The sequence below is a fragment of the Cellulomonas sp. PS-H5 genome, assembly GCF_019265565.1.
Classification (GTDB): domain Bacteria; phylum Actinomycetota; class Actinomycetes; order Actinomycetales; family Cellulomonadaceae; genus Cellulomonas.
Genome location: NZ_JAHVCI010000026.1, coordinates 1 through 54,758, shown reverse-complemented (window position 1 = coordinate 54,758; position 54,758 = coordinate 1). Strand labels below are relative to the sequence as shown.

The window sequence follows — 54,758 nt, the reverse complement described above, 5'->3', positions numbered from 1 at the left end:
GGGCGGTCCTATCTCGACGGCACGGTCCTATCTCGGCGAGAGGGCGAGAGGGCGAGAGGGCGAGAGGGCGAGAGGACGGGAGGGCGAGGGCTCCTCAGGGCTCCCAGCCCGAGGCCGTCGCGACCGTCGCCGCCAGCTCCTCGACCGTGCGGCCGTCCGTGGCCACCCGGGTGACCCACGGGCCCGCCGCGCGGTCCAGCAGCTCGGCCGCGGCCGCCGAGCGGTCGAGGTGCTCCCGGAGCGCCGACCCGATCTCCCGCGCCCCGAGCCGGGTCCGCACGGTCCGGGCCGATGCCGTCAGCAGCACCCCGGACACGCGCGCCCGCCCGCCGAGCGCCCGGGTGACCAGCTCGCGTTCGAGGACGCTCACCGTGTTCACGTACACCAGCCGCCGGTAGCCGGCCGCGGCGTACGTGCCCCACAGCGCGCGGAGGTTCGCCTCGGTGAGCGCGGTGCCGTGCGGGTCCGACGCGGGCTTCGGGTACGCGGCCGACAGGTTGTCCCCGTCGACCAGGCAGTGCGCGAGCCCGGACCGCTGCCAGCGCGCCGACAGCTCGAACGCGACCGACGACTTGCCCGAGCCGGAGCGTCCGGCCACCAGCAGCACCTCGGGCTCCACGCCGTCCTCCCTCCGGCTCGCCGCGCCGCGTCAGCCGGCCGCGACGCCCGCGACCGGCTTGGTCCGCGAACGGCCCGCCGTGTCCTTGAGCACCACGTACTTGAGGTCGACGTGCGGCTCCAGCGCGCTGAACTTGTCGTTGGGCGCGCCGATCATCAGCTGGAACCCGAGCCCGCGCCACGCGCCGATCGCGCGGCCTGTGAACCGCGCGTCCGCCTTGATGAGCGCCTCGTCGAGGAACACCGGCGCGTACCGCGGGCGCGGGGCCCCGGCGTCGCCGAGCTGGTACCGCAGGGCCGCGCCGACGATGAACGCCACGAGCTCCTGCGACTCGCCGCCGGACTTCTCGCCGATGTGGTCGTACAGCGCGACGTGGTTGCCGTCGAGGTCGACCTTCTCCGCGCTCAGCCGCACGTGCCGGCGGACGTCGACCAGGTCGGCGAAGTCCGGGGACGTCCGGCGGATCCGGTCGATGACCTTCGCCATCCGGTGGTACCGGCGCTCGCGCTCGGCGTCGGACGCCTCGGTGGCCAGCAGCTCCTGGAGGTCCTTCAGCTCCTTGCGGAACCGCGCCACGACCGTCGACTGCGTGTCGCGGGCGTCGATCCGCAGCCGGTGCTCGTCGTCGGCGAACGGCAGGTCCGCGAGGATGTCGTTGACCGGCTGGATGCGCTCCTTGATCTCCCGGACCGACCGGCTCAGGCCGTGGTGCAGGTCCGTGAGGTCGTTGCCGGACAGCCGCAGCAGGCTCTTGCGCCACTCGGCCTCGAGCTCGTGCAGCCCGGACGTCTCCAACGCCCCGAGGATGCGCGCGAAGTCGGCGTACGACGCGTCGGGGTCGGTGCCGAGGTTCGGGTCGGGCCAGCGCTCCACGAAGGTCTCGAACGTCCGGCGCAGCGCCTCCCGCGCCGCCCCGATCGTCTGCTGCGCCGCGAGCAGGTCGGTGCGCAGGATCTCGTTCGCCCGCGCGACCGTGCTGTCGAACGCGGCGAGCGCGGCGGCGGGCGCCGGGCGCGACCCGCCCGACGCACCCGCGCCGGTCGGTGTCCCGCCGAGCAGCGCGTCCAGGTACGCCCGCTGGTCGTCGCCGACCGTCACGCCGGCGTCCTGCGCCTCGTCCAGCGCGAGCTGCGCGGCGTCCACCTCGTCGGTGATCGTCGACCAGCGGCCGCCGAGGTCCTCCGCGGAGCCCTTGGTCCGGCCGACCTCCTCGGTCAGGTCGCGGATCGTCCGCTCGAGCTCGACCACGCGCTGCTGCAGCCGGGTCACCTCGGGGTTGCCCGACGTGACGTCCTCGATGACCGTCGCCCAGCGGGCGCGCTCGGCCTCGACCGCGGCGACGTCCACCTGGTCCCAGCTCACCGCGTCCAGCTGCTCGTACGCGCGCGTCTCGACGTCGTGGGCGTCCAACCGGTCCTCGGCGGCGCGCACCTGGCGCTCCGCGTCGTCCAGCCGGGCCTGGGCCGCGGCGATCTGCTCGTCCAGGTGCGCGAGCCGTCGGGTGTTGGTGAACCCCAGGACGTTGGCGCGGCCCTGGCCGCCGTGCGCCCCACGACGCCCCTCGGAGACCTGGCCGGACCGGGTCAGCGCCTTGGGGTGCTGAGACAGCTCGCCGGGGGTGTCGACGCAGACGAACGCGAACCGGCTCGCGAGCTCGCTGCGCAGCCAGCCCGTGAACGGACCGTTCCGGAAGTCGAGCCGGCCCGGGAGCGTCCGGGGGTCCAGCGCCACGTCGGAGCGCAGGTCCGTGGGCACACCTTCGAACCGGATGCGGCGCGCCGTCGGCACCGCGTCGATCGCGCGGCGGAAGGCCGTCACGTGCGCGGCGTCGATCAGCAGCAGCGTCGCGAACCCGCCGAGCGCCAGGTTGAACGCGTCCCGCCACGGCTCGTGCTCCGTGCGGACCTCAATCAGCTCGGCGACGAACGGCAGCTCCTCCGGCGTCAGCCCGGCGGCCTCGGCCAGCGCCGCGCGCGCCCGGTGCAGGTCGCCCGGGATGTTGTCCTGCCGGCGCGCCACGGCCTCCCGGTCGGAGCGCAGCACGGCCAGGTCGACCCCGGCGGCCTTCTTCTCGGACATCGCCGTGCCGAACTCCGCGCGCGCCTCGGACTTCGCGTCGCCGTCGGCCTGGGCCTGCCGGCCGCGCGCGGCCAGCGCGTCGAACTCCTTCTCGCTCGACACCGTGGTGCCGAACGCGGTGCGCAGCACGTCGTCGAGCCGGCCGCGGGCGCGGGTCACGCGCTCCAGGCGGTCCTCGGTCGCGACGAGCTCGCGCTGCGCGGTCGCCAGGCGGTCGCCGCCCGAGGACCACAGGGTCTCCCGGACGCCCTCGAGCTCGGACCGCGCGGCGGCGATCCGGCCGGTGGTCTCGGCGGCGCGCTTCTCGGCGTGCTGGTGCTCGCGGCCCAGCGCCTCCTCGACCGCACGCAGCAGTCCCAGCCGGCGCTCGTGCCGCCACAGCGTCGCGGTCGACCGGTCGTCGTCGAGCGTGCCGACCCGGTCGATCACGCGGAGCCGCTCGGCGGCCTCGTCCAGCGCCTCGCGGTGCGCGCGGATGGGCTCCAGCGCCTTCACCTGCTGGCGGGCGGTGATCATCTGCTCGCGGGTGCCGGACAGCTTGTCGAACTGCTCGACCACCGCGTCGGCCGTCGCGAACGTGCTCGGCTCCTCCAGCACCATCGCCTTGTAGAGCGCGTCGACAGTGGTGATCTGCTGGCCCGCCTGGATCCGGCCGAGCAGGGCGACCGCCTTCGCGCCGTCGCCGGTCGCGCCGATGCCGAGCGTCGAGTGCAGCCGCGCGGTGAACTCGCGGTCCGTGTCGAACGGCGTCAGGCCGGCGGCGGTGAGCACGGGACGCGGGAACCGGTCGGCAGCGGCGGCCTCCAGGTCCCGCAGGTCGAACGGGCCGTCCGCGGTCGCGCGCAGGGCGATGACGTCCTCGAGCGTGCGGGCCGCCGACGGCACGTACCAGGCGCGCACGCCGGTGAGCTCGCGGCCGGCCTGGTCCACCCAGGTCATCGCGATCGCCGACCAGGTGTCCCGGCCGTCGCCGCGCAGCACCCGCTGCTTCGTCCCGTCCGCGGACCGGGTCTCGTCCAGCTTGCCGCGGGAGTAGGACAGGATGTTCCGCTGGTCCTTGCCGCGCGGGCGGCCGACGACCCCGCCGTTCGACGCGCCGTTGAACGGCGTGGTGTGCGGCATCAGGAGCGCGATGTACGCGTCCATCAGCGTCGACTTGCCGGAGCCCGAGCCGCCGGACAGCAGCGTCGCCGTCGGGGCGAACCGGACCCGGTGGTGGCCGTCGTACCCGCCCCAGTTGACGAGCTGCAGGTCGCGCGCGACCCACTGCTGGCCCGTCGACGCGGCGGGGATCAGGCCGAACAGGGTGTCGACCATCGTCATCGTGCGACCTCCTCGGAGGCGTCGTCGGCGGTAGTGGCGCCGGGCGGGTCGGCGGGGGCGTCGTCGTCGGGCGCGGCGGGCGCGGCGGGCTCCTCGGCGGCGGCCTCCTCGAGCGTCGGCCCGAGGTCGACCGGCTCCTCGGCGACCTGGTCGCCCTCCGTCGTGCCGTCGTCGCCCGCGGGGAGGTCGTCCGCCGCGGCGTCCGCGTCTCCGTCGGCCGGGGCCTCGTCGTCCGCGCGGAGCGCTTCCTCGGCCACCGCCCCGCCGGTGCGCACCTGCTCCCGCAGCCACGCGCTCAGCTCCGACAGCCGCTCGTTGCTCAGCACCACCTCGACCAGCGGCGTCACCCGATAGCGCCCCTCGGACTCCTCCTCGACGACGCCCTCCTTGGCGAGCCGCAGCACCGCGGCGCGGATCTCCCGCTGGCGGGCGGCGACGTTCGTGTCGTCGGGGTCGAAGTACGTCAGCGCGGTCTGCTCGATCTCCTCGACGTCCACGCGGGCCGAGGTCTCCCCCGCGCCGCGCTCGCGCTGGAACACCGTCCGCAGGTGCACGAGCACCAGCGTCTCCGCGCGGGTGTACGCCTCGTCGCGGAGCAGCACGGGCACGTCGAGCTCGTCGGAGCGCACCTGCCGCTTGTAGGCGATGCCGCGCTGGTGGTCGACGACGAGGTGCACGAACAGGTCGTGCAGGCGCGACTCGATCACCTGCTGGTTGTCGAGCAGGGTCCGCCACTGCTGGCGGTTCTTCTCCGCCAGCAGGAACCGGCGCTGCAGCAGCCGGACCAGGACGCGGCGGACGTCGGCGTCGAGCGTGCCGGAGTCGCCCGGGAACAGCTCGGCCGGGTCCTCCTCCATCGACACGGTGTCGATGAACGCCTCGACGTCGTCGGCGCCGGGGAAGGTCTCGGCCGTCGTGGTGTCAGTCATCGTCCTCGTCCTTCGTCATCGTCGTCACGCCGCCGAACGCGAACCGCCGCCGGGTGCCGTCCGGGCGGACCGCGTCGACGTAGGCGACCTCGTCGGTCTCGGTCATGCCGCGCTGGTGGGCGATCTCCAGCAGGCCGAGCAGGTCGACCGGCCGGCGCAGCGGCTCCGGGGCCGCGTTGAACGCGGCCCCCACGTCGACGGTTCCGGCGCCCTCCGCGAACGCCACCAGGTGCGACCCCAGGTCGGCGTAGTGCGGGCCGCCCCAGGCGAGGGCCTCCGCGGCCGACGCGTCGGAGTCGTCGTCGTCCCACGCGGTCAGCGGGCTCGGCGGCTCGGCCGGCCGCACGTCGCCCGCCGTCTGCCGCAGGTGCTCGACCTCGGCGACCGGGAGCCGGCGCAGCGGGTCGACCGCCTGGCCCCGGCGGGCGCCGGGCACCCACGCCTGCAGCCCGGTCATCACGTCGCGCAGCAGCTCGTCCACCTGCCGGTCGCGGAGCGGGTCGTGGTTCCGCACCTGCGCGGTGATGACGAACGACGCCTCGCGCTGCGCGGTGAACACCTGGTCGAGCCCCTGCTCGATCCGGCGGCCGATGTCCCGGAGCTCCGCGCGCTGCTGCGCGGGCAGCCGGCGGGTGAACCGGTGCCGCAGCACGGTCGACAGCTGGGTCGCAAGGTGGTCGAGCCGCTGCGGGTCGCCGATCAGGCGCAGGGCGCCGGCGAAGGCGCGACCCTCGGGCGTCGAGTCCATGACGTGCTCGCCGCGCTCCAGGTACTCGCGCAGGACCTCGCCGGTCGGCCGCTCGTCCTGGCGCAGCGCCTGCACGACGTCGCGCTGCATGACCTTGATCGACTCGGCGACCCGGGCGAAGTCGGCCGGGAGCTCCCGCACGAGGTGCAGGACGTTCTCGGCCTCCTCGAGCAGCGTCTCCTCGTCGGTCTGCTCGACCTCGCCGGTCTTCTGGATCCGGTCGAGCTCGCCGCGGAGCCGGGTGATCTCGGCGTCCAGCCGGGCCATCCGCACCAGCGCGTCGGGGTCGGCGTCCTCCGCCAGCCGGTCCACGGCGTCGAGCAGCGTCCGCACCCGCGACTGCGACACCCGGGCCCGGGTCCCGCCCGCGCGGCCCGCGACCTCCAGCGCGCCCACGGCGTGCGCCGACAGGCTGTAGACCTCGACGTCGTCGTCCAGCACCTGCCGCGCGAGCCAGCCGGCGTCGGCCCACTGGCGGCACAGGTCGCGCGCCGAGCCGGTGGGCAGGTCGTCGCCGTGGCCGGCCGCGCGCAGCTGGTCCAAGGCGTCGCCGACCTCGGTGTGCGCGTCCGCGACCGGGACCTGGGGCCGCTCGGCGGTGAACACGAGCGAGAGCAGGGAGACGACGAGGGGGGCGTGCCGCTTGTGGAGCAGGTCCAGCATCGGGTTCTGGAAGGCCCGGACGGCGCCCAGGTACGCCCCTTCGGCACGAGTGATCATCGCCGGACAGCGTAGGTGACCGGCGGGGGTGGTCAGGACGCGGGACCGCGGACCGCGCGGCGCGCGCCCGGGAGGACCGCGAGCGCCAGCACCGCGGCGCCGACCAGCACCGCCACGGCGGCGGCCTGGCCCCCGTCCCCGGCGACGCCCCGGCCGACCGACGCGGCGCCGAGCGTCTGGGTCACGGCGGTGGCCACGGACTCGGCGATCACGACGGCCGCGGCCGCCTGCGGCACCGAGATCCCGTCCGCTTCCCGCGGCTCCTCGACCACCCGGTTGAGCGTCTCCAGGTAGACCAGGCCGATGCCGACGCCCGACGCGGCCCAGCCCGCGAGCGCCATCCCCACGCGGGGCGCGGCCGGGTCGGCGAGCACCGCCGCGGCCACCACCAGCACGCCCACGGCCAGCAGCAGGCCGCCGAACGTGGACCGACGCACGTACCCGCCCGGGAGGGACGCGGGCCACCGGCTCACCCCGAGCCCGGCGACCGCCCAGCCGAGCGCGCTGGCGCCCAGCACCAGCACCACGTCGCGGGTCGTCCCGCCGAGCAGGTCGTGCACCACGACGGCGACGATCCCCGAGGCCCCGAAGTAGGCCGCGCACACCAGAGCGAAGGTGGCGACCGCGGCGGGCCGGCCGGGCCGGGCGCGCAGCGTCCCGGGCGGGAGCAGCCGGCGCGCCGCCACCAGGGCCACCGCTGCACCCCCGACGCCCGCCGCCACCGCCCACCCCGCGGGCAGGCCGCGCAGCCCGACGACGGACAGCAGCGCGACGCCCGCGGCCAGGACCACCGCCGAGCCCAGCCCCAGGGGCTGCCGCTCCCCCTCGGGACGCATCCGCCCGGAGAGCTGTCGCGCCACGACCAGTCGGGCGACGACGAGCAGCGGGAGGTACAGCACGAGCGCCCACCGCCAGCTCAGCGCCGCGGTGACCCACCCGGCGTACAGCGGGCCGACGAGGGAGATCGCCACCCACATGACGTTGTAGCCCGCCAGCACCCCGCGCCGCCACGCGGGCGGCAGCACCGTCACGATCGCGGCGAGCGACACCGTGGCGAGCGCACCGCTCGCCAGCCCCGACGCCGCGCGCCCGAGGACGAACACGCCGATCGACGGCGCCAGCGCCGACGCCACGCCGCCCACCACGGCGAGCGTCGTGAGGTGCAGCAGCACCCGGTCCACCCGGAACCGCTGCAGCAGCGCCGGGCCGAGCGGCATCGTGAGGAACATCGCGACCTGGGCGCTGCCGACGATCACGCCGTAGTACTCGTGCGCGTCGAGGTCCTGGGCCACCACCGGGACGACCGTCGACAGCAGGACCGACTGGACGCCCGCGACGAGCTCCAGGGTCAGCAAGGCGCCGGCGAGCACCCCGTAGCGCACCCGGCGCGCGGGCGGGGCGACGACCTCGGGCCGGCTCACGGGAGCGAACCTACCGAGCGGGCCGCGATCCCGGGACCGAAGTCGCCCACGCGGCCGCGCCGGTCCGCGCAGACTGGCTCGATGGGCAGCCAGCCGGACCTCGACGCGCACATCCGCCGCTACTACGGCGGGCGGTTCGACGAGTCGTCCCGGCTCACCACCCGGTCCGCCGCGGGCCTGGTCGAGCTCGCCCGCACCCGCCGGCTGCTCGCCGACCACCTGCCCGCGGGGGCCGAGGTGCTCGACGTCGGCGGCGGCACCGGCGTGCACGCGTCCTGGCTCGCGGGGCGCGGACACCCGGTGACGCTGGTCGACCCCGTGCCGGAGCACGTCGCCGCCGCGCGCGCGGCGGGCGGGTTCGCGGCCGAGCCCGGCGACGCCCGCACCCTGCGGTTCCCGGACCGGTCGTTCGACGCGGTGCTGCTGCTCGGCCCGCTGTACCACCTGCGGGACCGCGCGGATCGGCTCGCGGCGCTGGGCGAGGCCCGCCGCGTCCTGCGGCCCGATGGCGTTCTGCTGGCCGGCGCGATCTCCCGGGTCGTCGCCGCGACCGACCTGGTCACGGGCGCCGGCTTCACCGACCTGCCCGGGACCGGCCTCCTGCGCCTGCTCGAGACGGGCCAGAGCCCGCTCGACCCGGCCGACGGCTTCCCCGCCGGGCACTTCCACACCGCCGCCGAGCTGGCCGGGGAGGTCGAGGACGCCGGGCTGCGCGACGTCACGGTCGCCGGGGTCGAGGGGCCGGGGTCGTTCGCGCTGGAGCTGGTGCCGCCGGACGACCAGGTGGTCGCCGCGGCGGTCGTCCTCGCGGAGCGGGCGCAGGGGCACCCGGAGTCGGCGGACCTGTCGGGGCACCTGCTCGCGGTGGCGCGGCGCTGACTCGCGCGCACCGGTGAGGTCGTCACGAGCCGACGAGGTCGTCACGCACAGCCGCCGACCTCACCCCGATGGGGCGACCTCACGGGCGCCGGCGGCGCCCGGCGCGCTCAGGCCACAAGCGCCAGCCACTCCGCGAGCTCCCCGCCCACCGGGACGAGAGGCAGCCCCACCGCGCGGGCGCCGATGCCGAACCTCGCTGCCACCGGCGCCGCGAGGACGGCCGTCCGGGACACCAGCCCCCGGGTCGAGACCAGCAGGTCGGCCTGGCCCCGGCGCTCCGGGTACAGCTGCGTCCCCGCGACGTACCGCGGGTCGAAGGCGGGGTCGAACGCCGGGGCGCCCGTCGAGCCGAGCACGTAGGTCAGCTCCGCCAGCCGGCCGAGGGCACCCGGGCTGAACTTGGCGAACCGCTCCGCGTAGGCGTCGAGGAACCCGAAGTACGTGCCGCCCGAGCGCAGGGCGTAGCTCAGGTACACCGTCTCGCCGCCCGCGGTCAGCCGGAGGACCGTCACGTCCCCGTCGCGGCGGAACCCGGCGACCACGTCGCGGAACCACCGGTACGCGACGGGGTCCAGGCCGAGCGCCGCACCGCCGCGCGCGGCGTCGCCCTTCCAGCCCGCGGCCTGGAACGCGGCGAACTCCGCGTCGACCGCCGGGTCGTCGCTCACGTCGTGCAGCTCGAGCGGCCCGCCGGCGTCCCGCGCCAGCCCGCGCACCCGGCGGCGCAGGTCCTTCCGCCGGCCCGCCCCCATGTGGTCGGCGGCGAGCGGCGGGTCCACCAGCGGCGCATCGGCCGCGCACGGGACCCGCTCCGGGACCGCCGACCGCCGCGCGTACGCGCTCTCCGTCCGGCGCCGCTCGTGCACGAGCATCCCGCCGCGCGCCGCGACCTGGCGCAGCGCGTCGGCGAGCGGCCCGTCGAGCGGGAAGTGCTGCAGCTGGACCAACCCCGGCAGCCCGACCTCCCGCAGGCCGCCGAGCAGCGCGCCGAGCGCCTCGACCTCCCGGCCCGCCCGGACGAGCGGGTGGTGCCGGTCCGAGTGGGTCGTCATGAACGTGCCGCCGGTGGTCACCGCGCGCAGCGGCACGCCGGGGGCCACGGTCGTCGTGGTCAGCGCGAGCAGCGCGAGCCACTCGTCGCCCTCCTCGACGACCAGCAGCCGGACGTCCGCCACGTCGCGGCCGCGGTGCCGCGCGGGCACCAGGAAGCGGGGGTCGAGGTAGACGTTGGGCTCGACGGCGGCGTCGGCGAGCCGGCGCCAGGCGCGGGCGTCCGCGGCGGTCACCCGGGGCAGCGGGACGAGGCGGGCGTGCACGGTGTCCTCCGGTGCGTCGTTGCCGGTGGGGCATCGGTCGCGGCGAGGCTACTGTCCGCTTTGTACCGTTTTCCGGTAGTCACAGGGTGAAGCCGAAACCGACCACACGGTCGTGCGGGGCGGTCACAGCGGGGCCGGGAGAGGTTGCGCCCAGCGTCGACGCCCCGTCGCTGCAGGTCAGGTCGTCGACTTCGGCGGCGGTCCGCGAGCCGCACTCCTCGGCAGCAGGTGCCCGGCGCCCCCTCGGTTCCCTCGAACCAGCGTCCCCCGGACGGCCCAGGGGCCGTGGCGCACGCGTCCGGCGGGCCGCGAACCGTCAGGCGTCCAGCAGCCGCGCGCCCGGCACCCGGCACGCCGCCACCGCACGGCCGTCCACCACGAGGGACGTCTCGACCCAACCCGCCGGCGTCAGCCCGGTGAACCCGTCCGGCCCCGCCGCCAGCGAGGCGGCCCCGGCACCGGGCCCCGCCGATCCGGGCTGCTCCGTGATCAGCGTGGGTTCCTCACCAGGGTCGCCCGCACGGGACACCCGCGCCTCGACCCACACGTCGCCGACCCCGAGGCTCCCGGTCCACGACCACGCGACGTCGAACCCCGGGCCCGAGGGTGCGAGGTCGCGCACCACCCACGCGCGACGTTCGGCGCTCTCGACGCCGGTGCGCTGGAGGGTCGCCGCGGCGCCGACGTCGGGGACACCGGCCGGCACCCGCACGTCGCACGCGACCGGGTCCCCCACCGTCGTCACCGAGCCGCTGGTCGCGGTCGGCACCGCGAACACCGCGCCCACCACGCACACCGCGACCGCCGCGGCGGTCACCGCGGCGGACGCGCGGGACGGCCGCGGCGGCACCGGGTCCCACCCGGGCAGCCACCGAGGGCCTCGCGTCACCACCGCCACCGTGCCCAGTGCGGAGTCCGCGACGGTCCGCCGCAGCGGGTGCCAGAGCGGACGGAGGTACCCGATCAGCAGGATGCCGTCGACGACGTGCACGAACGGCCGCACGAGCGTCCGCAGGAGACCCGCCGGCGCACCGGTGTCCGCACGCACCACGGCCACCCGCGCCACCCGCTTGCCGGGCGTGGCGCCCGTGTACGCCTGGAGCAGCACGAGCGCGAGCAGCGCGGCGCCGACGGCCGCGGCCGCCCACGGGGCCGGGTCGCCCACCCGGGGCGCCCCGGCGGTGAACCCCGAGGGCGGGTGCAGCGACACCGCAGGGGACCCACCGCCGTACCCGGCCCAGGTCACCGCCGCCAGGACCAGGTCGTCGAGCAGCACGGCTGCCGCCCGGCGCCACCAGCCGGCCAGCGCGGGCGTCACCGGCGCCGGTCCGGGCATGGGCGGCACGGGCAGGACGACGGTCACGCGCTCGATCGTGGCACGCGGACCGTGCCCGGCGCGGGCGTTCCGGCGACCGGTCCGCCTCAGCCCTCCGTCCCACCCCAGTGCGGGTTGGTCATCACGCCGAGCACGTTCCCGAACGGGTCGACGACCGCCGCCGTCCGGAAGCCCTCCCCGCGCGCCGTCGGCGGCTCGTACACAGTCGCCCCGCGCTCGACCAGCGCGGCCACCGCGGCGTCCACGTCCTCGACCGCCCAGTAGGTGTACTGCCCGCCCGGGGCACGGTCGGGCGCCCCCGGCACGTAGCGGGCGTCCACGATCCCCAGCTCGTCGCCGTCCCGGCCGAGCCGCCACTCGACGTAGCCGTCCCGGACGAAGTACGGCTCGACGCCGAGCAGAGCGGTGTACCACTCGCGGGCGGCCGCGAGATCCGCCGCCTGGAAGTTCGACGTCGCCAGTCCCTGGAGCATGGTCGGTCCCCCGTCGGTCGCGGGCCGGTCCACCCGGCCTCAGGACCCAGCGTCCCCGGGGGAGCGGTCAGATCCTGGCCGCTTCTCCCACGAGAACCGGCCCGGCACGACGAAGGCCCCGATCCTGGCGGGGATCGAGGCCTTCGTCGTCGCTGTCTCAACGAGTGTCCGGAGGGGGACTTGAACCCCCACGCCCTATACGGGCACTAGCACCTCAAGCTAGCGCGTCTGCCATTCCGCCACCCGGACAGGGTGTACGCCTGACGGATACGAGGAGCGCTTTTCCGCGCTTCCCGCCCCCTCAGGTGCGGCAGAAAACATAGCACGGAGTGGCGGCCGAGCACGCATCCGCAGGTAGGGGCACACTGGCGAGGGCGTCCGGCGGAGCACCGCGGCGGACGCGTCGCACCAGCAGGGCAGGAGGTGGCGCACGCGATGGCGGACCAGAGCGGCGCGGACCGGTACGGCAGCGCGAAGGCCGGCGGACCGGCCGGATCCGCGTCACGACGCGTCGCCGGGCAGCGCCGACCGCCTACCGGGATCGCCCCGGACGACGGGGTCCCCCGCTGGCTGCGGACCTCCGCAGGGATCACCTGGCGGCTGCTCGTGCTGCTCGCCGGGATCGCGCTGGTGTTCTTCGCCACATCGCAGGTGCAGCTGCTGTTCGTCGCCGTGTTCATCGCGTTCGTGTTCACGGCGGTGCTGCGGCCGGTCGTCGATTTCTACACGCGGGTGATGCCGCGCGGGCTGGCGACGGCCCTGGGGCTGCTCACCGGGTTCCTGGTGCTCGCGGGCATGGTGTTCTACGTCGGCTACTCGGTCGCGAACCAGTGGCAGGCCCTGTCCCGGCAGTTCGGCGACGGCATCGACCAGATCGTCGACTTCCTGGAGAACGGGCCGCTGCCGTTCTCCATCAGCAACGACCAGATCGCCGAGTGGATCGACAACGGCCGGCAGTGGGTGCAGGAGCACGCGGGCGACCTCGCGGGTCAGGTGGCGGCGTCCGCGGGCTCTGTGGTCGAGGTGTTCACCGCGCTGGCCCTCGCGATCTTCTGCGCGATCTTCTTCCTCGCCCGGGGCAGGGAGATGTGGACCTGGTTCGTCAACCAGCTGCCGTCGTCGGTCCGCGACTCGTGGAAGACGGCGGGCGGCGCCGGCTGGTACACGTTCTCCGGCTACACGCGCGGCACCGTCATCATCGCGGTCACCGACGGCCTGCTCGCGTTCATCCTGCTGTCGATCATCGGCGTCCCGCTGGCCGCCCCCCTGGCGGTGCTGGTCCTCATCGGCGCGTTCATCCCGCTGATCGGCGCGCCCGCGGCCATGGTGATCGCGATGATCGTGGCCCTGGCCGCGAACGGCCCGATCCAGGCGGCGGTCGTCGGCATCGGCATCGCGCTGATCGGCCAGTTCGAGGGGCACGTGCTGCAGCCGCTCGTCATGGGCAAGCAGGTGTCGCTGCACCCCGTCGTGGTCGCGCTGGCCGTCACCGGCGGCACGCTCACCGCGGGCATCCTCGGCGCGGTCATCGCCGTGCCGCTGGTGTCGGTCGTGTGGGCGATCTGGTCGCGGTTCCACCAGCCCGACCCCCCGATGGAGCCGGAGGAGGCGGGCGAGGAGGTCGGCCCGGTCGACGAGGACGGCGAGGGCGCCGAGGCCTAGTCCCGCGCGGACCCGTCGGCCGCCCGCACCGGCGCGTCGCCGAGCAGCTCCACCGCCGCGGCCAGCGCCGCCGCACCGGCGTCGTCCACCGGCCGCAGCGGCGCGGGCAGCTGACCGAGGTCGGTGCCGAGCACCCGGGCGAGCGCGTGCACCGCCCGCGGACCGCCGAGCGAGACCACCAGCTCCGCGACCGGTGCCAGCCGCGCCATGTGCGCGCGTGCCTCGTCCGCCCGTCCCGCCGCGGCGGCGTCGGCGACCGCCGCGTACCAGGCGGGCAGCACGCTGGCGAGCCCCGAGTGCCAGGTCCGTGCGCCCGCGAGCAGGCCCTCGACCCCGAGCACGTCCCCGCTGCAGCCGACCTCCACGGTGTCGGGGACCGCCGACCGGAGCGCCGACACGCGCTCGCGCAGCTCGGCGGCGTCGCTCCCCCGGTCCTTCACCCCGCCCACGCCCGGCACCTGCGCGGCGCGGACCAGCGTCTCGACCGAGTACCGGAACGTCGTGCTCACCGGGTTGTGGTAGGGCCAGACCGGCACCCGCGCGGCGTCCGCCACGTCCGTGACCAGGCCGAGGACCTCGTCGTCGGTGAGCGGGAGGTAGGCCAGCGTGGGCAGCAGCACCGCGGACGCGCCGGCGCGCTCGGCGACGATCGTGTGCACGATCACCTCGTCCGTCGTGAACGCGCCGACGCCGGCCACGACCGGCACGCGGCCCGCGGCGGCGTCGACCGCCGCCTCCACGACCAGCCGCCGCTCCCCCGCCGTCAGGTACGGCCAGCCACCCGTGCTGCCGAGCACCGCGACACCCGAGGCGCCGGCGTCGACAGCGTCGTCGACGAGGCGCTGCAGCGGGTCGACCACCACCTCGCCCTCGTGGCCGCGGGGCGTGGGCAGGTACGGGACGAGCGGGCCGAGGAGGGTCACGCGGGCAGTCTGGCACGCGGGGCTGGCGCGCGGGGTGCTCGGAGACGGCCCGGAAACTGCTCTCGCGCCGGGCTCCCCGCTCTCGCTACGGTCATCAGGAACCGGTTTCCCGGACCCGACGAAGGAGTCGAGGATGGCGCGAGCAGGACGGAGTATCGGCACGGCCCTGGTGGCCCTGGCGTTGGCGGTGCCGGCGGGGGCGGCCTGGGCGGCGGCCCCGGGCGGCGGGTCCGGCGACCCGCCCGCGGGCGTGGACCCCGGGTGGCTGGCGCTCGCCCGGCAGACGCTCTCGGAGGGCGACGGGTGGGGCTCGGCCGGGTCCGGCACCACCGGCGGGTCGGCGGCGGCGCCCGGGGACGTGCACGTGGTGCGGACCTGGGACGAGCTCCGGGCGGCTCTCGGCGGCGCCTCCGCCCACCTGCGGGACGAGCCGACGATCGTGCTGGTCGAGGGCGAGATGCGGGCCTTCGGGTTCGACGACCCGGCGTCCGGCCTCCCGACCTGCGACGACTTCGCGGCGCAGGTGCAGGTCGAGGACGACGACCCGCGCCCGTTCTCGATGGCGGAGTACGTCGCGGCGTACGACCCGGAGGTGTGGGGGTGGACTGATCCCACAGGACCCCTCGAGGAGGCCCGGGCACGCGCGGCCGCCGTGCAGACGGCCCAGGTCCGGCAGCGCGTCGGGCCGCACGTGACGGTCCTCGGCCTCGGTGACGACGCCCGGTTGGTGGGCGCGCACCTGCTCCTGCAAGGCGTGCGGGACGTCATCATCCGGAACCTGCACGTCTCCGACGCCTACGACTGCTTCCCCGAGTGGGACCCGGGCGACACCAGCGTGGGGAACTGGAACTCGCTCTACGACAACATCAGCGTGCACACCAGCGAGAACGTCTGGGTCGACCACGTGACGCTCGACGACGGCGACCACCCGCCGGCCTCGCTGCCGACCGTGCACGGGCGCCCGTTCGAGGTCCACGACGGGCTGCTGGACATCACGCACGAGTCCGACCTCGTCACCGTGTCGTACTCGGTGTTCCGCGACCACGACAAGACGAACCTCGTCGGGTCGGGTGACGGCCGCCAGGCGCTCGACGGCGGGCGGCTGCGGGTCAGCTGGCACCACAACCTGTGGGACGACGCGGGCCAGCGGCTCCCCCGGGTGCGGTTCGGCGACGTGGACGTCTACAACAACTACGTCCGCGTCGGGGCGGGCGGCGCCGCCCTGTTCGACTACGCCTGGGGCGTGGGCGTCGAGTCGAGCATCTGGGCCGAGCGGAACGCGTTCGACCTCCCCGAGGACGTGCCCGTGGCGTCGATCGTCAAGCGATGGGGCGGGAGCCGGCTGCACGCCGAGCAGACGCTCGTGAACGGCGTCGAGGTGGACGTGCTCGGTGCGTACAACGCCGCGGCTGCGGAGGCCGACCGCCTCGTCGCCGGTGCGCGCTGGGACCCGGTCACGGCCGGGGTGCGGGGTGCCGTCGTGCACGAGGTGACCGACGTGCGGGACGTGGTGCTCGCGCAGGCCGGGGCCGGGGTGCTGGCGCCGGCCGCCGAGGGCCCGGACGTGCCGGACCCGGCACCGAGCACGCCGGTGGTACCTCCGGGCGGCGGCTCGGGCGGGGGTGGCGCCGCGAACGGCGGCCCCGGTACCGGGGTCGGCGGCCCCGGCTCGGACGGGATCGGCGCGGGCGGGACCGGGGCGGGCGGCGGTGCGGGTGGCGGTTCAGCGACGGCCGAGGGTGCACGCCGCGGCGGCCTCGCCGCGACCGGGGTCGGGGCCCTGGGCGTGCTCGCGGGCATCGGCGCGCTCGTCGGGGTCGGCGTCGGGCTCGTGCGGGCGCGGCGGTCGCTCCGGGGCTGACGACGAGCCGCCGGGCGCCGGCCCGGGCACCGCCTCGACGGCGTCCCCGGCCCGGGTGCGGGTCACTGGAAGTCCCGCGAGGTCGTCGCGATGCCCAGCGACAGCGGCGTCAGGTGCTCGGCGATGAGGTTGGTGGCCCCGTCCGCCCGCTCCAGCCGCCCGCGCACGACGAGCGCCCGGGACGTGCGGGCGACCTTCCGGAACCGCTGCCACAGCCCGGTGCTGCACACGATGTTGAGCAGCCCGGTCTCGTCCTCCAGCGACAGGAAGGTGACGCCCCCGGCGGTGCCGGGTCGCTGCCGGTGGGTGACGACCCCCGCGACGGCGACCCGGCGCCCGGCCTCGTGCCGGAACGCCTGCTCGACGCGCAGCACGCCCTGGGCGTCCAGGCCGTCGCGCACGTACTGGGTCGGGTACGAGTCGACGGTCACGCCGGTGGCCCAGACGTCGGCGACGGCGAGCTCGACCGGGCTCATCCCGGGCAGGGTCGGCGCCTGGACGCCCACCGAGACGCCGGGCAGCGTGTCCGGCCCCTCCTGCGCGAGCGCGCCCGCCGCCCACAGCGCCTCGCGCCGGGTGACACCGAGCGACTCCAGGGCGCCGCCGGTGGCCAGCGCCTCGAGCTGCGCGGTGCTGAGCTCGACGCGCCGGACGAGGTCCCGCAGGTCGGCGAACGGACCGTGCGCGTCCCGCTCGGCGACGACCCGCTCGGCGACCTTCTCCCCCACGTTCCGCACCGAGGCGAGGCCGACGCGCACCGCGAGGGAGCGCTCGGGCTCGGCGGCCGCCCCCACGCCGCCCGGCGCGGTCGTCGACGACGGCGCCTCCGACGGATCGCCTCGCGTCCCCGCCTCGTCCCCCGTCGCGTCGGACCCGGCGCGCCACGACGCCGCGGTCCCCGCGGGACCACCACGCTCCGGCGCCGGGTCGAACGGCGGCGGCACCTCGGCGAACCCGGGCGCCCCGCCCGCCCGCAGCGGCGGCACCGGCGCGGTCCCGGACGGCCTCGGTGTCAGGCGCGGCTCCCCGCCCGCGGGCTCGAGCCGGACCCGCTCGACGACGGCCTGCACCCCGGAGCGCTGCACGTCGGGGCGGAGCACGCCGATGCCGTGCCGGCGGGCATCCGCGACGAGCGACTGCGGCGAGTAGAACCCCATGGGCTGCGCGGCGAGCAGGCCGGCGTAGAAGGCGGCCGGGTGGTGCACCTTGAGCCAGGAGCTGGCGTAGACGAGGAACGCGAACGAGTAGGCGTGCGACTCCGGGAACCCGAAGTCCGCGAAGGCCTTGAGCTTCTCGTAGACCTCCTCGCGCACGGGCTCCGGGATGCCGTTGCGGGTCATGCCGTCCATGAGCCGGGCGCGCAGCGCCTCCATCTTCTCGATGCTGCGCTTGGAGCCCATCGCGCGCCGGAGCTGGTCGGCCTCGGCGGGTGTGAAGTCGGCGACGTCGATGGCCATCTGCATGAGCTGCTCCTGGAACAGCGGGACGCCGAGGGTGCGCTCCAGGGACTTCTCGAGCCGCGGGTGCGCGTAGGTGATCGGCTGCCGCCCCTGGTAGCGCTCGATGTACGGGTGCACCGACCCGCCCTGGATCGGTCCGGGGCGGATCAGGGCGACCTCGACGACGATCCCGTAGAAGCTGCGCGGCTGGAGGCGCGGCAGGGTGCCCATCTGGGCGCGCGACTCCACCTGGAACACCCCGACGGTGTCGGCGGCGCACAGCAGGTCGTAGACCAGCGGGTCCTCGTGGGGCAGCTGGTGCAGGTGGAGGCGCGGGCCGCCGTGCTGCTCGACCTGGTCGAACGCCAGCCGAAGGGCGGTGAGCATGCCGAGGCCGAGCAGGTCGAACTTCACCAGTCCCGCGTCGGCGCAGTCGTCCTTGTCCCACTGCAGGACGGTGCGGCCCTCCATGCGGGCCCACTCCACGGGGCACACCTCGATGACCGGGCGGTCGCACATCACCATCCCGCCGGAGTGGATGCCGAGGTGCCGAGGCAGGCGCAGGAACCGGTCGGCCAGGTCGATGACCTGCTCGGGGATCTCCTCGAGGTCGCTCGCGGGCGGCGGCCGGTGCGCGGGGACGACGTCGTGGCGGTCGGCGGTCGGCTGGCCGGCCGGGCCGTCGACGTCGTCGTGCCCCGCGGGACGCCGGGGCGCCGGGGCCGGTGCGGCGCCGGGCTCGTGGTTCCAGCCCCAGACGACGCCGTCGGGGTCGCGCTGGGCGGCGGCGTACTGCGCGGCGCGCCGGTCCTCGCGGCTCACCGGGGAACCCGGGGTCGCCGCGGCGGGCGGGCCGACAGGGGGTGTCCCGACGTGGGGCGAGGGCGGCGTCGGCCGGGTCGACGGCGGGCTCGGCCGGGTCGACGTCGGCCGGTCGGCGACGTACTGCGTCGGCGGGGTGGCCGACACGGCCGCCGCGCCCCGGTTCGCCCCCGACCACCAGGGGTGCCGCGGCGCCGGGCCGCGCAGCGTGCCCCAGCGCTCGATCGACTTGCTCCACGCGTCCTGCTGCCCGACGTCGTACCCGAGCGCGCGGGCGGCGTCCCGCACGGCGGACCGGGCGCGGTAGGAGATGACGTTGGCGACCTGCGCGGCGTGGGTGCGGCCGTGCTTCGCGTAGACGTACTGGATGACCTCCTCGCGGCGGCCGGACTCGATGTCGACGTCGATGTCCGGCGGCCCGTCGCGCTCGGGCGCGAGGAACCGCTCGAACAGCAGGCCGTGCGCGACGGCGTCGACGGCGGTGACCTTGAGCGCGTAGCAGACCGCGGAGTTGGCGGCCGAGCCGCGGCCCTGGGCGAGGATGCCGTTGCGGTGGCAGAAGTCGACCAGGTCGTAGACGACCAGGAAGTAGCCGGGGAAGCCGAGGTCCTCGATGACGCGCAGCTCGTGCTCCAGCTGGGCGTAGGCGCCGGGCACCCGCTCGGCCTCGGGCGGGCCGTAGCAGTCCAGCGCGCCGCGGCGGACGAGCTCGCGCAGCCAGGTCGCCTCGGTGTGGCCGGGCGGCACCGGGTACGGCGGCAGCTGCGGGGCGACGAGGTGCAGGTCGAACGCGCACTCGGCGCCGATCGCGGCGGCGGTGGCGACGGCCTGCGGGTGCCGCCGGTGGCGGCGCAGCATCTCGGCGGCGGACGCCAGGTGCGCGGTCGGCGCCCCGGGCAGCCACCCGTCCAGGTCCTCCATCGACGACCGGGCGCGGACGGCGGCCAGGGCCATCGCCAGGTCGGCGTCCCGCGGGGTCGCGTAGTGCACGTTCCCGGTGGCGACCAGCGGCAGCCGGGCGCCGGCGGCGAGCTCCGCGAGGGCGTCCGCGAGCTCGGAGTCGTACGGGCTGCCGCCCTGGGTGACCTCGACGGCCACGTTGTCCCGGCCGAACAGCGCGACCAGCCGGTCGAGCTCGGTGCGCGCCCGGTCGAGACCCGCGGTGGTGACGCCGGGCTCGCGGCCGCCGTCGGTCAGCGCGTGCCGGACGGGTCCCTTGCGGCAGCCGGTGAGGACGAGCCAGCGCCCGTCGGCCTGCTCGGCGAGCTGCTCCAGCCGGTATTCCGCGGCCCCCTTGGTCCCGGTGGCGAGGTGCGCCTCCGCGATGGTGCGGGACAGCGCCCGGTAGCCCTCGGGGCCGCGGGCGAGCACGGGCAGGTGCAGCGCGCGCGGGTCGGGCACGCCGGTCGGCAGGTCGAGGACGTCGGGGCCGCCGACGCCGGGGACGGGCAGGTGCAGCTCGGCGCCGAACACGGTGGGCAGGCCGACCTCCCGCGCCGCCTCGGAGAACCGCACGACGCCGTACAGGCCGTCGTGGTCGGTGAGCGCGAGCGCGCTGAGCCCGAGCCGGTGCGCCTCGGCGGCGAGCTCCTCGGGCTGGCTGGCGCCGTCGAGGAAGCTGAACGCCGAGTGCGCGTGCAGCTCCGCGTAGCGCGGGACGTCAGTCATAGACGGCCTCGCAGGTCCAGCCGTCGGGACGCCAGGCGAGCAGCAGGGCTCGACCGTCGCCGAGCGTGACCTGCAGATGCATGCGCAGCCCCGCCTCGGTCGGCGACCACCACCGCTCCGCGAGCGGCCAGGGGCCGGCCCAGCCCGCGACGTCGTGGTCGACCGCGGGCCGGCGGTCGGTGGCGTGCGTGCGCACGCGCACCGGGTCGCCGCTCATGGCGAACCGGCCGTCGAACCGCACCATCCGCCCCGTGCCGTCCAGCACGTCGACCGGCGCGGGCCGCACCGGCACGGTCGCGGGCGCCGGCGGGGGCAGGTGGCCGGGCCACGGCCGGTCGACCGGGCGGGGCGCGGCGGCCTGGGCACCCCAGGGCTGCAGGTGCACCTGGTCGCGGACGTCCCGGCCGCCCTGCAGGGCGGCGGTCAGCACGCCGTCGCCCCCGAGCAGCCCCTGCACGCGGTCGAGCGCCCGGTGCGCGCGCAGGTCGCCGCCGGACGCACCGCCCCACAGCCGTCCCTGCTCGGCGCCGGCGGGCGCGACGTCCTCGGCGGTGATGCCGAGCGCGACCAGGCCGATCGGCTCGGCGTGCTCGTCGGGCTCGCCGCCGTCCGGCCGGGAGCCGGCGCCGTGCTCGGCGGCCGCGGCGGTCAGCCAGCCCTCGAGCTGCCAGCGGATGCGGTCGGTGATCCGCGCGGCGGACAGCCCGCCGAGGCCGCCCATGTCGGTGCGCCAGGCGCGGGTCAGCTCGGTGCCCTCGTCGGTGCGGGCGGTGATCCGCAGCCGCGCGCAGGTCACGGAGTGCTCGGTGAGCAGGGCGTGCAGCTCCTCCGCGAGCCGGCGGCCGGCGAACGTCGCGACGTCGACGCGGTGCGCGGGCGGGTCGAGCTCGGTGCCGACCTCCAGGTCGGTCTCCGGCCGACGCCGGGCGGGCGGGCGCAGGTCCTCGCCGCGCACCAGGGTCCACGCCCAGGTGCCCCAGGTGCCGAACCGCGCGTGCACGTCGCCGGCGTCGAGGGCGGCCAGGTCGCCGAGGCGACGGAGCCCGAGCCGGCGCAGCAGGTCGACGAGCTCGACGACCGCGTGCCCGGCGTCGTCGGTCACCGCCGCGGGCGCGAGGTCGTCGACGGGGCGCGGCGCCAGGAACTCGCGCGAGGCGCCGGGCGGCACGACGGCGTCGGTGCGGGCGGCGAGGATCGCGGCGAGCAGGCCGTCGGCGGTGCCGACCTGGCACTCGTGCCCGGTCCGCTCGGCCACCACGGACACCAGGCGCTCGGCGAGCGTCTCCTCGGTGCCGTGGAACCGGGCCGCGCCGCCCGCGGGCAGCAGGAGCAGGCCGGGCCGGGCGACCTCGATCCCGGCGACGACGGCCTCGGTCGCGACCGCCACCGGCTCGAACAGGCGGGCGTCCCGGTCGTCGTCGGCGGGCAGCAGCACGACCTCGGGGCAGACGCCCTGGGCCTGCCGGCGGCGCATGCCGCGGCGCACCCCCTGGGCACGGGCGATCGCCGACACGGCGGTGAGCCGCGCGCCGTGCTGGACGGCGGCGGGCAGGTGCGGCGGGACCTCGGCGGCGCGCACGGCGGCGACGACCGGCCAGTCCGGCACCCAGACGACGGTGGTGCGGGTGCTGCTCATCCGACGAGCCTCAGGTCGGGCGCGAGCAGCACGCCGTCGTCCACGACCGGCTGCGGCGTCGGCGGCTGCGGTGCGGCCGGCGGCGCGGCGGCGCGGTCGGCGGGCAGCCCGTACGGGTCGGTGCCCACCTCGAGCGGCAGCACCACGCGCAGGTCCTGGGCCCGCCCCGCGCTGCCCCGGCCGGTGCGGGTGATCTGCACCTCGTGCGCGCGGAGCCGGCCGTCGCCCTCGCCGACCCCGGTCCACCGACCGCCCTCGACGGTCAGCACGGTGCCCGCACCCGGCCAGGGCGCGGTGGCGAGCAGCACGGACCCGCGGTCCCGGGCACGCGCCATGAGCCGGCGGCGGTCGGCGTCGGCCAGGTGCGTGCCGGGGCCGACCACGACGACGTCGATGCCGTCGAGCAGGGCCGCGACGACGGTCGGCGCGTCCACGCCCGGCTGCGGGACCACGGCGAGCCGCTCCAGCGCCACCCCGGTCTGGGCGGCGGCGAGCAGGCCGAGGCTCGGCTGCCCCACGACGGCCGCCCACGCCTCCCGGGCGGTGCAGGCGGCGGCGACCATCGCGAGCACCAGCGAGGTGGAGCCGAGCACCGCCGTCGTGCTCCCGCGGCGCAGGCCGTCGGGCAGCAGCGGGGCGAGCGCGGGTGGCACCGCGAGCGGCGGACGGTCGGTGAGCAGCACAGGGCCGCGCGCGACGGCCGACCGGGGTGCCGGCTGCCGGTCGGGCAGGTCCGGGACGGCGACCGGACCCGCGGGCGCGGGCACCGGGGCGGGGTCCTCGACCGGCAGCACCGCGAGCGCCGTGGCGCCCCGCACGGGGGCGTCGACGGCGCGGGCGCCGGGACGGGTGCCGTCCGCCCGCGCCACGTCCGACCGAGGCCCGCGCACGTCGCCGCGCACGTCGGCCCGGGGTGCGACACTGCTCCCCGCGCCGGACTCGCTCGCGGAGGCAGCGCCCGCCCCCCGCGGCGCGAGGCTGCGGGCGCCGGTGCGCAGCTCGGCGCTGACCAGGGCGGCGCGAGCCCGGGCGATCCGCTCCTCCTGGTTCACCGCCGCACCTCCCCGTCACCTGCCGGCCGACCGCCGGACACTCGTTCGAACACGTGTTCGATTGTGCCAGTAGACGCTGACACTCCGGCACGCGTCAATCCGGCGTCACCCGCCCTGGGGACCACGACCCGGCGCGTCTCCGGCGGGTCGCCGGGACCACCTGCGCGCGCCCGGGACCGGGGGCATGATGACGGGACAGGCACACCCGTCCGGGCGCCCCGGCGCGCCCACCAGGAGGAGGACCATGGTCGTCTCGCTGACCCGTCCCGTCGCCCCCGAGCCCTACGCCCTGCTGCCGTCCGTCCCGGACTTCGACCTCGCGAGCGCCGACGTCGCGCACGGCGAGCCGCTGCCCGCCACCTTCGCGGCCGACGGCGAGGACCTGTCCCCCGCGCTCGAGTGGTCGGGCTTTCCCGAGGGCACCCGCTCGTTCGTCGTGAGCTGCTTCGACCCGGACGCGCCGACCCCGGCCGGCTTCTGGCACTGGACGGTCGTGGACGTCCCCGTGAGCACCACGTCGCTCCCCCGCGGCGCCGGCTCCGCGGCGGGCGACCTGCTGCCCGAGGGCGCGTTCCAGGTCCGCAACGACGGGGGCTCCACCGGCTACACCGGCGCCGCGCCGCCGCCCGGGGACCGGCCGCACCGGTACGTCTTCGCGGTGCACGCGCTCGACGTCGACCACCTCGACGTGACCCCGGACGCGACGCCGACGGCCGTGGCGTTCACGGCGCTGTTCCACACGATCGGCCGCGCGCTGATCGCCCCGACGTACCAGCGCTGACGGGGACCAGGTGCGCCGGGTCCGCCGCCTGAGCGGTGGCGGACCCGGCGCGCCGCTGCTACCACGGTCGCGTGAGCTCCCCGTTCCGGACGCCGCTCTCGGCGTCGATGATCGTCGCCGGCGCGGCCGCCGGGCTGACCGGGGTCGCCTTGTGGACATGGAGCGCCGCGACCGAAGGTGGGCCGTTCGACGGGAACGGCTGGTGGCTGCTGCTGGCCCTTGCCGGCCTGGTGCTCGAGATCGCCGGCATGGGGGTCCACGACCGCGGGCACCGCCGGCGCGGCGAGCTCCCGCACGCCCTGTGGGGCCTGGACGACCGGAACCGGCCGGACCGACTCCCCCGCCGCGACCTGCGCCCCCGTCGCCGACGCTGAGCAGCCCGCACCGGCCCTCAGGCGGTGCTCGCCCCGAGGTCCAGCACCATCCCGGTCGCCCCGGGCGCCACGTCCCGGAACCCGAGCGACTCGTACAGCGCCCGTCCCGGCGGGTCGGCCACGAGCGTGATGTACGCCCCGCGCGGCGCCCGCGCCCGGACGTCGTCGAGCAGCCGGGTCAGCACCCGCCGTCCGAGCCCCTGCCGCTGGTGCCCGGGATCGGTGGCCATGTCCGCGACGAGGAAGTACCAGCCGCCGTCGCCGACGACCCGCCCCATCGCGACGACCCGGCCCTCCGCGGTGCGCGCGTGGCACCACGACCAGCTGCCCGCGAGCGCCCCCGCGCCCTGCTCCGGGGACTTCGGGGTCAGGCCCGACTCCCGGCGCAGCCGCAGGTACTCGTCGAGCGGCGGGGCGGTCGGCACGAGCACGTACGGGTCGGCGGCGAACGGGTCGGCGGGCGCGGCGGCGTCGGTCACGCCCGCCATCCTGCCCGCCCGCTGCAGGGGTGCGCACCGGCCGCACCGCCACCAGGCCCAGGTCGCACCCAGCGCCCAGGGCCGACGCCCGGTCCCGTGCGTGGGCCGTCGGTCCCACTCACCCGCGCAGGTCCCGCGCCACGATGCACCGGATCGCCAGGGTCGGCGCAGCACCGGGAGGACGTCGTGGGCAGCTCGGGGTACGTGGCCGGGGCTCTCGCCCTGCTCGCGGTGGCAGTCGTCGTGGCGCTGCTGCTCAGCCGCGGCGGCGTCGTGGTGAAGAGCGGAGCCATGTCGGGGTGCGTGTCCCTCGTCCGGGGGACGACCTGGCGCACCACCGCGCACCGGATCGACGGGCACTGCCGCGTCGACGCGTCCCTCGACGCCGGCCGGCTGGCGGCGCTCCGGGTCACCAGCACGAGCAGCAGCGGGCGGGTCGTGCTCCTCCTGAGCCAGGAGGGCACGACGCGGTCCGTGGACCTGAGCGGCGGGTTCGACGGTCCCGTCGACACGCACGGGTTCGAGCCCGGCACGCGCACCCGGCTGCGCGTGGACTTCCGCGACGCCCGGGACGTCCGGCTCGACGTCCGCTGGGGCTGAGAGCCCGACCGTCGCCGAGCGACGCACCGGGGCGCCCGACGGACCGCTCGGCGACCCGCTCGGTCCGTCGGTAGCCTGCGGCCATGACGCTCACGCTCGGATCCCTGACCTGGTCGCGCGCCGTGGACCGCCTGGACCTGCTCGCCGAGCCGACGGCCGCCGCGCTGTCCGGCTGGGCCGCGGTGGCGCCCGAGGTGGCCGACGCCGTGCAGGTGACCGAGATCGACCCGGAGCTCGCCGACACCGCCGCCATGACCGAGGCCTACGACCTGCCGCTCGCGGTCTCGGCGAACTGCGTGCTGGTGTCCGGCCGGCGCGCCGGCGACGAGCGGGTCGCCGCGGCCGTCGTCCGGGCGACCACCCGGGCCGACGTGAACAACGCGGTCAAGCGGCTGCTCGACGTGCGCAAGGCGTCGTTCCTGCCGATGGACCGGGCCGTCGAGGAGTCCGGCATGGAGTACGGCGGCATCACGCCGATCGGCCTGCCGACGGGCTACCGGGTCCTGCTGGACGCGGGTGTTGCGGCGGCCGACCCGGACGCGGGCGGCACCGTGATCATCGGGTCGGGGCTGCGCAGGTCGAAGATCGCCCTGCCGGGGGCGCTGCTGGCGACCATGCCGGGCGTCGAGGTGGTCGAGGGCCTGGCCCTGGCCTGACGCGCCGCGACGCCGCCCGCCGGGGCCTCAGGGGCTCGGGTCGCCGTTCCCGGTGCGGTGGCCGCGCGGGTCCTCCCAGGTCAGCGACCACGAGCCGCCGGACCGGTACCCGTCGTCGATGCTCGCGACGTGGCCCACCACGAGGAGCGAGAACGCGATGAGCGGCCCCAGCAGGAGCATCCCGACCGTGGAGACCGCCCCGAGCACGATGCCCGTGATCGCCATCCAGGGCGCGCGGCCCCCGCGGCGCCGGGAGCGCTCGTAGCCCACGATCCCGAGCACGAGCGGCACGGGGCCGAGCGAGAGCAGGCCGGTGATGAACGCCGCGAGCGAGACCCCGTCGCCGTCCGGGTCGCGCGGCGGGGGCGGCGCCACCGGGCCCGGTACGGGGGGCGCCGCCCCGGGAGCCTGCTGCGGACCGTGGCCGTCGTCGGACATGGGCGTCACCCTCCTCGGGAGCGGGCCGCGCGGGAGCGCGGCGGCCCTCCCGACGCTAGGGACCCGGCGACAGCACCCAGCCCGCCCGACCACCTACGCAGCGCGGGGCGTCCTCACGCTCGCCGCACCCCGCTGACCTGCACCGCAGACCAGCCCGGGCCGGCCGGGCGCTCGCCGCGCGCACCCCCGCCCCCGCGGCTAGCGTGACCAGCACGGGGACCGGCGCTCCACGCCCGCCGCCCCCGAGCCGGTCCCTCGAGCAGCCGGGGGGCGAACCGCCGCGCCCGTCGCGCGGCACGCCCAGACCAGGGACCCCACATGCGCGCACCGTCGCCCCGTGGCCCGCTCAGCGAGCGGGTCCTGCACGCCCTCACCACCGGCGAGGCGGACCCCGCGCTCCCGGACGAGGCCGCCCGCGCGGCCGCGGCGTCGCCGGACCTGCTGACCGACGAGGACGTGCAGATCACGCTCACGGCGCTGTACGAGCTGCACCACCAGGGCCTGGACGGCGTCGACGACCGGCTGGAGTGGGACCCGACCCTGCTGCGCGCCCGCGCCGCGCTCGAGGACGCGTTCGAGGCGCAGCTCCGCCGGGACGTCGTGGTGCCCGCGGACCTGGTGGCCGAGCTGGAGACGAACACGGAGCGTGAGGGCGTGGCGGCGGCCGTCGCCCGCGCGCTGTTCGACCTGACCGGCCGCGACGACGGCCCGAGCCTGTCCGCGTACGTCGCGCGCAAGGCGACCGACGACCAGCTGCGCGAGATGCTCGTCCAGCGGTCGGTCTACCAGCTCAAGGAGGCGGACCCGCACACGTGGGCCATCCCGCGGCTGCTCGGCGTGCCCAAGGCGGCGCTGGTGGAGATCCAGGCCGACGAGTACGGCGGCGGCCGGCCGGAGCGGATGCACGCGGCGCTGTTCGCCCGCACGATGCGCGGCCTCGGGCTGGACGACACCTACGGCCGGTACGTCGACGACGTCCCGGCGATCACCCTCGCCTCGGTGAACATGATGAGCCTGTTCGGCCTGCACCGGCGGCTGCGCGGCTGCGTCGTCGGGCACCTCGCGGCGTTCGAGATGACCTCCTCGCAGCCCAACCGGCTGTACGGCAACGGATTCCGCCGGCACGGGTACGACGCGGACGTCACCTGGTACTTCGACGAGCACGTCGAGGCGGACGCGGTGCACGAGCAGATCGCCGGCCGCGACCTGGCCGGGGGCCTCGTCGAGCAGCAGCCGACGCTCCGGGACGACGTGCTGTTCGGCGCGGCGGCGTGCCTGGCGGTCGACGGCCGGGTGGGGCGGCACCAGATCGAGCGCTGGACCGCCGGCGAGTCCTCGCTGCGCCGACCGCTGGCGGTGGGGAGCGCGGCGTGACCACGGACGGCCCGGCCCTGCCGGATGCGGAGTACGTCCTCCCGCTGCGCTGGACGGACGACCGCGATCTGCCCGACCTGGCCGCCTACCTGGACCGACTCGTCGGCTGGCTGCCCGTGACGGTCGTCGACGGGTCGGACGACGGGCGGTTCGCGGCGCACGCCCGGGCGTTCCCGGCCGCGGTCCGGCACGTCCGGCCGGACCCGCACCCCGGCAGGAACGGCAAGGTGGCCGGGGTCGTGACCGGCCTGCGGCTGGCGCGCGCCGACCGCGTCGTGCTGGCCGACGACGACGTCCGGTACGACCTGCCCACGCTCGCGGCGGTGCTCGACCGGCTCGCGGACGCCGACGTGGTCCGCCCGCAGAACGTGTTCTCCCCCCTGCCCTGGCACGCCCGCTGGGACACCGCCCGCAGCCTCGTCAACCGGGCGGCCGGCGGCGACTACCCCGGCACGATCGCGCTGCGCCGCTCCGCGCTCGGGCCCGAGGGCTACGACGGCGACGTGCTGTTCGAGAACCTCGAGCTGCTGCGCACCGCGCGGGCCCGCGGCGGCGTCGTCCGTCGCGCCGACGACCTGTACGTCCCGCGGCGGCCGCCCACGACGGCGCACTTCCTCGGCCAGCGGCCGCGCCAGGCCTACGACAGCCTCGCCCAGCCGGGCCGGTACGCGGCCGAGCTGGCGGTGCTCCCGGCGGTCGTCCTGGCGGCGCGCCGCCACCCTCGGGCCCTGCTCGCCCTGGCCGGCGCGGCGTGCGCGCTCGCCGAGGTGGGCCGGCGCCGCGCCGGCGGCGCCACCCGGTTCCCCGCGAGCGCCGACCTGCTCGCCCCGGCGTGGCTCCTGGAGCGCGGCGTCTGCGCCTGGCTCGCTCTCGTCCTGCGCGCCACGGGGGGTGCGCCCTACGGCGGCTCGCGGCTGCCACGCGCCGCGACGCCGCTGCACGAGCTCCGCACCCGCGCGGGGGCAGGCCCCGGCCGCCACGCGGCACCCGCAGCCACCGACGGCCCGACCCCCGGCCGTCCCGCCCCCGCACCACGACACGCCCTGGAGACCGCATGACCACCGACCCCGCCCCGGTCGTCCTCACCCCCTGCCCCGACGGACCGATCCTGGTGCGCGGCGACGTCGAGATCCGCGACGCCGCGGGCCGGGTCGTCCCCCGGCGGCGCGCGACCGTGGCGCTGTGCCGCTGCGGCGCCTCGGGGATCAAGCCGTTCTGCGACGGGTCGCACAAGGCGATCGGCTTCCGCACCGACGACGAGGTGCCGCGACCGCCCGAGCCGGTGCCGGCGCCCGGAGCCGACGCGACGCCGGCACGGGGCGCGTCGTGAGGATCTCCGTCCCCGCGCCGGGCGTCGCCCGCCTGGAGCACGCGTACGTCAGCTGCTACGTGATCGCCGACGACCGCGGAGCGACGCTCGTCGACGCGGGGCTCCCCCGGATGTGGCGGGCGCTGCCCCGGCTGCTGGCGGCCGTCGACCGGACGCCGGCGGACGTCCGCGCGGTGGTGCTCACCCACGCGCACTTCGACCACGTCGGCTTCGCCCGCCGGGCGATGCGCGAGCTGCACACCGACGTCTGGGTGCACCCGGCCGACGCGCGGCTCGCGGCGCACCCGTACCGGTACGCGCACGAGAACCCGCGCGCCGTCTACCCGATCCGGCACCCGCGGGCGGTGCCGATCCTGGGGGCGATGGTCGCGGCCGGAGCCGCCCGGGTGCGCGGCGTGACGGTCGTCCGGTCGCTCGTGCCCGGCACGCGGCTGAAGGTGCCCGGCCGTCCCGAGGTCGTCGCCTGCCCGGGGCACACCGACGGGCACGTCGCGCTGCACCTGCCCGACCGCGGCGTGCTGCTGTCCGGCGACGCCCTCGTGACCCTCGACCCGTACACCGGCCGCACGGGGCCGCGGATCGTCGCCGGCGCGGCGACGGCCGACAGCGCGCTCAACCTCGCCTCGCTGGACGCGCTCGCGGCCACCGGCGCGGACGTCGTGCTGCCGGGCCACGGCGAGCCCTGGACCGGCGGGGCCGCGGAGGCCGTGCGGCTCGCCCGCGCCGCCGGGCGGGCCTGACCGCGGAGCCGGTGCGGACGCGAGGCATCCCGCCTACGGTCGAGGGCGTGACCTCGTCCTCCGCCGACCGCCCCGACCGCCCCGACCGCGACCGACCCGACGGCGACGCCGCGCGCCCGGCGCGGCACGGCGCCCGCCGCGGCCGGCGCACCGGCGCGGTCCCCTCTCTCGGCCGGACCGCCGCACCCCGCGTCCGCGCGGCCGGGGTCCGCCCCGGCGCCCGCGAGGTCGACGCCGTCGTGGTCGGGGCCGGGCCGAACGGCCTCGCCGCCGCGGTCACCCTCGCCCGCGCGGGGCTGGAGGTCGTCGTCCTGGAGGCGCAGGACACCGTCGGCGGCGGCTCCCGGACGCTCGACCTCGGGCTCGCTCCCGGCGTGGTCCACGACATCTGCTCGGCCGTGCACCCCATGGCCTGGGCGTCGCCGTTCTTCCGGTCGCTCCGGCTCCACGAGCGCCTGGACCTGCTGACGCCGACCGCCTCGTTCGCGCAGCCCCTGGACGGCGGCCGGGCAGCGATCGCGTACCGCGACCTCGACCGCACCGCCGACGGCCTCGGCGCGGACGGCGCCGCCTGGCGGGCCACCTTCGGCCCGCTCGCCGACCAGTGGGAGGACGTCGTCGCGCTGGCGCTCGGCGACCACCGCAGCGTGCCCGCGGGCGCGACGCCCCGGTCCGCGGTGACGGCGGCCCGGTTCGCGCTCGCGGTGCTGCGCAACGGCCAGTCGGTGGTGCCGTCCGCGCTGCGCACCGAGGAGGGCGCGGCGCTGCTCACGGGCGTCGCCGGCCACGCCATCACGCCGCTGCCGTCGCTCGCCGCGGCGGGCACGGCCGTGCTGCTCACGACCCTGGCACACGCGGGGCACGGCTGGCCGGTGGTGCGCGGCGGCTCGCAGGCGATCGTGGACGCGCTGCTCGCGGACCTCGTGCGGCTCGGTGGCCGGGTCGTCACGGGCCACCCGGTCGCCCGGCGCGCCGACCTGCCGCCCGCCCGGACCTACCTGTTCGACACCGGGCCGCGGCTCGTGGCGCAGGTGTTCGGCGACGCCATGCCGCCGCACCTGGTCCGGGCGTACGCCGGGTTCCGGTACGGGAACGCCGCGGCCAAGGTCGACCTGGTCGTCGACGGGCCGATCCCGTGGGCGCACCCCGAGGTGCACCGCGCCGGCACCGTGCACCTCGGCGGGAACCGGGACCAGGTCGTCGCCGCCGAGCGCGCCGTCGGCCGCGGCCGGCACGCGGAGCAGCCGCTCACCCTGCTGTCCGACCCGGCGGCGCTCGACCACGGCCGGGTGTCCCGCGGCGTCCGGCCGGTGTGGGCGTACGCGCACGTGCCCGCCGGGTCCGACGTCGACCCGACCGAGACGGTGATCCGGCAGGTCGAGCGGTTCGCGCCGGGGTTCCGGGACACCGTCGTCGCCGCGCAGGGCATCCCCGCGGCGCGGCTCGCGGAGCACGACGCGAACCTGGTCGGCGGCGACATCTCCGGCGGGGCGATCTCGCTCGTCGGGATGTTCACCCGCCCGACGCCGCGGCTCGACCCCTTCGACAGCGGCGCCCCCGGCGTCTACCTGTGCTCGGCGTCGGCGCCGCCGGGGCCGGGCGTGCACGGCCTGTCCGGCTGGTACGCGGCGCGACGCGCCCTGCGCCAGGTGTTCGGGCGGTCCGACGCCCCCTGACGCGCCGCCGCGCCGCGGCGCCGTCAGCCGATGACGCCCGCCTCGGCCAGCCGGTCCGCGAGCGCCCGCCCGTCCGCCGCGTGCACGGTGACCACGGACGACCGCTCCAGCTCGTCCACCGCGCGCCGCGTGGCCGGTGTGGGGCCCGGCAGGCCGTTCTGCGCCACCTGCTCGCCGACCGACAGCTCGCGCACCGCGATCGCCGCGACCCGGCCGGGGTTCTCGGCGGCGAACGTCTCGTAGACCTGCGGGTCGTGCTGCCCGTCGTCGCCGACCAGGATCCACCGCACGCCGGGGAGCTCCTCGGCGAGCCGGCGCAGCGTCGCGGCCTTGTGCTCGCGGCCCGACCGCATGAGCGCGGCGCCGGTCGGCCCGAGGTCGGTGAGCAGCAGCGACCCCTGCGGCAGCCCGACGCGGTGCAGGAACCGGGACAGGGCGCTCGCCGTGTTCCAGGCGCCGGTCGACAGGTAGAACACCGGGGCGTCGGGGTGCGTGGCGGTGAGCCGCCCGTACAGCTCGGGCATCCCGGGCACCGGCTTGCGGCGCGCCTCCGAGCGCACGAGGAAGTTCCAGGCGGCGAGGTGCGGGCGCGGGACCATCGTGACGAGCACCGTGTCGTCGATGTCGCTGACGATGCCGTGCGTGGCCGCCGGGTCGACGACCTGCACCGGCGCCGGGACGTCCCGGTCCTCGCCGACGGACAGGTAGAGCGTCTGCCAGCCCGGCTCGAGCGGCACGTCCAGCCACGCGTCGAGGTAGCCCCCGCGGTCGGTCCGTGCCACGAGCAGGTCGGGACCGTCGCCGGGCTGCGCGCGCACGTGCACCTCCGCGTCCGGCAGCTCGGCCGACAGCAGATTGCGCCAGCCGCGCCGGGCGACGCTGCCGGGCGTGGGCGCGTCCGGGGCGGTGAGCAGCACCCGCGCGCGCACCCGGGACCGGTCGACGGTGCCGTACGACGGGTAGGCGACGACGCGCGGGGTGTACCCGCGGCGGGAGAGCAGGCGGACGACCACGGAGGTGACCCGGTCCTCGGTGCGGGCGGCGAGCGCGGCGAACGTCGGCATGCCGGTCAGTATCGCGGCGGCCGGGCGGGCCCGCGCGGCGACCGCCCGCCCCGCCGTCGGACCGCCCGCCGGCCGCCCGGCGCCGTCACGTCGTCTCACGCCCCCGGGCGTCGGTGGCCCGCCGTCGCGGTCCGGGACTACCGTCGCCGGGACCCGGCGACCCCCGAGGAGCACCCCCGCGTGACGCGCACGACCCCGACCGACCGCCCGACCGCCCCCGCGGGCTGGCGCGCCTGGGCGGCCGCCCGCGACGCCGAGCTCGCCGACCCGTTCGGCTGGCTCAGCCTCACCGCCCTGCACTGGCTGACCGCGACGCCCGCGACCTACGGCGACCTCCCGGGCCGGTGGTGGGCCGACGCCGACGGTATCCACGTCGACCCCGCCGGCGGCGCGCCGGACGGGCCGGGCGCAACCGGTGCCGCCGAGACCCTCACGCTCGACGGCGACCCGCTCACCGCCCCGGCCGTCGTGTGGACCTCCGCCGGCGGCGCCGCGGGCGACCTGCGCGCGGGCGCGCGCCGCCTCGAGCCGGTGGGCCGCGGGCCCCTGAACCACGGCGTCCGGGTCCGCGACCCGCACGCCCCGGCGCTGGCGGGGTTCGCCGGCATCCCGCGGTTCGACCACGACCCGGCGTGGGTGCTGACCGCGTCGTTCGAGCCGGCCGCCGCGGGGACGGTCGAGGAGACCGGCTCCGTCGCCGGCCGGGTGCGGCACCGCCGGGACGTCGCCGGGCACGTCCGGTTCACGCACGACGGCGCCGAGCACGTGCTGCAGGTGGCCGGGGGCGGGCAGCCGGCGATCTGGTTCCGGGACGGGAGCAACGGCCAGGAGACCGCGGCGTTCCGGGTGCTCGCCGTCGACCCGCGCCCGGACGGCACCGTGGTGCTCGACCTCAACCGCGCCGAGAACGCCCCGTGCGCGTTCAGCGACCACGGCACCTGCCCGCTGCCGCCCGCGGGCAACACGCTCCCGTTCCCCGTCCGGGCCGGCGAGCGACGCCCGGCGGGACGCTAGGCACGCCGACGACCCGGTCCGCCAGCAGCGGGCCGGGTCGTCGGTCGGCAGGTCAGGGCGTCAGGCGACCAGGTGCCGGTCGAGCCGGCGGCCACCGCGCACGACGGTGCCCGGCACGACGGTGCCCGGCTCCACCCGCGACTCGGCCTCCACGACCGCGCGGGGCTCCAGGCGGGCGTCGGCACCGATCTCGGCGCGCACGCCCACCGAGGCGCCAGCGCCGACGGTCGCGCCGCGGGCCAGGTGCACGTGCGACCCGACGGTCGCCGCCACCTCCACGCGGGCGCCGGGCTCCACCCAGCAGTGCTGCCCGATCCGGGCGCGCGCCTCCACGCGGGCGCCCGGGTCCACCCAGGCCGAGTCCGCGACGTACGCCGTGTCGTCCACGACGGCCCCCTTGGCGACGAGCCCGCCGCCGTTGCCGTGACGCTGGTAGCGCACGACCGTGCCGTCCTGCATCTCGAGGTCTTCGTATCGCTTCTTCATCCTGCCCTCCCCAACGCCCGACGCCCCCGGCTTGTTCCCGGCGGCACGAACCCGCGCGTGACCTCCGTCGACGCGCCGAGGCGAGCGCCTGCCGCCCGTCCGACCTGCGTTTACCCCCGCATGCATGTTTGCTTCGGTCTGACTTCCCCCGTTTTTGTTGACTTTCCTGTGTGCCCTCCGCCACAGTGGGCACTGCCGGGCACCGAGGCCCGACGCGGCGCCTCCCCGGGCCGCACGCCGTAGGACAGGACATCGCCGTCGTGTACCCGCCCGAGCGCCACACGCTGATCCTCACGACCGCCCGCGCCGCGGGCCGGGTCGAGGTGCAGCAGCTCGCCGCCGACATGGACGTGACGCCGGAGACCGTGCGTCGCGACCTCACGGCGCTCGAGCGCATGGGCCTGGTGCGCCGCGTGCACGGCGGTGCGGTCCCGGTCGAGCGGCTCGGCTACGAGCCCGCCCTCGCCCAGCGCGAGCACGAGCTCGGCGCCGAGAAGGACCGGATCGCGAAGGCGGCCCTCGACGAGCTGCCCGAGGGCGGGTCCGTCATCCTCGACGCCGGCTCCACGACGGCGCGGCTGGCGGAGATGCTGCCCGCGGACCGGGAGCTGACCGTCGTCACGCACGCGCTGCCGGTCGCCACCGCGCTGGCCGCGCTCCCCCTCGTCACGCTGCACCTGGTCGGCGGCACCGTCCGGCCCCGCACGCTCGCGGCCGTCGGCTCCTGGGCCGAGCGGGCCCTCGCCGACGTCCGGGTCGACGTGGCGTTCCTCGGCACCAACGGGCTGAGCGTCGAGGCCGGGCTGTCCACGCCCGACCTCGCCGAGGCCACCGTGAAGCGCGCGCTCGTGGCCGCCGCGGCCCGCACCGTCGTGCTCGCGGACCACACCAAGGTCGGCCGCACCGAGCTCGCCGTGGTGGCGCCGCTCGGCCGGGTCGACGCCGTCGTCACCGACAGCGGCGTCGCCCCGGAGCTGGCCGACGAGATCGAGTCCGCCGGCCCGCGCGTCGTGCGGGCCTGAGCCCCAAGGAGAGAGATGAAGGTCTTCCGCTTCTACGCCCCCGGCGACGTGCGCCTGGAGGAGGCGCCCGAGCCGACGCCCCAGGAGGGCGAGGTCAAGATCCGCGTGCGCGCGACGTCGATGTGCGGCACCGACGTGAAGATCTCGACCTCCGGCCACCTGCGCATCCGCCCGCCGCGCGTCATGGGGCACGAGATCGCCGGCGAGGTCGTGGAGGTCGGCGCCGGGGTCGAGGGCTGGGCTCCGGGCGACCGGGTCCAGGTCATCGCCGCGATCCCGTGCGGCGAGTGCGAGTTCTGCCGCGCCGGTGCCATGACCATCTGCCCGAACCAGGTGTCGATGGGGTACGACTTCGACGGCGGGTTCGCGCCGTACATGATCGTGGCGCGCGAGGTGCTGAAGGTCGACGGCCTCAACCGGATCCCCGAGAACGTCTCGTTCGCCGAGGCGAGCGTCGCGGAGCCGTTCGCCTGCGCGATCAACGCCCAGGAGATCATCGACGTGCACAAGGGCGACACCGTGGTCGTCGTCGGCTCCGGGCCGATCGGCTGCCTGCACGTCCGGCTCGCCCGGGCCCGCGGGGCCGAGAAGGTGATCCTGGTCGAGCTCAGCCGCGAGCGCCTCGACCTCGCCGCCGCCGTCGTGCACCCGGACGTCGCGATCTGCGCCGCCGAGGTCGACCCGGTCGAGGCCGTCAAGGAGGCCACGGACGGCCGCGGGCCGTCGGTGGTCATCACCGCGGCCGCGTCGGGCGTGGCGCAGGAGCAGGCGCTGCAGATGCTCGCCCCGCAGGGCCGGCTCAGCCTGTTCGGCGGCCTGCCCAAGGACAGGCCGACGATCACCTTCGACTCCAACCTCGTGCACTACCGCGAGCTGGCGGTCTTCGGGGCGAACGGGTCCAGCCCCGAGCACAACCGCCAGGCGCTGGCGCACATCGCCGACGGGAGCGTCCCCGTCGCCGACCTCATCACCCACCGGCTGCCGCTGGACCAGGTCGCCGAGGGCATCGACGTCGTCCGTACGGGCGCGGGCATCAAGGTCACCATCGAGCCGTGACGACCCGCCGCGAGGCAGGCGTCACCCACCACGAAGGAGCAGGTCAATGAGGATCCTCTCCGCGCCGGGCCGCAGCGCCCGGCCGACCCCCCGCGACGGGGAGGTGTGAACCCCGTGTCCACCGCAGCCGCCACCACCGCCCCGACCCCGTCGCGGGGCAAGCAGGCCCAGGTCCGCGTCCAGCGGTTCGGGGCGTTCCTGAGCGCCATGATCATGCCGAACCTCCCGGCGTTCCTCGCCTGGGGCCTGATCACGTCGCTGTTCATCGCCGTCGGCTGGCTGCCGAACGGCATCCTCGGCGGGTTCGGCAACGCCGACGACCCGGGCAGCTGGCAGGGCGCCGCCACGCAGCTGGCGCTCGCCGACGACGGCACGACCTTCCAGCAGTACGTCGGCATGGTCGGTCCGATGGTGACCTACCTGCTGCCGATCCTGATCGCGAACGCCGGCGGCCGGATCGTCTACAAGGAGCGCGGCGGCGTCGTCGCCTCCATCGTGGCGGTCGGCATGATCACCGGCTCCACCGTGCCGATGTTCCTCGGCGCGATGATCGTGGGCCCGCTGTCCGCGTGGGTGCTGAAGAAGGTCGACTCGATCTGGGCCGGGAAGATCAAGCCCGGCTTCGAGATGCTCGTCGACATGTTCACCGCGGGCATCCTCGGCGCCGCGATGGCCGTCGGGGCGTTCTTCGGGTTCGCGCCGATCATCACCGGCGTGTCCGACGCGCTCGGCAACGTCGTGTCCTGGATGGCCGACAACCACCTCCTGCCGCTCATGGCCGTGGTGGTCGAGCCCGCGAAGGTGCTGTTCCTCAACAACGCCATCGGCAACGGCGTCCTGGTGCCGCTCGGCGCCCAGGAGGTCGTGGAGCAGGGCAAGTCGCTGCTGTTCCTGGTGGAGTCCAACCCCGGGCCCGGCCTCGGCATCCTGATGGCCTACACGTTCTTCGGCATCGGGGCGGCGCGGTCGTCGGCCCCGGGCGCGGCGGTCGTGCAGTTCATCGGCGGCATCCACGAGGTGTACTTCCCGTTCGTGCTGATGAAGCCGACGCTGATCATCGCGGCGATCCTCGGCGGTGCGACCGGCATCGCGACCAACGTGGTGTTCGGCAGCGGCCTGCGCGGCCCGGCGGCACCGGGGTCGATCATCGCGGTGTACGCCGCGACACCACGCGACTCGTTCGTGGGCGTGACGCTCTCGGTGGTGCTGGCCTTCGTGGTCACGTTCCTCGTGGCGGCGGTCATCCTGCGGGCCTCCCGCAAGCGGGACCTCGCGGCGGGCGGCGGCGACCTCGCCGCGGCGATCGCCCAGACCGAGGCCAACAAGGGCAAGTCGTCCACGGCGCTCGACGCCATGGCGGCACGGCAGGGCGGCGTGGTGCCGGCCGAGGCGGGCGCCACGGCCGACGGCGCCCCGGTCGCGCCGGTGCGGTCGATCGTGTTCGCGTGCGACGCCGGCATGGGGTCGTCCGCGATGGGCGCGAGCATCCTGCGCGACAAGCTCAAGAAGGCCGGCCGCGGGGACATCACCGTGGTCAACAAGGCCGTCGCGAACCTGGAGGACGACGTCGACCTGGTCATCACCCAGCGCGAGCTGACCGACCGGGCCCGGAGGCACGCGCCCAGCGCGCGGCACGTCTCCGTCGACAACTTCCTGTCCAGCCCCGTGTACGACGACGTCGTGCGCGAGGCCCGGGCCGAGGCGGAGTCCGAGACGGCGGAGAGGAGCACGTCATGACGGAGCTGCTGAGCGCGGACCTGATCGTCCCCGCGGGGAGCGCCGGGACCAAGGAGGAGGCCATCCGCGAGGCCGGGGCGCTGCTGGTCGGCTCCGGCGCGGTGGACCCCGGGTACGTGGACGCGATGCTCGAGCGCGAGCAGACCATCTCCACGTACATGGGCAGCTACCTCGCCATCCCGCACGGCACCAACGAGGCGAAGGGCGCGATCCACCGGTCCGCGGTCTGCCTGGTGCGGTACGAGGAGCCGGTGGACTGGGACGGCAACCCCGTGCGGGTGGTCGTGGGCATCGCGGGCGTCGGCGACGAGCACCTGTCGCTGCTGTCCCGGATCGCCCTGGTGTTCAGCGACGGCGAGCGCGTGCAGCGCGTGCTCGACGCCACCACCCGGGAGCAGCTGACGGCCGTCCTCGCGGAGGTCGAGCCGGCCTGACCGCCGGCCGGTCCCCGAGCCCAGCGCGCCCGGGGCACCCTGCCCGCCCCGGGCGCGCTGTCACGCACCCGCCGCGCGACGCCGCGCCGAGCGAGCAACCGACACGTCGAGCGAGCAGTCCGCGGTTACTCGCTCGACGTGTCGGTTGCTCCGTGGGCGGGCGGGCAGCCGAGCCGACGCCGGGCGGCGGGCGCTGTCGGGGGCGTGTGGCACGATCGGGCGCGTGCCCGCCGTCCCGTCCCCCGCGCCGTCCGCGGGCGGGGCCGGCGAGCCCGCCGGGGACTGGCGCGCGGTGCTCGACGGGCTGCTCGCCTGGGGCGACTCCGCCCCCGCCCCGCGCTCCCGCCGCGCCGCGCTCCAGGTCGAGCTCCGCGAGCTCACCCCGCGCACCCGCGAGCGCTGGAACGGCCCCGTGTCCCGCACCGCCGTCGCCCGCCGCCCCGGCGAGCCCCCGGAGCCCGGCACCGCCGGCTACCGCCTCGGCGTCCGCCCGGTGACCCGCACCGACCGCGGCTGGACCCGCGGCAGCGTCACCTGGGCGAACATCCCGCACCTGCGCGCCCGCCTCGACCTGGACGCCGACCAGCACCGCTGGTTCTGCCAGGTGGGCGCCCTGCACCGCGCCGCCGAGCCCCCCGTCCCCGGGCAGGACGCCGCGTGGGTCTACCTCGACGAGTTCGTGAACCCGGTGCTCTGGGACCTGCTCGACCAGGCCCGGGACCTCGGCATCCCGCTGGTCGGCTCCGGCGCGGGCGCCGAGGTGCGCCGCGGGGGCGCGGTCCGGCTGGGCCTGGACGTCGCCCGCGGTCCCGGGGGCGTGCGGGTCGCGGCGCACCTCACCGTCGACGGCGAACCGTTCCCGGTCGAGCACGCGCACGCGATCGGCGACCACGGCGTGTACGTCGTCGACCCGGCCCACCCGCGCCGCGTGCTGCTGGCCCCGGCCGCCGAGCCGCTCGGCCCGCAGCAGCTCGCCCTGATCGGCCACGCCGCGGGTGGCCGCACCGTCGCGGACGCCCTGCGCGCGGGCGTCGTGGTGCCGGAGGACCAGGCCGGCCCGTTCCTGCGCGAGCAGCTGCCCGCCCTGCGCGCCGGCCTCGACGTCGCGAGCGCCGACGGCTCGGTCGTCGTCCCGCCGCCGGCCCCGCCGACGCTCGTGCTCACGGTCCGGCACCTGCCCGGGCGGGTCGTCGACCTGGCGTGGCGGTGGGACGGGCACGCGCGCTCGGGCCCGGCGCCGGACCCGCAGGACCTCGTGCCGGAGGACCTTGTGCCCGGGGGCTGGCCGGACGCCGGCGGCCACAGCCCCGACGGCCCCGACCCCGCCGACGGGCGGCCGCCGCTCCCCCCGCCCGCGACCCTCCGCGACGCCGACGCCGCCGACTACGTCACCGCGGCGCTCCCCCGCGTCGCCGCGCTCCCCGGCGTCCGCGTCGACACGATCGGCGCGGCCCCCGACTACCGGGTCCTGCACGACGCCCCGGTGCTCACCGTCACCGCGCAGCCCAGCGAGCGGACCGACTGGTTCGACCTCGGCGTCACGGTCACGATCGACGGCCGCACCGTGCCGTTCGGCCCGCTGTTCGCGGCGCTCGCGAAGGGCCGCCGGCGGTTGCGCCTGGTCGACCACACCTACCTGTCCCTCGACCACCCCGCGCTCGAGCCGCTGGCCGCGCTGGTCGCGGAGGCGCGCGAGCTCGCCGAGTGGGAGACCGGCCTGCGGGTCAGCCGGCACCAGACCAGCCTGTGGGCCGACCTCGCGGAGCTCGCGGACGAGGCCGAGCCGCCGGACGCCTGGCGCGGGCTGCTCGCCGAGGCCGCCGGCGACGCGCCCGCGCCCGTGCCCGCCCCCGCAGGGCTGCACGCGGAGCTGCGGCCGTACCAGGCCGAGGGCTTCGCGTGGCTGGCCTTCCTGTGGCGGCACCGGCTCGGCGGGATCCTGGCCGACGACATGGGCCTGGGCAAGACGCTGCAGACCCTGGCGCTGCTCCAGCACGTGGTCGAGCAGCGCAGCCCCCACGACGACGCGCGCCCGTTCCTCGTCGTCGCCCCGACCTCGGTCACCCCGAACTGGGTGGCGGAGGCCGCCCGGTTCACGCCCGGGCTGACGGTGCGGCGCGTCGAGGCGACCCAGGCGACGGGACCGGCGCCGCTCGCCGAGGTCGCGGCCGGCGCCGACGTCGTCGTCACCTCCTACGCCCTGCTCCGGCTGGACGCCGAGGCGTACCGCGCCGTCGGCTGGGCCGGGCTGGTGCTGGACGAGGCGCAGCAGGTCAAGAACCCCGCGTCCCGGGTGCACCGCGCGGCGAAGGACCTGGGCGCGCCGTTCGCCCTCGCCCTCACCGGCACGCCCGTCGAGAACTCGCTCACCGAGCTGCACGCCCTGCTCGACCTCGTCGCGCCCGGGCTGCTGCCGCCCGCCGCGACGTTCGCGCTGCAGTACGTCCGCCCGATCGAGGACGCGCACGCCGGCATCGCCACCGGGCCGGGCGCGGGCGACCTGCCCGAGTCCGCGGCGCGGCTGCGCGCCGGGCGGCTCGAGCGGCTGCGCCGGCGGATCCGTCCGTTCCTGCTGCGCCGCACCAAGGACCTGGTGGCCGCCGACCTCCCGGAGAAGCAGGAGCAGACCCTCACGGTCGCCCTGGACCCCGCGCACCGGGACGTCTACGACCGGTACCTGCAGCGCGAGCGGCAGAAGGTGCTCGGCCTCATCGACGACCTGGACCGGCAGCGGTTCATCGTCTACCGGTCGCTGACCCTGCTGCGGATGCTCGCGCTGGACGCCTCGCTGATCGACCCGGCGCTGGCGGGCACCCCGTCCGCCAAGCTCGACGCGCTGCTGGAGCAGCTGGACGACGTCGTCGCCGAGGGGCACCGCGCGCTGGTGTTCAGCCAGTTCACGTCCTACCTGTCGCGCGCGGCGGACCGCCTCGACGCCGCCGGCGTGCCGTACGTGTACCTGGACGGGTCCACGACCCGGCGCGGCGAGGTGGTCGACGAGTTCCGCACCGGCGACGCGCCGGTGTTCCTGCTCAGCCTCAAGGCGGGCGGTACCGGCCTCAACCTCACCGAGGCCGACTACGTCTTCCTGCTCGACCCGTGGTGGAACCCGGCCGCCGAGCAGCAGGCCGTCGACCGCGCGCACCGCATCGGGCAGGACCGGCCGGTGCTGGTCTACCGGCTCATCGCGGAGGACACGATCGAGGAGAAGGTCGTCGCGCTGCAGGCCCGCAAGGCCGCGCTCGTCGACGCGGTCCTGGACGACGGCGACCTGTTCTCGACGGCCCTCACCGCCGACGACCTGCGCGACCTCCTGGGCTGATCAGGCCGACGAGGGCGTCCGGCCGCCGCCGTCCGCGGCCACCAGCCCGAGGTAGTGCGCGAGCGCGTGGTCGACCTGTGCCATCGCATCGCGACCCAGGTAGTCGACCGGGTCGGCCGAGAGGTAGTCGACGTCGACCGTCCGGATCTGGTCGACGAGCACCCGGGTGGCGCGGCCGAGCACCTCGACCTCGGGTCGGGACAGGGCCGGCTGCGCGGCGGTCGACGTGGGCGCCACCGTGGCGACCGACCAGCTCAGGTCCGTCGGCGACAGGATCACGGCGTACCGGCGCCCGCCCTGCTCGTGCCCGCGCGGTGCGCCCAGGTCGACGCGGTGCACCGCCCCCCGGATCACCAGGCGTCCGGCTCGTCGGCGAGGACCTCGTCCCGCAGCCGGTCGGCGTCCCGGCGCATCTGCTCCAGCCAGCGCTCGTGGTCGAGGAGGCGCAGAGCGCGCCGGATGGTGTCCGTCGTGCTCTCACCCGCCGCGGCCGCGGCAGCGAGGATCCGCTCGTCCTCGGGACTCGGCCGGAATCCGATCGTGCGGGTCGCCATGCCCGACAGCCTACGCGGGTGTTGCACAGGTGTTCAACACGTTCCCCGCGCCGCGTCGCGGGCCCTGTGGTGGAGTGACCCCGTGCTCCACCGATCCGACGACCCCTGGCACGTCCGGCAGTCCCGCCTGGACCTGCACCACCCCGCGGCCGCCGCCTCCGTGCTGACGCTGTCGAACGGCTATCTCGGCGTGCGCGCCGTGCCCGAGCGCCCCGGCCACGGCCTGGGACCCGGCACCCTGCTCGCGACCGTCTACGAGGAGGTGCCGCACACCTACGCCGAGCGGGCGTACGCGTACCCCGCCGTCGACGAGGTGCTCGTGCCCGTCGTGGACGCCTGGGCGCTCGGCTGGTCCGTGGACGGCGACCCGCTCGACGCCGCCCCCGCCGACGCCACCCCGGCCCCCGCGTCCCACGACGACCGCGTCCTCGACCTGCGCCGCGGCGTCCTCGACCGCGAGCAGCGGCGCACGGCCCCGTCGACCGGCGCCGCGGTCGCGCTCAGCACGCGCCGGCTGGTGTCGCTGACCCGCCGCGGCGTCGTCGCGACCCGGTGGCGGGTGCGCGCCGAGGCCGACGTGACGCTGACCGCCCACCCCGTCCCGGGCTGCGGCCACGCGGGGGCGCCGCCCGCCCACGAGCCCGGCGTGCGCACGCTGACCTGCCGCCACGACCCGGAGGGCTCCGCGGTGCACCAGCGCGCGGAGCGGTCCGGCCGGGAGGTCGTGGTGCGCACCGCGCACGAGGTCTCCGCCGACGAGGGGGTCGACGCCCGCTGGTCGACCGACGACCCGCACGGCGCCGTGCTGACGGTCGACCTGCGGGCGGGGCAGGCGGTCGAGGTCGTCGTGATCGCCGCGTACGCGGGCGGGACGGACGCCGAGGCGCTGCACACGCAGGCCGACGCCGAGCTGCGCGCCGCGCGCGCGGCCGGCTGGTCCGGGCTGCGGCACGAGCAGGAGACCGAGCTCGCGGGCGTCTGGGCGCGCGGCGACGTGCTGGTCGAGGGCGACGACGAGCTGCAGCAGGCGGCCCGGTACGCGCTGCTCCAGGTCGTGCAGGCCTCGGCCCAGGCGGACGGCGCCGGGATCCGCGCGAAGGGCCTCGCCGGGACGGGCTACCACGGGCACACGTTCTGGGACTCGGAGTGCTTCGTCCTCCCGGTCCTCGACCACGTCCTGCCCCGCGCGGCGGCCGACCACCTGCGCTGGCGGCACGCCACCCTGCCGCAGGCCCGCGCCCGGGCCGTCGAGCTCGGGCTCCCGGGCGTGACCTTCCCGTGGCGGACGATCAGCGGGCGGGAGTGCTCCGGGTACTGGCCCGCCGGCACCGCCGCCTTCCACGTGAACGCGGGCGTCGGCATCGCCGCGGCCCGGCACGTCGCCGCGACCGGCGACGCCGTGTTCGACCGGGACGTCGCCGTCGACCTGCTCGTGCCCACCGCGCGGCTGTGGGCGGGCCGGGGCCACCACACGCCCGAGGGGTTCCGGATCGACGGGGTCACCGGCCCCGACGAGTACACCGCGGTCGTCGACAACAACACGTACACGAACCTCGTGGCGCGGGAGAACCTGCGGGCCGCCGCCGACGCGTGCGAGCGGCACCCCGACGTCGCGGCGCGACTCGGGGTCACCGCCACCGAGCGCGCCGAGTGGCGCCGGGCCGCCGACCGCATGATGGTGCCGTACTCGCAGGAGCTCGGGGTCACGGAGCAGCACGAGGGCTTCACGCGCCGGGCACCGTGGGACTTCGGCGCCCCGGCGAACACCCGGTACCCGCTGCAGGAGCACCACCCGTTCGTCGAGATCTACCGCCGTCAGGTCACCAAGCAGGCGGACCTGGTCCTCGCGCTGCACGTGGCCGCCGACGACATCCCCGTCGAGCAGAAGCGCCGCGACTTCGCCTACTACGAGGCGATCACCGTCCGGGACTCCTCGCTGTCCGCCCCGGCGCAGGCCGTCGTCGCCGCGGAGGTCGGCCACCCGGACCTCGCGTACGCCTACGCCCGGGAGTGCGCGCTCATCGACCTGTCCGACCTGCGCGCGTCGAGCGCGGAGGGCCTGCACGTCGCGGCGCTGGCGGGCGCGTGGACCGCGCTCGTCGTCGGGCTCGGCGGGCTGCGGCAGGTCGGCGACGCCGTGCACCTGACGCCGCGGCTCCCCCGCCGGCTCACCCGGATCGCGTTCACCGTGCTCCAGGCCGGCGCGCGGGTCGAGGTCGACGTGCGGCAGGACCTCGTCGCCTACCGGCTGCTCTCCGGCGAGGAGGCGCGCCTGACCCACCACGGCGACCCGGTGCACCTGACGACGGCGACCCCGGAGCAGGAGCGTCCGCAGCCGCCCGCCGAGCACCACCCGAGCCCGCCGCAGCCGCCGCACCGGCACCCGGTGTTCGACGAGACCTGACCGTCGAGGTCGCCGGTTCCGCCCACGGGCCCGGCGTGTCGCGCCGCGTGTCGGGACGCAACCGCCGACCTCGGCACCCGATGCGCCCGATGCGCCCGATGCGCCCGCTCAGCGCAGGTACGCCGCCGCGGCCGCCCGGACCGCCTCGCCCGTGCGCTCGAGCGCCGCGGTCCGCACGGTCCACTGCTGCCAGTGCAGCGTGACGTCGACGTGCCGGCCGGGGTCGAGGTCGACCAGCGTCCCGTCCGCCTCCCCCGCGCGGGCGTCCGCGTCGGGCAGCATCCCCCACCCGAGGCCGAGCCGGACCGCGAGCGTGAAGTCGGCCGACGCGGGCACGTGGTGCCGCGGCGGCAGCGCCGGGTCCGCGCCGCGCCCGCGCAGGTAGCGGTCCTGCAGGTCGTCCTTCCGGTCGAACACCACGAGCGGCGCGGCGGCGAGCGCGGCCGGCGTCGGGCCGTCCGGCAGCAGCGCGGCGGCCCGGTGCGCCGCGATCATCGGCCGGTACCGCAGCACCCCGAGCCGGTGCGACGTGCAGCCCTGCACCGGCCGCGCGGCCGTCGTGATCGCCGCGACCACCGCGCCCTCGCGGAGCAGGTCGGCGGAGTGGTCCTGGTCCTCGCGGTGCAGGTCGAAGACGATCTCGTCCGCGAGCGGGGCCAGCGCCGGCAGCACCCAGGTGCCGAGCGAGTCCGAGTTGACCGCGATGGGCAGCACCGGACGCCCCGACGTCGCCCCGGCCGTCACCGCCGCGTGGGCCTCGTCCGCCAGCGCGACCACCTGGCGCGCCAGCCGGAGGTACACCTCGCCGGCCGCGGTCACGCCGGCGGGCCGCGCGCGCCGCACGAGCACCTGGCCGACCGCGGTCTCCAGCGCCCGGATGCGCTGGCTCACCGCGGACTGCGTGAGGTGCAGCGCGACGGCGGCGTTCTCGAACGACCCCTCGTCGACGACGGCGAGCAGGGCGCGGAGCTGCGGGAGGTCGACCTCGGCCATGCGGGGACCCTACCGACCGCGGCCACCCCTCGTGACCGGTCCCAGCACCCCCTTCCCATCAGAGTTGCTGATGCGTCATCGCGAGCAGTCGTTGGACTGATGCGAGTCGCCGGCCCTAGCGTCGGCGCGTGCCCGCCTCCCTCGCCGCCGCCCTCACCGGGCTCGCCTTCGGCCTCTCGCTCATCGTCGCCATCGGGGCGCAGAACGCCTTCGTGCTGCGCACCGGCCTGCGCCGCGTCCACGTGCTGCCCGTCGTCGCCGTGTGCGCGCTGTCGGACGCCGCGCTGATCGCGGCCGGGGTCGGCGGGCTCGGGACGCTGGTCGACCGGCACCCGGTGGTCCTGACCGTGGCGCGGCTGGCCGGCGCGGCGTTCCTGCTCGGCTACGCGGTCGTCGCGGCGCGCCGGGCCCTGCGGCCGGGTGCCGCGCTGACCGCCGAGGACGCCGATGCCGCCGCGCCGGCCCGGGCGTGGCCCGTCGTGGCGACCTGCCTCGCGCTCACGTGGCTGAACCCGCACGTGTACCTGGACACGGTCGTGCTGCTCGGCTCGGTGGCCGGGACGCACGGCGAGGACCGGTGGTGGTTCGGCGGCGGGGCGGTGCTCGGCAGCCTGCTGTGGTTCGCGGGGCTCGGGTACGGGGCCCGGCTGCTGCGGCCGCTGTTCGCGCGGCCCGGGGCGTGGCGCGTGCTCGACGGGGTGATCGCGCTGGTGATGCTGGCGATCGCGGCGAGCCTGCTGCTGGGGCTGTGAGGCGCGCGGCCCGCGCTCAGGCCCCGACGGTCGCCGCGGCCCGGCGCCGGCGCACGAGCGCCGTCACGCCGTAGATGCCCACCACGACCGCGACCAGCCCCGCCGTCGACAGCAGCTGCCCCCGCGCCGACCCGTCCGCGAGCATGAGCACCACGAGGCCGGCCAGCGCGGCGAGCGTCGCCCAGGTCAGCCACGGGTAGCCCCACATCCGCAGCGGCAGCCGCTCGCCCCGGTCGCGGGCCTCCGCCTCGAGCCGCGGCCGCAGCCGCAGCTGCGCCACCGCGACGAGCACCCAGACGACCAGCAGCGCCGCGCCGACCGCGTTGAGCAGGATGCCGAGCAGCGTGTCCGGCAGCGCCCAGTTCAGCGCGACGGCCACCACGCCGAACGCCACCGACACCAGCACCGCGACCCACGGCACGTCGCGCCCGGACACCCGGCGCAGCACCGCGGGCCCGTCGCCGCGCCCGGCGAGCGAGTACGCCATCCGGGACGTCGCGTACACGTTCGCGTTGAACGCCGACAGCAGGGCGACGACGACCACCGCCTCCATCAGCCGCGCGGCGCCGGGCAGCCCGGCGACGTCGAGGACCGCGACGAACGGCCCCTCCTGGAGCACGGGGGCGTCCCACGGCAGGACCAGCACCATGATCGCGACCGAGCCCACGTAGAACAGCAGGATCCGCCACACGATGGTCCGGGTCGCGCGGCCGACCGCGCGCTGCGGGTCCCGCGCCTCGGCGGCGGCGATCGTGACGATCTCGATGCCGCCGAACGCGAACACCACGACCAGCAGCCCCGCCGCCACCCCGCCCACGCCCTCCGGCGCGAAGCCGCCGTGGCCGAGCAGGTTCGTGGTGCCGACCGGGTCGGTGCCGGGCAGCAGGCCCAGCACGAGCAGCACGCCGAGCACCAGGAACACCACGATCGCGGCGACCTTGATCAGCGCGAACCAGAACTCGAGCTCGCCGAACTTGCGGACCCCCGCCAGGTTGGCGCCCGCGAACACGGCGACCACGACGAGCGCGACCACCCACTGCGGCACGCCCGGGAGCCAGCCGGTGACGATCCGGGAGACGCCCGTGACCTCGGCGCCGAGCACCATGATCAGCGTGAACCAGTAGACCCAGCCGAGCGTGAACCCGGCCCACCGGCCGAGCGCGCGCTCCGCGTACACGGAGAACGAGCCGCTGGCCGGGAGGGCCGAGGCCATCTCCGCCAGCATCCGCATGACGAGGACGACCAGCACCCCGGCGACCGCGTAGGACACCAGCACCGCGGGGCCGGCCGTGGCGATGCCGACGCCGCTGCCGAGGAACAGCCCGGCGCCGATGGCTGAGCCGAGCCCCATCATCGTGAGGTGCCGGGTGCGCAGCCCGTGGCCGAGGTGGTCGCCGGCGGGCTGCTCGGGGCTTGCCGGCGCGGCGGCGGGGGCGACGGTGGACGGGGCGGGCGTGGCGCGGGGCATGCGACTTCCTGGTGCGGGGGGGGCGGCCGCGGTGGTCGCGGCCGCCGACCACCGTAGCGGCCCCGCGCGGGCCCTACTTCCCGGGGCGCTCCCGCGAGCGCCGCCACCGGCCGAGCCGCTCGTCGAACCGCCGGTCGACGCGCCGGTCGACCTGCCGGGAGAGCTGGCGGGACACCTGCTCGTCGATCTGGGCGCGCAGCTGCCGCCGCTCGGCGCGGAGGAACGCGGTGTGCTCGGCGTGCAGGGACCGGGACGTCGAGACGACCATGCCGATCATCACGACGCTGAACGGCAGGGCGATGAGGATCGCGGCCGTCTGGAGCGCGGTCAGTCCGCCGGCGAGCAGCAGCGCGATCGCGAGCACGCCGCCCAGCGCCGCCCACACGACGCGGAGCGGGGTGCGGGGGTGCGGGTCGCCGCCGGCCGCGAGCATCGAGACGACGAGGGCGCCCGAGTCCGCGGACGTGATGAAGAACAGCGCCACCAGGATGATCGCGCCGATCGACAGCACCGCGCCGCCCGGCAGGCCGGCCAGCAGGTCGAACAGCGCGTTCTCCGGGACGACCTCGCCGTCCGGGCCGACCAGGCCGCCCTGCCCGAACAGCTCGCGGTGCAGCGCGGACCCGCCGAGGACCGAGAACCACAGGAAGCACACGATCGTCGGGACGAGCAGCACGCCGCCGACGAACTGCCGGACGGTCCGGCCGCGCGAGATCCGGGCGATGAACACGCCGACGAACGGGGACCAGGAGATCCACCAGCCCCAGTAGAACGTCGTCCAGGACGCCTGCCACGCCTCGCCCTCGGCCCCGGCGTACGCCGAGACGTTGAACATCAGCGGGACCACCTGCGCGAGGTACGTCCCGATCGACTGCACGAACTCGCGCAGCAGGAACAGCGTCGGGCCGAGCACCAGCACGAGCACGAGCAGCACGCCCGCCATCGAGACGTTGATGTTCGACAGCCACTTGAGCCCCTTGTCGAGGCCCGACACCACCGACAGCGTGGCGACCGCGGTGATCGCGATGATGAGGACGACCTGCAGCGTCGTCGAGCTCGTCGCGATCCCCGTGTGCTCGAGGCCGGCGGTGATCTGCAGCACGCCCAGGCCGAGCGAGGTCGCGACCCCGAACACGGTGCCCACGACGGCGGTGACGTCGACCGCGTCCCCCAGCCGGCCGCGCACCCGGTCGCCGAGCAGCGGCTCCAGCGCCCAGCGGATCGACACCGGGCGGCCCTTGCGGTGCACCGTGTACGCGATCGACAGGCCGACGACCACGTAGATCGCCCACGCGCTCAGGCCCCAGTGCAGGTAGGTCTGCGACATCGCCTGCTGCGCGAGCTGCTCGGGCGTCCCGGTCACGCCGGGCTTCGGGTCGGCGTAGTGGCTCAGCGGCTCGGCGACGCCCCAGAACACCAGGCCGATGCCCATGCCGGTCGCGAACAGCATCGCGAACCAGGAGCCGAGCGGGTACTCGGGCTCGTCGTCGTCCTTGCCGAGGGTGATGTCGCCCCACCGGCCGACACCGAGCCAGATGGCGAACGCCACGAACCCGGCGACCAGCGCCACGTAGTACCAGCCGAAGGCGCTCACCACGTTCGTCTGCACCGAGCCGATCACGTCGTTCGCCGTGTCCGGGAACAGGATCGTGAAGCCGGAGACCGCCGCCACGACGGCGACGGACCCCCAGAACACGGCGCGGGACGTGCCCCACGGGCCGCGGCCGCTCCCGGGTCGGGGCGCCCGCGCGTCGGGCTCGGTGTCGGTCGTCGATGTCGCCACGGGGGTCCTCTTCGGTCGGCGGCAGGGCGGCGACCACCCTAGCCAGGGAGGTCACCACCCACCACAGGATCGACCCGACCCTCGCGCGGCGCTCGCCGAGGTCCGCTCGCCGTGCGCGTCCGGGTGCCCGGACCTAGCGTGACCGCCATGACCGAGCAGACCCCGGACCCCAGCACCGACGCCACGAAGGACCCCGCGGACTGGGTCACCGGCGACGAGCCGATGACCGGCCCGCAGGACTCCTACCTGCACACCCTCGCGCGGGAGGCCGGCGAGGAGGTCCCGGAGGACCTGACCAAGGCCCAGGCGTCCGAGATGATCGACCGGCTCCAGGGCGAGACCGGGCGCGGCGCGAGCTGACCCCGCGCGGGCTCAGTCGTCCTCGGGCTCGCGCAGCACCGGCCACGCCCCGTCCGACGTGTTCGCGATCACGGTGACCGTGACCCCCGTCGCCGGGTCGTGCCGGGTGCGCGCGGAGACGCCCGCGTCGTAGCCCTCCAGCACCAGGTCGTCGGAGTCGAGGCCCAGCCAGAACCCGCGCCCGTAGCGCATCTCCTCGTCCTCGACGACGTGCCACGGCTCGGTCAGCCGGGCCACGGTCGCGGCGGGCACGATGCGACCGGCGGTCAGCGCGCGCCAGAACGCGGCCAGGTCCGCCGCCGTCGTGGCGAGCCCGCCGTCGCCGCTCCCCCGCACCGGCAGGTGCAGCACGTTGGTACGCGGGCCGTCCTCGTCGAGGTAGCCGACGGCGAGGTCCGCCGCGGGCTCGTCCGACCGCGGGAAGCCCGTGCGGCTCATCCCGGCCGGGCCGAGGACCCGCTCGGCGACGAGGTCCGCGAACGGCGCGCCCGCGACCCGCTGCGCGACGAGCGCCAGCAGCACGTATCCGGAGTTGTTGTACGCGAACTCCACGCCCGGCTCCGACACCTGCGCGTGCGGCGCGAGCATCGGCAGGTACGCCTCGGTGTCGTCCAGCACGTGCGGCGGCAGCGTCAGCACGTAGTCGGTGATCGAGCCGTCGCCGTTCTCGTCCAGGTAGTCGCCGATCCCGGACGTGTGGCCCAGCAGGTGGTCGACGGTCACCCGGTCGTCGACGAGCGGCAGGTCCGCGCCGAGCACCGGGCGCACCGGGTCGTCCCAGCCGAGCCGGCCCTCCTCGACCAGCGAGGCGATCGTCAGGGCGGTGAAGCCCTTCGCGACGCTCGCGACGCCGAACCGGTGGTCGGGCGTGGCGGGCACCCGGCGCGCGCGGTCCGCGCAGCCGTACGCCCGGGCGAACAGCACCTCCTCGGCGCGGGAGACGTGCACGACGCCGCTGAGGCCCGAGGCCTCGGCTCGGGCGTGCAGGGCGGGTCCGAGGTCCTCGGGGGCGGTCGTCGGGCTGCGGTGCTCGGCGGTCGTCATGCGGCGACGCTACGGCGCCCCCCGCCGGTCGGCCAGCAGATTTCCGCCGCGCGGCTCCCCGCCGTCACCAGCCCCAGGACGAGTCCGGGTGCTGCTCCGGGCAGGCGTCGGCGCCGTCCGGCAGCTTCTCGAAGTGCCACACCTCGTTGGCGTACGTCTGGCACAGCCCGAAGTCGACCCCGTGCTGCGCGAGCCAGTACGCCCCCTCGGTCGGGCCGACGTCGACCGCCAGGCCCTGCACGTGCGCGGACGACTCCGGCGGCAGCACCCAGCGGTACGCCTCCGGGACGCCGTGCTTCGCGACGGCGTCGTCGACGAGGCGCTGCTGCTCCTCCGGCGTGCGCCTCCCCGAGGTGACGCGCAGCTCGACACCCGCGGCGTCGGCGGCCGCGCGGGCGTCCCGGAACCGGGCGGCGAGGTCGGCGTCGACGCCGTCGAGGCCGTCCGCGAGCGGCGGGGCGTCGGGCCCCGCGCCGTCTCCGGATGCGCCGATCGGCTCCTGCGACGCGGGGTCGGCCGTCGAGACCGGCACCGCGGGCAGCGCACGCGACCCGTCGCCGGGACCACCGGCTGCCGAGCAGCCCGCGAGGGCGAGGGCCGCGACCGCCACCGTCCCCGCCAGGACGGCCGGCCGGCGCGCGGTGCGCGGTCGGGGACGCGGGTGGTCGTGCCGGGAGCGGTCGTGTCGGGGCATGCACCGACCCTCGCCCCCGGGACGGTCCGCGCGCGTCGCCCCGGGGGCCGACCGCGCCCGCGCGCCCGTCCGACCCGGGTCGGACGGGCGCCTGGTCCCCTCGTCCGACCCGGCACCGACCGCCGCGCCCACGCTCTCCGGCGCGACCCACGCCGACCGGCTGTGGCGGGGCCGGAAGGCGTAGGCGTCCCGTCAGCCGCGCACGCGCGTCGCCCAGAACGCCACCGCGCCCGCCGCCGCCACGTTCAGCGAGTCCACGCCTCCGGCCATCGGGATCCGCACCGTGAGGTCGGCCGCCGCGATCGTCGCCGGCTTCAGCCCGTCGCCCTCCGCGCCGAGCACCAGCGCCAGCCGCTCCGGCGGGTCCGCCTCGAGCGCGTCCAGGCTCACCGAGTCGTCGGACAGCGCCAGCGCCGCCGTCACGAACCCGGCGCCGCGCAGCACGTCGATCCCGCCGGGCCACGGGTCCACCCGGGTCCACGGCACCTGGAACACCGTGCCCATCGAGACCCGGACCGACCGCCGGTACAGGGGGTCGGCGCAGCGCGGCGTCACCAGCACCGCGTCCACGCCGATGGCCGCCGCGGAGCGGAACGCCGCGCCGACGTTCGTGTGGTCGACCACGTCCTCCAGCACGGCGACCCGGCGCGCCCCGGCGATGACCTCCGCGACCGGCGGCAGCGGCGGGCGGTGCATCGCGGCGAGCGCCCCGCGGTGCACGTGGAAGCCGGTGATGGCCTCCAGCACCGCGGGGTCCGCGACGTACACGCGCACGGGCTCGCCGTCGGGGTCGCGCGCCTCCAGCATCGCCGTCAGGTCCGGCAGCCAGCGCGGCGACACCAGCACCGACCGCGGCCGGTGCCCCGCCGCCAGCGCGCGCCCGAGCACCGTCGAGCTCTCCGCGATGTACAGGCCCTTCTCGGGCTCGTGCCGCGACCGGAGCGCGACGTCGGTGAGCGCGACGTAGTCGGCGAGCCGCTCGTCGTCGGGGTCGGTCAGGTGGACGATGTCGAGCGCGGGCACGCCCGCCATCATCCCACCGGGGTCAGGCCAGGAACTCCAGCGCTGCGGCGACGAGCAGCCGGCGGCCCGCGGCGATCGTCGGCTCGTCGAGCGGGGCGAACTGGGCGGTGTGGTTCCCGGGCACGGCCGCGGAGAAGCCCGAGACGTAGCCGTCGGGGAACAGCGCGGGGTCCATGCCGCCCCAGAACCAGAACGCGTACGGCACCGGGTCGCCCTCGTACCGGCCCTTCGGCAGGCCGTACTCGGAGAAGTCCTCGGAGCCCATCAGCGGCTCGGCGGTCCGCACGGCACCCTCGGGCATGACGGCCCGCTGGGCGGCCATGACGCGGTCCACGACCTCGGCGGTGTTCACCGTGGCCGGCGGGTTCTCCCGCATCGTGATCGTCGGCGGCTCGGGGCAGCCCGCCGCCTGCGCCTCGGCGCCGACGATGCGCTCGACCGCGGCGACGGCCCGCGCCATCGAGGCGTCCGACCGTGCCCGCAGGTTCACCGTGAACGTCGCGGTGTCCGGGATGATGTTCGACTTCGTGCCGGCGTGGAACGTGCCGACCGTGACGACCAGCGGGTCCTCGGGCGACGTCTCGCGGGCGGCGATCGTCTGCAGCCGGGTGATCGCGTACGCCGCGGTGAGGATCGGGTCGACCGTGACGAACGGGCGGGAGCCGTGGCCGCCGCGGCCGTGGATCGTCACGTCGAGGGTCGCCGCGGCCGCCATGAGCAGCCCGCGGGAGTGGTTCGCCACCCCGGCCGGCAGCGGCCCGACGTGCTGGCCGAGCGCCACGTCCGGCTTGGGGAACCGCGTGAACAGGCCGTCCGCGAGCATCGCGCTCGCCCCGGTCGCGGTCTCCTCGGCGGGCTGGCCGACCACGAGCAGCGTGCCGGACCACGCGTCGCGCGCGCCGGCGAGCGCGTCCACCGCGGCCGCGAGCGCCGTGACGTGCATGTCGTGGCCGCAGGCGTGCATCGTGGCGACGGTCTCCCCCGCGGGGTTCACGTCGGTGTGCCGGCTCTGGTACTCCAGGCCGGTCTCCTCCAGGACGGGCAGGCCGTCCATGTCGGCGCGGAGCATCACGACCGGCCCGTCGCCGTTGCGCAGCACGCCGACCACGCCCGTCCCGCCGACGCCCTCCGTGACCTCGAGGCCGGACGCGCGCAGCTCGGCCGCGAGCGCCGCGGCGGTGCGGTGCTCCCGCCCGGACAGCTCGGGGTGCGCGTGCAGGTCGCGGTACAGGTCCCGCCAGTGCGCGTCGCGGGTGCCCGCGGTGTCCAGCACCCGGGCGGCGCGGGTCGGGTCGGCGGTCGGGGCGGTGTCCAGGGCCATGCGGCGGGTCCCTCCGGGGTGGGTCGGCGTTCCTCGCCGCACGCTACCCCGCGCGGGTGAGCCGGGCGGGACGTCGGTGTGCCCGGCCGCGCGACGGACCTGCTCCCACCTGCGCCGCGGCACGGGACCCCTTGCCGCGCCCACCTCCCGGGGGCCACGATCGGCCTCATGCGGTACGGGGTCCTGGGGCCTGTGGAGCTCGTGACCGCGGAGGGGGCAGAGCCAGTCCGCGGCTCCCGTCAGCGCGCCCTGCTGGCGGTGCTGCTGGCGCACCGGGGCGCCCTGGTCCCCCGGGAGCGCCTGATCGCCGCGCTGTGGCCGGCGGGTCCCCCGCCCAGCGCCGAGCACACGCTGCACAGCCACGCGTCGCGGATCCGCGCCCTGGTGGGCGCCGACCTGCGCGCGGTCCCGGGCGGCTACCGGCTCGACCCGCAGGACCTCGACGCCGACCGGTTCGACCGCGCCGTCCGCGCCGTGACCCGGGGCGCCGCCGCCCGCGGCTGGCCGGACGCCGGCCGCGCGGCGACCGGGCCCGCCGCCGAGGTGCTCGCCGAGGCCCTCGCCCTGTGGCGCGGACCGGCGTTCGGCACCGAGGCCGACCTGCCGGAGGTGCAGGCCGAGGCCGAGCGCCTCGAGACCGCGCGCCGGAGCGCGCACGAGGCGCTCGCCCGCGCGCTGATCGGCACCGACCCGGAGCGCGCCGCGGAGGCGGCCGAGCGGGCGCTCGACGGCGACCCGTACCGCGAGGGGGCGTGGGCGCTGCTGGTGCGGGCCCGCACCGCCGAGGGCCGCCCGGGCGAGGCCGTGCTGGCGTACCTGCGGGCGGCCGCGGCGCTCGACGAGATCGGGCTGCTGCCCTCGCACGACCTCCGG

The 54,758-nt window shown here is 76.7% G+C and carries 47 protein-coding genes and 1 tRNA gene; 22 read left to right on the top strand and 26 right to left on the bottom strand.

Annotated elements, in window-relative coordinates; translation table 11 throughout:
• Positions 1-94 precede the first annotated feature (94 nt).
• Genes J5O08_RS11730 through J5O08_RS11710 form a run of 5 tightly spaced genes read right to left on the bottom strand, consistent with a single transcriptional unit; the run spans position 95 to position 7,839 of the window.
• Positions 95-619, bottom strand: a complete 525-nt coding sequence (locus J5O08_RS11730; protein WP_218707054.1) for an adenylyl-sulfate kinase — start codon at positions 617-619, stop codon at positions 95-97.
• Between the two features lie 30 nt (positions 620-649).
• A complete protein-coding gene (locus J5O08_RS11725) occupies positions 650-4,021 on the bottom strand; it encodes an ATP-binding protein (RefSeq protein ID WP_218707053.1) in 3,372 nt (1,123 codons plus the stop codon).
• A complete protein-coding gene (locus tag J5O08_RS21860; protein WP_218707052.1) occupies positions 4,018-4,950 on the bottom strand; it encodes a DUF4194 domain-containing protein in 933 nt (310 codons plus the stop codon). Before J5O08_RS21860 ends, J5O08_RS11725 begins: the two co-directional genes overlap by 4 nt.
• On the bottom strand, positions 4,943-6,418 hold the full coding sequence (locus J5O08_RS11715) for a DUF3375 domain-containing protein (protein WP_218707051.1): 1,476 nt from the start codon (positions 6,416-6,418) through the stop codon (positions 4,943-4,945). The genes J5O08_RS21860 and J5O08_RS11715 overlap by 8 nt, the downstream gene beginning before the upstream one ends.
• 32 nt (positions 6,419-6,450) lie before the next feature.
• Positions 6,451-7,839, bottom strand: coding sequence for an MFS transporter (locus J5O08_RS11710; protein WP_218707050.1), 1,389 nt, complete (start codon positions 7,837-7,839; stop codon positions 6,451-6,453).
• An 81-nt stretch (positions 7,840-7,920) separates the two neighbouring features.
• Here J5O08_RS11710 and J5O08_RS11705 point away from each other — a divergent pair, with 81 nt between their 5' ends.
• A complete protein-coding gene (locus tag J5O08_RS11705; RefSeq protein WP_218707049.1) occupies positions 7,921-8,718 on the top strand; it encodes a bifunctional 2-polyprenyl-6-hydroxyphenol methylase/3-demethylubiquinol 3-O-methyltransferase UbiG in 798 nt (265 codons plus the stop codon).
• 107 nt (positions 8,719-8,825) lie between these two features.
• Here J5O08_RS11705 and J5O08_RS21645 read toward each other — a convergent pair whose 3' ends face one another.
• From J5O08_RS21645 to J5O08_RS11685, 4 genes are all read right to left on the bottom strand, one after another.
• Positions 8,826-10,034, bottom strand: coding sequence for a GNAT family N-acetyltransferase (locus tag J5O08_RS21645; protein WP_218707048.1), 1,209 nt, complete (start codon positions 10,032-10,034; stop codon positions 8,826-8,828).
• Positions 10,035-10,350: 316 nt separating this feature from the next.
• The gene (locus J5O08_RS11695; protein ID WP_218707047.1) at positions 10,351-11,397 is read right to left on the bottom strand and encodes an RDD family protein; all 1,047 of its coding nucleotides are present in this window, start codon (positions 11,395-11,397) and stop codon (positions 10,351-10,353) included.
• Between the two features lie 59 nt (positions 11,398-11,456).
• The gene (locus J5O08_RS11690; RefSeq protein ID WP_218707046.1) at positions 11,457-11,843 is read right to left on the bottom strand and encodes a VOC family protein; all 387 of its coding nucleotides are present in this window, start codon (positions 11,841-11,843) and stop codon (positions 11,457-11,459) included.
• A 165-nt stretch (positions 11,844-12,008) separates the two neighbouring features.
• A tRNA-Leu gene (locus J5O08_RS11685) sits at positions 12,009-12,092 on the bottom strand.
• Positions 12,093-12,278: 186 nt separating this feature from the next.
• Here J5O08_RS11685 and J5O08_RS11680 point away from each other — a divergent pair.
• Positions 12,279-13,505 carry an AI-2E family transporter gene (locus J5O08_RS11680; protein WP_218707044.1) on the top strand — a complete coding sequence of 409 codons (1,227 nt, stop codon included), beginning with the start codon at positions 12,279-12,281 and terminating at the stop codon, positions 13,503-13,505.
• Here the strand turns inward: J5O08_RS11680 and J5O08_RS11675 are convergent.
• Positions 13,502-14,428, bottom strand: a complete 927-nt coding sequence (locus J5O08_RS11675) for a dihydrodipicolinate synthase family protein (protein WP_218707042.1) — start codon at positions 14,426-14,428, stop codon at positions 13,502-13,504. The two genes, J5O08_RS11680 and J5O08_RS11675, sit on opposite strands and share 4 nt — an antisense overlap.
• 133 nt (positions 14,429-14,561) lie before the next feature.
• On the opposite strand from J5O08_RS11675, the gene J5O08_RS11670 reads away from it, so the two are divergent.
• On the top strand, positions 14,562-16,289 hold the full coding sequence (locus tag J5O08_RS11670) for a polysaccharide lyase family 1 protein (RefSeq protein ID WP_218707040.1): 1,728 nt from the start codon (positions 14,562-14,564) through the stop codon (positions 16,287-16,289).
• A gap of 62 nt (positions 16,290-16,351) precedes the next feature.
• On the opposite strand, the gene J5O08_RS11665 is transcribed toward J5O08_RS11670, so the two are convergent.
• From J5O08_RS11665 to J5O08_RS11655, 3 genes are read right to left on the bottom strand one after another with little or no spacing between them, the layout of a single operon-like run.
• The gene (locus tag J5O08_RS11665) at positions 16,352-20,218 is read right to left on the bottom strand and encodes a PHP domain-containing protein (RefSeq protein WP_218707038.1); all 3,867 of its coding nucleotides are present in this window, start codon (positions 20,216-20,218) and stop codon (positions 16,352-16,354) included.
• Entirely contained in the window at positions 20,211-21,854 is a 1,644-nt protein-coding gene (locus J5O08_RS11660; protein ID WP_218707037.1) for a DNA polymerase Y family protein, read from the bottom strand. Before J5O08_RS11660 ends, J5O08_RS11665 begins: the two co-directional genes overlap by 8 nt.
• Positions 21,851-22,906: a hypothetical protein gene (locus J5O08_RS11655; protein ID WP_218707035.1), complete on the bottom strand. Its 1,056-nt coding sequence runs from the start codon at positions 22,904-22,906 to the stop codon at positions 21,851-21,853. The genes J5O08_RS11660 and J5O08_RS11655 overlap by 4 nt, the downstream gene beginning before the upstream one ends.
• A 244-nt stretch (positions 22,907-23,150) precedes the next feature.
• Between J5O08_RS11655 and J5O08_RS11650 the strand changes: the two genes are divergently transcribed.
• Positions 23,151-23,687 (top strand): YbhB/YbcL family Raf kinase inhibitor-like protein, encoded by a 537-nt coding sequence (locus tag J5O08_RS11650; RefSeq protein WP_218707034.1) that lies wholly within the window; start codon positions 23,151-23,153, stop codon positions 23,685-23,687.
• A 71-nt stretch (positions 23,688-23,758) separates the two neighbouring features.
• The gene (locus J5O08_RS11645) at positions 23,759-24,061 is read left to right on the top strand and encodes a hypothetical protein (RefSeq protein WP_218707033.1); all 303 of its coding nucleotides are present in this window, start codon (positions 23,759-23,761) and stop codon (positions 24,059-24,061) included.
• A gap of 17 nt (positions 24,062-24,078) precedes the next feature.
• Here the strand turns inward: J5O08_RS11645 and J5O08_RS11640 are convergent, their stop codons facing one another.
• Positions 24,079-24,549, bottom strand: coding sequence for a GNAT family N-acetyltransferase (locus tag J5O08_RS11640; protein ID WP_218707032.1), 471 nt, complete (start codon positions 24,547-24,549; stop codon positions 24,079-24,081).
• A 177-nt stretch (positions 24,550-24,726) separates the two neighbouring features.
• Between J5O08_RS11640 and J5O08_RS11635 the strand changes: the two genes are divergently transcribed.
• Complete coding sequence (locus J5O08_RS11635; RefSeq protein WP_218707031.1) at positions 24,727-25,140, top strand: hypothetical protein; 414 nt, start codon at positions 24,727-24,729, stop codon at positions 25,138-25,140.
• An 83-nt stretch (positions 25,141-25,223) separates the two neighbouring features.
• Positions 25,224-25,796 (top strand): YbaK/EbsC family protein, encoded by a 573-nt coding sequence (locus J5O08_RS11630; RefSeq protein ID WP_218707030.1) that lies wholly within the window; start codon positions 25,224-25,226, stop codon positions 25,794-25,796.
• 27 nt (positions 25,797-25,823) lie between these two features.
• Here J5O08_RS11630 and J5O08_RS11625 read toward each other — a convergent pair whose 3' ends face one another.
• Positions 25,824-26,234 carry a DUF4190 domain-containing protein gene (locus J5O08_RS11625; RefSeq protein ID WP_218707029.1) on the bottom strand — a complete coding sequence of 137 codons (411 nt, stop codon included), beginning with the start codon at positions 26,232-26,234 and terminating at the stop codon, positions 25,824-25,826.
• A 318-nt stretch (positions 26,235-26,552) separates the two neighbouring features.
• On the opposite strand from J5O08_RS11625, the gene J5O08_RS11620 reads away from it, so the two are divergent.
• From J5O08_RS11620 to J5O08_RS11600, 5 genes are read left to right on the top strand one after another with little or no spacing between them, the layout of a single operon-like run.
• Positions 26,553-27,608, top strand: coding sequence for an iron-containing redox enzyme family protein (locus tag J5O08_RS11620; protein WP_218707028.1), 1,056 nt, complete (start codon positions 26,553-26,555; stop codon positions 27,606-27,608).
• Positions 27,605-28,666: a glycosyltransferase family 2 protein gene (locus tag J5O08_RS11615; RefSeq protein WP_308281574.1), complete on the top strand. Its 1,062-nt coding sequence runs from the start codon at positions 27,605-27,607 to the stop codon at positions 28,664-28,666. The genes J5O08_RS11620 and J5O08_RS11615 overlap by 4 nt, the downstream gene beginning before the upstream one ends.
• Positions 28,663-28,938: a CDGSH iron-sulfur domain-containing protein gene (locus J5O08_RS11610; protein ID WP_217615415.1), complete on the top strand. Its 276-nt coding sequence runs from the start codon at positions 28,663-28,665 to the stop codon at positions 28,936-28,938. Before J5O08_RS11615 ends, J5O08_RS11610 begins: the two co-directional genes overlap by 4 nt.
• Entirely contained in the window at positions 28,935-29,678 is a 744-nt protein-coding gene (locus J5O08_RS11605; RefSeq protein ID WP_218707027.1) for an MBL fold metallo-hydrolase, read from the top strand. The genes J5O08_RS11610 and J5O08_RS11605 overlap by 4 nt, the downstream gene beginning before the upstream one ends.
• Positions 29,679-29,725: 47 nt before the next feature.
• A complete protein-coding gene (locus tag J5O08_RS11600; RefSeq protein WP_308281573.1) occupies positions 29,726-31,354 on the top strand; it encodes an NAD(P)/FAD-dependent oxidoreductase in 1,629 nt (542 codons plus the stop codon).
• Between the two features lie 23 nt (positions 31,355-31,377).
• Here the strand turns inward: J5O08_RS11600 and J5O08_RS11595 are convergent, their stop codons facing one another.
• Entirely contained in the window at positions 31,378-32,418 is a 1,041-nt protein-coding gene (locus J5O08_RS11595) for an App1 family protein (RefSeq protein ID WP_217615417.1), read from the bottom strand.
• A gap of 180 nt (positions 32,419-32,598) precedes the next feature.
• On the opposite strand from J5O08_RS11595, the gene J5O08_RS21640 reads away from it, so the two are divergent.
• The gene (locus J5O08_RS21640) at positions 32,599-33,432 is read left to right on the top strand and encodes a DUF1684 domain-containing protein (RefSeq protein ID WP_218707026.1); all 834 of its coding nucleotides are present in this window, start codon (positions 32,599-32,601) and stop codon (positions 33,430-33,432) included.
• Positions 33,433-33,492: 60 nt separating this feature from the next.
• On the opposite strand, the gene J5O08_RS11585 is transcribed toward J5O08_RS21640, so the two are convergent.
• Complete coding sequence (locus J5O08_RS11585) at positions 33,493-33,918, bottom strand: transferase (protein WP_217615419.1); 426 nt, start codon at positions 33,916-33,918, stop codon at positions 33,493-33,495.
• Between the two features lie 260 nt (positions 33,919-34,178).
• On the opposite strand from J5O08_RS11585, the gene J5O08_RS11580 reads away from it, so the two are divergent.
• From J5O08_RS11580 to J5O08_RS21635, 5 genes are all read left to right on the top strand, one after another.
• Positions 34,179-34,940 (top strand): DeoR/GlpR family DNA-binding transcription regulator, encoded by a 762-nt coding sequence (locus J5O08_RS11580; RefSeq protein WP_218707025.1) that lies wholly within the window; start codon positions 34,179-34,181, stop codon positions 34,938-34,940.
• 15 nt (positions 34,941-34,955) lie between these two features.
• On the top strand, positions 34,956-35,996 hold the full coding sequence (locus tag J5O08_RS11575) for a zinc-dependent dehydrogenase (RefSeq protein WP_218707024.1): 1,041 nt from the start codon (positions 34,956-34,958) through the stop codon (positions 35,994-35,996).
• 207 nt (positions 35,997-36,203) lie between these two features.
• Positions 36,204-37,733, top strand: coding sequence for a PTS mannitol transporter subunit IICB (locus tag J5O08_RS11570; protein ID WP_218707056.1), 1,530 nt, complete (start codon positions 36,204-36,206; stop codon positions 37,731-37,733).
• Entirely contained in the window at positions 37,730-38,167 is a 438-nt protein-coding gene (locus J5O08_RS11565) for a PTS sugar transporter subunit IIA (RefSeq protein ID WP_218707023.1), read from the top strand. Before J5O08_RS11570 ends, J5O08_RS11565 begins: the two co-directional genes overlap by 4 nt.
• A gap of 223 nt (positions 38,168-38,390) precedes the next feature.
• A complete protein-coding gene (locus J5O08_RS21635) occupies positions 38,391-41,489 on the top strand; it encodes a DEAD/DEAH box helicase (RefSeq protein ID WP_218707021.1) in 3,099 nt (1,032 codons plus the stop codon).
• On the opposite strand, the gene J5O08_RS11555 is transcribed toward J5O08_RS21635, so the two are convergent.
• Together J5O08_RS11555 and J5O08_RS11550 are read right to left on the bottom strand one after the other, a co-directional pair.
• Entirely contained in the window at positions 41,490-41,843 is a 354-nt protein-coding gene (locus tag J5O08_RS11555) for a type II toxin-antitoxin system PemK/MazF family toxin (protein WP_308160991.1), read from the bottom strand.
• On the bottom strand, positions 41,840-42,043 hold the full coding sequence (locus J5O08_RS11550; protein ID WP_217615423.1) for a hypothetical protein: 204 nt from the start codon (positions 42,041-42,043) through the stop codon (positions 41,840-41,842). Before J5O08_RS11550 ends, J5O08_RS11555 begins: the two co-directional genes overlap by 4 nt.
• Positions 42,044-42,125: 82 nt before the next feature.
• Here J5O08_RS11550 and J5O08_RS11545 point away from each other — a divergent pair, with 82 nt between their 5' ends.
• Positions 42,126-44,447: a glycoside hydrolase family 65 protein gene (locus J5O08_RS11545; RefSeq protein ID WP_218707019.1), complete on the top strand. Its 2,322-nt coding sequence runs from the start codon at positions 42,126-42,128 to the stop codon at positions 44,445-44,447.
• 108 nt (positions 44,448-44,555) lie between these two features.
• Here J5O08_RS11545 and J5O08_RS11540 read toward each other — a convergent pair whose 3' ends face one another.
• Positions 44,556-45,440, bottom strand: a complete 885-nt coding sequence (locus J5O08_RS11540) for an ArgP/LysG family DNA-binding transcriptional regulator (protein ID WP_218707018.1) — start codon at positions 45,438-45,440, stop codon at positions 44,556-44,558.
• Positions 45,441-45,568: 128 nt separating this feature from the next.
• Between J5O08_RS11540 and J5O08_RS11535 the strand changes: the two genes are divergently transcribed.
• A complete protein-coding gene (locus tag J5O08_RS11535) occupies positions 45,569-46,192 on the top strand; it encodes a LysE/ArgO family amino acid transporter (protein WP_218707017.1) in 624 nt (207 codons plus the stop codon).
• A 16-nt stretch (positions 46,193-46,208) separates the two neighbouring features.
• On the opposite strand, the gene J5O08_RS11530 is transcribed toward J5O08_RS11535, so the two are convergent.
• Together J5O08_RS11530 and J5O08_RS11525 are read right to left on the bottom strand one after the other, a co-directional pair.
• Positions 46,209-47,660: an amino acid permease gene (locus J5O08_RS11530; protein ID WP_218707016.1), complete on the bottom strand. Its 1,452-nt coding sequence runs from the start codon at positions 47,658-47,660 to the stop codon at positions 46,209-46,211.
• 73 nt (positions 47,661-47,733) lie between these two features.
• Positions 47,734-49,443 (bottom strand): BCCT family transporter, encoded by a 1,710-nt coding sequence (locus J5O08_RS11525; protein WP_374225974.1) that lies wholly within the window; start codon positions 49,441-49,443, stop codon positions 47,734-47,736.
• A 147-nt stretch (positions 49,444-49,590) separates the two neighbouring features.
• On the opposite strand from J5O08_RS11525, the gene J5O08_RS11520 reads away from it, so the two are divergent.
• Entirely contained in the window at positions 49,591-49,803 is a 213-nt protein-coding gene (locus J5O08_RS11520; protein WP_147796517.1) for a DUF3072 domain-containing protein, read from the top strand.
• Positions 49,804-49,815: 12 nt separating this feature from the next.
• Here J5O08_RS11520 and J5O08_RS11515 read toward each other — a convergent pair whose 3' ends face one another.
• From J5O08_RS11515 to J5O08_RS11500, 4 genes are all read right to left on the bottom strand, one after another.
• Positions 49,816-50,847 carry a serine hydrolase gene (locus J5O08_RS11515; RefSeq protein WP_218707015.1) on the bottom strand — a complete coding sequence of 344 codons (1,032 nt, stop codon included), beginning with the start codon at positions 50,845-50,847 and terminating at the stop codon, positions 49,816-49,818.
• A gap of 64 nt (positions 50,848-50,911) precedes the next feature.
• Positions 50,912-51,541: a M15 family metallopeptidase gene (locus tag J5O08_RS11510; protein WP_218707014.1), complete on the bottom strand. Its 630-nt coding sequence runs from the start codon at positions 51,539-51,541 to the stop codon at positions 50,912-50,914.
• Between the two features lie 192 nt (positions 51,542-51,733).
• A complete protein-coding gene (locus J5O08_RS11505) occupies positions 51,734-52,573 on the bottom strand; it encodes an RNA methyltransferase (RefSeq protein WP_218707013.1) in 840 nt (279 codons plus the stop codon).
• Between the two features lie 13 nt (positions 52,574-52,586).
• Positions 52,587-53,885 (bottom strand): amidohydrolase, encoded by a 1,299-nt coding sequence (locus tag J5O08_RS11500; protein ID WP_218707012.1) that lies wholly within the window; start codon positions 53,883-53,885, stop codon positions 52,587-52,589.
• A 168-nt stretch (positions 53,886-54,053) separates the two neighbouring features.
• Here J5O08_RS11500 and J5O08_RS11495 point away from each other — a divergent pair.
• Positions 54,054-54,758, top strand: a 705-nt coding sequence (locus tag J5O08_RS11495; protein ID WP_218707011.1) for a BTAD domain-containing putative transcriptional regulator, incomplete at its 3' end; no start/stop codon positions are given.

What these genes read in the sequence shown, in the direction of transcription:
- J5O08_RS11725 (WP_218707053.1), bottom strand. Translation starts at nt 4,021, where the DNA reads ATGACGATGGTCGACACCCTGTTCGGCCTGATCCCCGCCGCGTCGACG.
- J5O08_RS21860 (WP_218707052.1), bottom strand. Translation starts at nt 4,950, where the DNA reads ATGACTGACACCACGACGGCCGAGACCTTCCCCGGCGCCGACGACGTC.
- J5O08_RS11715 (WP_218707051.1), bottom strand. Translation starts at nt 6,418, where the DNA reads ATGATCACTCGTGCCGAAGGGGCGTACCTGGGCGCCGTCCGGGCCTTC.
- J5O08_RS11705 (WP_218707049.1), top strand. Translation starts at nt 7,921, where the DNA reads ATGGGCAGCCAGCCGGACCTCGACGCGCACATCCGCCGCTACTACGGC.
- J5O08_RS11690 (WP_218707046.1), bottom strand. Translation starts at nt 11,843, where the DNA reads ATGCTCCAGGGACTGGCGACGTCGAACTTCCAGGCGGCGGATCTCGCG.
- J5O08_RS11680 (WP_218707044.1), top strand. Translation starts at nt 12,279, where the DNA reads ATGGCGGACCAGAGCGGCGCGGACCGGTACGGCAGCGCGAAGGCCGGC.
- J5O08_RS11670 (WP_218707040.1), top strand. Translation starts at nt 14,562, where the DNA reads ATGGCGCGAGCAGGACGGAGTATCGGCACGGCCCTGGTGGCCCTGGCG.
- J5O08_RS11665 (WP_218707038.1), bottom strand. Translation starts at nt 20,218, where the DNA reads ATGACTGACGTCCCGCGCTACGCGGAGCTGCACGCGCACTCGGCGTTC.
- J5O08_RS11660 (WP_218707037.1), bottom strand. Translation starts at nt 21,854, where the DNA reads ATGAGCAGCACCCGCACCACCGTCGTCTGGGTGCCGGACTGGCCGGTC.
- J5O08_RS11650 (WP_218707034.1), top strand. Translation starts at nt 23,151, where the DNA reads ATGGTCGTCTCGCTGACCCGTCCCGTCGCCCCCGAGCCCTACGCCCTG.
- J5O08_RS11640 (WP_218707032.1), bottom strand. Translation starts at nt 24,549, where the DNA reads ATGGCGGGCGTGACCGACGCCGCCGCGCCCGCCGACCCGTTCGCCGCC.
- J5O08_RS11630 (WP_218707030.1), top strand. Translation starts at nt 25,224, where the DNA reads ATGACGCTCACGCTCGGATCCCTGACCTGGTCGCGCGCCGTGGACCGC.
- J5O08_RS11625 (WP_218707029.1), bottom strand. Translation starts at nt 26,234, where the DNA reads ATGTCCGACGACGGCCACGGTCCGCAGCAGGCTCCCGGGGCGGCGCCC.
- J5O08_RS11620 (WP_218707028.1), top strand. Translation starts at nt 26,553, where the DNA reads ATGCGCGCACCGTCGCCCCGTGGCCCGCTCAGCGAGCGGGTCCTGCAC.
- J5O08_RS11610 (WP_217615415.1), top strand. Translation starts at nt 28,663, where the DNA reads ATGACCACCGACCCCGCCCCGGTCGTCCTCACCCCCTGCCCCGACGGA.
- J5O08_RS11595 (WP_217615417.1), bottom strand. Translation starts at nt 32,418, where the DNA reads ATGCCGACGTTCGCCGCGCTCGCCGCCCGCACCGAGGACCGGGTCACC.
- J5O08_RS11585 (WP_217615419.1), bottom strand. Translation starts at nt 33,918, where the DNA reads ATGAAGAAGCGATACGAAGACCTCGAGATGCAGGACGGCACGGTCGTG.
- J5O08_RS11575 (WP_218707024.1), top strand. Translation starts at nt 34,956, where the DNA reads ATGAAGGTCTTCCGCTTCTACGCCCCCGGCGACGTGCGCCTGGAGGAG.
- J5O08_RS11570 (WP_218707056.1), top strand. Translation starts at nt 36,204, where the DNA reads ATGATCATGCCGAACCTCCCGGCGTTCCTCGCCTGGGGCCTGATCACG.
- J5O08_RS11565 (WP_218707023.1), top strand. Translation starts at nt 37,730, where the DNA reads ATGACGGAGCTGCTGAGCGCGGACCTGATCGTCCCCGCGGGGAGCGCC.
- J5O08_RS11550 (WP_217615423.1), bottom strand. Translation starts at nt 42,043, where the DNA reads ATGGCGACCCGCACGATCGGATTCCGGCCGAGTCCCGAGGACGAGCGG.
- J5O08_RS11540 (WP_218707018.1), bottom strand. Translation starts at nt 45,440, where the DNA reads ATGGCCGAGGTCGACCTCCCGCAGCTCCGCGCCCTGCTCGCCGTCGTC.
- J5O08_RS11530 (WP_218707016.1), bottom strand. Translation starts at nt 47,660, where the DNA reads ATGCCCCGCGCCACGCCCGCCCCGTCCACCGTCGCCCCCGCCGCCGCG.
- J5O08_RS11520 (WP_147796517.1), top strand. Translation starts at nt 49,591, where the DNA reads ATGACCGAGCAGACCCCGGACCCCAGCACCGACGCCACGAAGGACCCC.
- J5O08_RS11515 (WP_218707015.1), bottom strand. Translation starts at nt 50,847, where the DNA reads ATGACGACCGCCGAGCACCGCAGCCCGACGACCGCCCCCGAGGACCTC.
- J5O08_RS11510 (WP_218707014.1), bottom strand. Translation starts at nt 51,541, where the DNA reads ATGCCCCGACACGACCGCTCCCGGCACGACCACCCGCGTCCCCGACCG.
- J5O08_RS11505 (WP_218707013.1), bottom strand. Translation starts at nt 52,573, where the DNA reads ATGGCGGGCGTGCCCGCGCTCGACATCGTCCACCTGACCGACCCCGAC.
- J5O08_RS11500 (WP_218707012.1), bottom strand. Translation starts at nt 53,885, where the DNA reads ATGGCCCTGGACACCGCCCCGACCGCCGACCCGACCCGCGCCGCCCGG.